The organism is Kitasatospora sp. NE20-6 (genome assembly GCF_045862635.1).
Map to the genome: position 1 here is coordinate 57,672 of NZ_BPRL01000013.1, position 55,279 is coordinate 112,950.

The following is a 55,279-nucleotide window of genomic DNA, read 5'->3' on the forward strand; positions in this document are numbered from 1 at the left end:
AGGGCCTCCTGTGGGGCGCCGTGCTCCGCTCCCCGCACGCCCACGCCCGGATCGTCTCCGTCGACACCAGCGCCGCGCTCGCCCTGCCCGGAGTCCACGCCGTCGTCACCGCGGCCGACCTCGCCTCCTGCCCGGCCCCCGGCGACCGACCGGTGCTCGCCTCCGAGGTCGTCCGCCACCACGGCGAGCCCGTCGCCGCCGTCGCCGCGGAGAACCCCGACACCGCCCGCGTCGCCGCCGCCCTCGTCGTCGTCGAGTACGAGCTCCTCGAAGCCGTCACCGACCCCGAGGCCGCCTTCAACGCCGCGCCGCTGCACCCCGACGGCAACCTCTTCCGCCACCTCCCGCTGCGCACCGGCGACCCCGACGCCACCGGCGAGATCATCGTCGAAGGCCTCTACCAGGTCGGCCGCCAGGACCCCGCCCACATCGGCGCCGAGGCCGGCCTCGCCGTGCCCCGCCCCGACGGCGGCGTCGAACTCCACCTCTCCACCACCGACCCGCACGGCGACCGCGACCGCACCGCCGCCTGCCTCGGCCTCGACCCCGACCGCGTGCGCACCGTCGTCACCGGCGTGCCCGGCGCCTCCACCGACCGCGAGGCACTCTCCTTCCAGGTCGTGCTCGCCCTGCTCGCGCTGCGCACCGGCCGCCCCGTGAAGATGACCCTCACCCGCGAGGAGTCCTTCCACACCCACACCTCCCGGCACCCCGCCCTGCTGCGCTACCGGCACCACGCCGACGCCGAGGGCAAGCTGGTCAAGGTCGAGGCGCAGATCCTCCTCGACGGCGGCGCCTACGCCGACGTGTCCTCCGAGGTGCTCGCCGCCGCCACCGCCTTCTCCGTCGGCCCCTACACCTGCCCCAACGTGTTCGTCGACGCCTGGGCCGTCCGCACCAACAACCCGCCGGCCGGCCGGATGCGCGGCGAGGGCGCCCTCCAGACCTGCTTCGCCTACGAGTCGCAGCTCGACCAGCTCGCCCTGCGCGTCGGCGTCGACCCCCTGGAGATCCGCCGCCGCAACGCCCTCGCCACCGGCGACCCGCTGCCCACCGGCCAGGCCGTCACCTGCCCCGCGCCGGTCGCCGCACTGCTCGACGCCGTCACCGAACTCCCCCTCCCCGCACTGCCGGTGGACGACCCCGAAGCCGAGTGGCTGCTCCCCGGCGGACCCGGCGGCGCGGGCGACCCCGCCGCCGTCCGCCGCGGCATCGGCTACGCGGTCGGCATGGTCCACATGCTCGGCGCCGAGGGCCAGGACGAGGTGTCCACCGCGACCGTCCGGGTCAGCGGCGACCACGCCACCGTCATCTGCTCCGCCGTCGACTCCGGGCAGGGCTTCGCCACCCTCGCCCGCCAGATCGTGCAGAGCACCCTCGGCGTCTCCGAGGTCTACATCGCCCCCGTCGACAGCGACCAGTCGCCCGCCGGACCGTCCGCCCGGGGCCGCCACACGTGGGTCTCCGGCGGCGCCGTCGAGAAGGCCGCGCTGATGGTCCGCCACCAGCTCCTGCAGCCCATCGCCGCCAACTTCGGCATGTCCGTCGAGCTGCTCTCGATCGCCGACGGCAAGATCACCTCGTACGACGGCGTGCTCGGCATGCCCGTCAGCGAGGCCCTGGAGGGCAAGGAGCTCTGGGCGACCGCCCAGTGCCGGCCGCACCCCACCGAACCCCTCGACGAGAACGGTCACGGCGACGCGTTCGTCTCCATCGCCTTCTGCGCGATGCGGGCCGTCGTCGACGTCGACATCGAACTCGGCGCCGTCCGCGTCGTCGACGTCACCGTCGCCCAGGACGTCGGCCGGGCACTCAACCCCCGCCAGATCGAGGACCGCATCGAGAGCGCCGTCGCCCACGGCGTCGGCCTCGCCCTGCTGGAGAACCTCCGCACCGAGGGCGGCCGGCTCGCCAACGCCTCCCTCAGCGGCTACCGGCTCCCCACCGCCCTCGACACCCCCGACATCCGGATCGCCGCCCTCGTCGAGGAGCGTGACGTCGTCGCCACCTTCGGCGCCAAGGCGGTCAGCGCCGTCCCCTCCGTCGTCGCACCCGCCGCGGTCGCCGCCGCCGTCCGCGCCGCCACCGGCATGCCCGTCGGCCGGCTCCCCATCCTGCCCGAGGACGCCATCGTGGCGGGCTGACGCACCGTCACATTCCTTGCTCCTCCGCCGCCCGGGGTGGCGTCCGCCCCCGTACGTCACCCGCCGCCCGCCGCCCCCCGGCGGGCGGCTGAGCCTGAGTCCGTACACGCCGCACAGGCGATACGATCGAACAGCCCTGGGCGACGCGGGGCCGTTGGGCACAACGTACGGGCAGCAGAAGACAACTGACGGGGTAGTGATGACGCTGACCAGGGCCGTCCGCGCGCTTGGCGCCACGACACTGACAGGTGCACTGCTGATCGCAGGCGCCCCGACCGCCTCCGCCGACCAGGTGCGGGACGGCCAGTGGGCCAACACCTACTTCGACCTCGACAAGGTCTGGTCCGTCAGCAAGGGCGACGGCGTCATCGTCGCCGTCATCGACAGCGGCGTCGACGCCACCCACCCCGACCTCACCGGACAGGTCCTGCCCGGATACGACGAGAGCGGCAAGAGCCTCAACACGAAGCCGACGGACTCCCATGGCACCGGCATGGCAGGGCACATCGCGGGACATGGGCACGGAAACGGCGCAGGGGTAGTCGGGCTGGCGCCCGGGGCGAAGATTCTCCCGATCTACAAGGGCGATGCCCAGGGGGCGGATGCAATTCCCCAAGGTGTCCGTTGGGCAGTCGACCACGGTGCCAAGGTCATCAACATCTCTCAGGGCTCCTCCATCGCAAACCCGGACATGCCGGATGCAATCGCCTACGCCTACCAGCACGATGTCCTCGTCGTCGCCGCCGCCGGCAACGACGGTGGGCCTGTTGACGATCCTGCGAATCAGCCCGGAGTGCTGGCCGTAGCCGCCTCCGGCAAGAACCTCGGGATCTGGTCGGACTCCAACTTCGGTCCCGAGATCCGTATCTCCGCACCGGGGGTCGACATTGTCAGCGCCGGACGGTGTGGTTCGAGTCAGTACTGCAAGGCGAGCGGCACCTCGGACGCTGCTGCTTATGTGTCCGCTGCCGCCGCCCTTGTTCGATCCAGGTACCCGCAGTTGACGGCTGGACAGGTCGCCAACCGCTTGATCAAGTCGGTGGCGGTCCCGCCGTCCGATACGGCTTCGAGCCTGCCCGATCCGCATTTCGGTTACGGCGTGATCCGCCCGTACCAGGCGCTCACCCTGGACATTCCGGCCGGGACCGAGCAGGGGCCGCTGGCCAAGCCGGAGGCGGCATCCGATTCGGGATCATCGGGATCACATTCGGCGGAGCCTGCGTCGGCGATCAAGCCCGCAAAGTCCAAGGGGCTGTACATCCTCGGTGGTGCGGCCGTTCTGGTGCTGCTGCTCGTCGTGGTGATCGCCGTGGCGGTCCGCAGCCGCCGCCGACCGGCGACCGGGCCGGTGCCCCCGCCGGGGCCCGGCCCGTACGGAGCCGCACCGTACGGGGCCTCGACCAACTGGCCCCCGGCGCAGCAGCAGCCCTACGGCAACCAGCCCCCTCCCGGGTACCCGCCGCAGCAGCCCTACCAGAACCAGAACCCGTACCAGGGTGGCGGAAGGCCGCAGTGACGATGTGTCAGTACACGGTCTAGAAGCGATAGGATCGGATGTCCTGTCAGGGGCGTGACGTGCCCCGTAGGCCCGCGATGAGCGGCGGACGGGGGAGCAGGACTCCAGGGGGAGGAGTGGGATGGCCGACGGATATCGCGTCAACACCGGTGAGCTGGAAGCTGTCGTCAAGCGCCTTCGGACGCTCCAGCAGGGGCTCGGCGAGTGCGGGAGCACGGCGAAGTACAACACCGTGCTCGTGAGCGACGACTTCGGGGCGAACTTCGACGAGGCGAAGAAGCTCTTCGGTGCGCACGCGCAGATGCAGCAGTTCCTGAGCCAGCACATCCAGGAACTGGATTCGCTGATCAACGACTTCGGCGACAAGACCCACGCGGTCACCGCCGCCTATCAGGCCCGCGAGGACGATTTCGTCGCTTCGGCGAGGACCATCGGATCCGGGGGAGCGTGAGATGACGGCTTTCGATCAGCACGACCTGATCCCGCTGAAGCGCATGGTCGAGCACTCCAGGCCCGAGCGCCTCCAGGAGGTCGGCGAGCACTGGGCGAACGTCCAGAAGGAGCTGGAGCAGGCGGTCCGTGACCTTCGGCTCGCCGTCCAGCACGCCACCGCCAACTGGGAGGGTGACGCGGCCGACGGGTTCACCAAGCGGGCCGGTGTGCTCGGGACCAGCATGAGCAACACGGCCGCCCACGCGCAGAACACCTCCTCCGCGATGAAGTTCGCCGGCGAGGCGCTCCAGCAGACCAAGGCGACCATGGCCCAGATCAAGGTGCCCAGCACCTTCGACAGCGGGCTCAAGCTGGTCGGCGACGCCTTCGACCGCTCGGACGCGCAGTTCAAGGCGGACGTGGCCGGCGGCATGGACCGGATCAGCGCGGTCAACAAGAACTACAGCGAGTTGTCCGCGACGGAGATCGCCCACCAGTACGCCATCGGGGTCATGGAGCACCTCGGGCCGCAGTACACGCAGGCGGCGGGCTATCTGAAGTCGCCGATGAAGGATGACCATCACGAGCCTGCTACCGCATACCCGCCCGAGCCCGAGAACCCTGTCCCGCCGTCCACCGTCCCGCGGCCTCCCGTGGCGCCGAAGTACCCGAACGGCGTGCCGGACGACCGGTCGTCGGGCGGGTCCGGGTCGGGGGATTCGCAGGGGTCGAAGCACAGCGACCCGTCGGGTCCGACGATGCCGACCCCGGCGCCGCAGCCCGGGTATCCGACCACGCCGAATCCTGATCTTCCGACGGGGCCCGTCCGGCCGCCGAGTACCGGCATCGACAGTCTGCCGCCGGTCGGCACCCTGCCGGCGCCCGGTGGGACCGGCGTGCTGCCGGGCCCGGGCGGCGGCATCGGTGGTGGCGCAGGTGGTGGCGGTGGCATCGGCGGCGGTGGCATCGGTGGTGGGGCGGGTCTGCCGCCCGGGGGTCTGCCGGTGGGCGGGTTTCCGCCCGGGCGTGGTGGTGCGGGGGGAGGCGCTGCGCGGCCGGGGGCCACGGGTGGCGCCGGCAGCAAGGGCGGTTCGGCCGGCCGGCCCGGCGGCGCCACTGCTGCGGGCGCGGCCGGTGGCGCAGCGGGGCAGAGCCGTGCGGGTGTTCCCGGTATGGGTGGCATGGCGGGTGCCGGTGGTTCCGGTGGCGGCAAGTCCGGTGCGGGCAAGGGCGGCGGCGGCCTGGTGCGCCGCGGTGGCGGGGCGGTCGGCGGTGCCAAGGGCGGTGCCGGGGACCGGGCGTTCACCGAGGGCGGTTCCGGTATCGGCAAGGGCCGGGCGGGGCAAAACGGCGCCGCGGGTGCGGGTGGCCCGCACGGGGGGCCGTCGGCGGCGGGCAGGAAGAAGGACAAGGAAAAGAACGGGAGCCGTCCGGACTACCTGGTGGAGGACGAGGAGACCTGGCGCGGCGGATCGGCCAACCCGCCGGTGATCGAGTAGCCGAGTCCGGATCCGGATCCGGTGCACGGTGTGGGGCGCTCCCGACGGACGGGGCGCCCCGCGGCCGTTCCCGGCCCGTGCCGTCCGGCTCCGCCCCGCGCCCGTAAAGCCTTCGAACGCTCCCGGCGATGCTTTCCGGCCTCCTTTTCTCCGGAATTTCTGGGGGAAATGGAAATGCCGAATCACCGGGCGGCGGAATTCGCCGTCCGGTGATTCGGAGGTGGAGGCCATGGCGGGAATCGAACCCACGTGCGCCGCTTTGCAGGCGGCTCCCTAAACCACTCGGGCACACGGCCGTGAGGTGACAGGGCCCGTCAGGGCCCGTCGGTCGAGCGTGGAGGAGGTGCGCGGATCAGGCGCAGCGCGTACAGCGACAGCCGGGGTGACAGGCGGCACAGGTGCGGGGCGTTGCGGCTGCCACCGTCTTCCTGCTCATGGCCGACTCCTGTCGTCGCTGTCGTGGTGGCGGGCCGTGGTTTTTCCGGCCTGCCGTGCTGTTGAATTCATCTTATGGGGTGCGGGGCGGGTGCCGTCAATATCCGAGTATGAATTCCGTGTGTCGTGGTGTGTTACGTTCGATGGGAGAGGCGGCGTTGTCCGCCCCGGACGAGGTGCGTCGTACCCGGCACGACAAGACGACGCGGTACCTGTGACGGCAGCGAGCAGAGCTGCCGTCCTCTTACTGCGGAGGTGTCGTCGTGGCCTGGCTGGTGCTGATCGTCGCGGGTGTGCTGGAGACCGTCTGGGTGGTGGCCCTGGAGGCGACCAAGGGGTTCTCGCGGCTGGTGCCGACGGTGGTGTTCGGGGTGGCGCTGGCGGCGTCGATGGCCGGTCTGGCGTACGCGCTGCGCAGCATCCCGCTCGGCACCGGGTACGCGGTGTGGGTGGGGATCGGCGCGGTGGGCACGGCGCTCTACGGGATGGCCGCGCTGGGCGATGCCGCGACGGCGGCCCGGCTGACGTGTCTGCTGCTGATCGTGTGCGGGGTGCTCGGCCTGAAGGTGCTGCACTGACCGGAGGTGTCGGCGCCCGGTCCTACGTCCTCGGACCGAGGTGATCACCGACCTTCGGTCAGGAGTGTGGCGGCTCTGAGCGCCTTACGATGTCTGCCATGACCACCACCTCACCGACGCCCGTCGACCGTGCCGCACCCCTGCCCGACACCGGTGGCGGGGTGCTGAGCGGCCCGTACCGGGCGTTGACGCTGGGCATCGTCTCGGTGGTGCTGCTGCTGGCCTTCGAGGCGACCGCGGTGAACACCGCGATGCCGGTCGCGGCCCGCAGCCTGGACGGCCTCGGGCTCTACGCCTTCGCGTTCTCCGGGTACTTCACGACGACGCTGTTCGCGCTCGTGGTGTCCGGCCAGTGGTGCGACCGGCGGGGCCCGCTGGAACCGCTGTTCACCGGGATAGCGGTGTTCGGGGCCGGGCTCGTGGTGGCGGGCACGGCTGCGGGCATGTGGCCGTTCGTGGCGGGCCGGGCGATCCAGGGCCTGGGCGGCGGACTGGTCATCGTGGCCCTCTACGTCGTCGTGGGCCGGGCCTTCCCGGAGCGGCTGCGGCCGTCGGTGTTCGCGGCGTTCTCGGCGGCGTGGGTGCTGCCGTCGATCGTCGGCCCGCTGGTGTCGGGTGCCGTGACGCAGCACCTGGGCTGGCGGTGGGTGTTCCTCGCGGTCCCGGTGCTCGTCCTGCTGCCGGTGGCGGTGATGTGGCCGGCGCTGCGCCGTTCCGAGCGGGCGCAGCCACCGCTGCACGCGGCGGCGTTCGACCGCGGCCGCACGTGGTGCGCGGCGCTGGCGGCGGCGGGTGCGGGGCTGCTGCAGTACGCGGGGCAGCGGCTGGACCTGCCGGGCCTGGTGCCGGCGGTCGTGGGTGCGGCCCTGCTGCTGCCGGCGGTGGTGCGGCTGCTGCCCGCGGGGACGCTGCGGGCGGCGCGCGGCCTGCCGACGGTGATCCTGCTGCGCGGGGTCGCCGCGGGTGCGTTCTTCGCGGCGGAGGCGTTCGTGCCGCTGATGATGGTGACGCAGCGGGACCTCTCGCCGACGCTGGCGGGTCTGACGCTGACCAGTGGAGGGCTGTCCTGGGCGTTCGGCTCGTGGCTGCAGGGCCGTCCGGGGGCGGAGCGGCACCGGGAGGCGATGATCCGGCTCGGGTTCGTGCTGACGGCGGTCGCGATCGCGGGTGCGGCGCTGGTGCTCGTCCCGTCCGTGCCGGCCTGGGTGGCGGCCGTGGCGTGGGCGGTCGGCGGTGTCGGCATGGGCCTGGCGGTGGCGAGCATCAGCGTGCTGATGATGAAGCTGTCGGCGGCGGAGGACACCGGGGCCAACTCGGCCGCGCTCCAGCTGAGCGACGCGCTGGGCAACGTGCTGCTGATCGGCCTGGCCGGGGTGCTCTTCTCCGGTCTGGGAGGCGGCTCGGCGGCCGCCGCCCAGGACGCCCCGGCCCCGGCGGGTGCGTTCGCGGTGATCTTCCTGGTGATGGCGGGGGTGGCGCTGCTCGGTGCGGTGGTGTCCGGTCGGACGGCGGCCGCCGGGGCGGACGGCTGACCGCCGCGCCCCGGCGCCGCACCGCCCGGCCCGCCCGGCCCGCCCGCCCGGCCGGTGCGGCGCCGGGTGCGGGTGCGGTCGCGGGTCAGGAGCCGGTCGCGGCCGGCCCGCCGAGGTAGGACGGCCAGCCGCCGGCGGGGGACTCGCCGGGGGCGAGGGCCTGGAGCTTGCGCAGCACCGCCGGGTCCTGCACCTCCAGCCACTCGACGAGCTGCCGGAACGACACCAGCCGGACCTCCGGCTTGCCGGCGACGGCCTTGAGGGTCTCCTCGACGGCGTTCATGTAGATGCCGCCGTTCCACTGCTCGAAGTGGTTGCCGATGATCATCGGCGCGCGGTTGGTGCTGTACGCGCGCTCGAAGCCCGCCAGGTAGGAGTCGCGGGCCTGGGTCTGCCAGGCGCCGTAGAGGGAGCTGTCGCCCTTGGTGCTGCTGCCGGACTGGTTGTACATGATGTTGTAGTCCATCGACAGCACCTGGAAGCTGTGCCCGGGGAACGGGATCGACTGCAGCGGGAGGTCCCACAGGGCGCCGCCCTGGAACTTCTGCGGCCACACCTGGAGCCCGCCGGGGCCGCTGCTGTCGTACTTCCAGCCGCGCTTGGCGGCGGTCGGGAGCAGTCCGCGCTGGCCTTCGAGGCAGGGCGTGCGGCCGCCGATCAGCTCCTTGCGGTAGTCGAACGGCAGGGCGGGCAGGTCGGTGAAGCCGGTGTTCGTCCGCCAGTTCATGACGAAGTCCATGGCCTGCTCGATCTCGCTGTCCCACTCCTCGGGCGACCAGCGGCCACCGCCGGTGGGCCCGCAGAAGTGCCCGTTGAAGTGGGTGCCGATCTCGTGGCCCTCCAGCCACGCCTCGCCGACCTGACGGATGGTCGCGTGGACGTGTTCGTCGCTGAGGTAGCCGATGTCGGAGGCGCCGACGGGGTGCTGCGGCGGCCGGTACAGGTCCTTCTTCCCCTCCGGCAGGGTGTACAGGCCGGAGAGGAAGAAGGTCATCCGGGCGTCGTGGTCCTGGGCGAGCTGCCGGAAGCGCTGGAACAGCTGGTTGTCGAGCTCGCCGGCGCCGTCCCAGGAGAAGACGACAAACTGCGGGGGCCGCTGGCCGAGCTCCAGGGGTACGGCTTCGGGCTGCTGCGGCTGGGGGCCGGTGTCGGAGGTCGAGCCGTCGCCGATCAGCGAGGCAGGCGGCTTGGGCGTGCCGTCGGCCGTCCCTCCCGAGTCCTGGACGGGTGCCGCCTCCTCGCCGTTCGGCGAGAGCGTGCCCGCGCAGCCGGCGGCGAGGGCCGCCGCCGTGGCGGCGCCACCGGCCAGCAGTGTCCTGCGGGAGAGAGCGTCCATGGTCGTCTCCGTTCGGGTCGAGTCTGTCCGCAGCGGGGCCGGACGAGCTGACAGTCCGACAGTCGGATCGAAGGTCCGGGTGGGTGCGGCCCACAGCATGGCATGCCGGCAGGCTCGTACCTGGGATCGAAGGGTGAACCGCCGGGCGCCGTGTTGACGCTCGCCCGTTCGGAGCATCGGGCAGGTCATCGGGTGGCGCGCACCGGCTGAGCCGTCGTCAGATGAAGGGATCGCACCCGCCGACCGGACGACCGGAGGTCTCGTACGCCATGTGGCAGTCGCTGCTCGACGCGTACCGGGAACGGATCGTCGACACCGGGCGCGAGCCGCTCCTGCTCCTCCTGCTCGGGCTCGTCGGGTCGTTCCTGTTCATCCGGTTCAGCGTCCGGATGATCCGCCGCGGCACCAGCTGGTGGCCGGGCAACGTCACCCCCGGCGGCCTGCACATCCATCACGTGGTGTTCGGCCAGGCGCTGCTGCTCGTCTGCGGCATCGGCGCCTTCACGGTCCGCGGCGACGGCGGGCCGCTCTGGAACGTCCTCGCCGCGGGCTTCGGCATCGGTGCGGGCCTCGTCCTCGACGAGTTCGCCCTGGTGCTGCACCTGGAGGACGTCTACTGGAGCAAGGAGGGCCGCAAGTCCGTCGACGCCGTGATCCTGACGGTGGCCGTCATCGGGCTTCTGATCGTGGGCGAACTGCCGCTCGGCGGCTTCAAGTCCCACCTGACGGCCGGACAGCTCGTCGGGGCCGCGATCCTGCTCCTGTTCGTCGCCGTCAGCCTCTTCAAGGGCAAGCTCTGGACCGGCCTGATCGGCGTGATGCTCTGGCCGCTGGCCTTCGTCGGCGCGATCCGGCTGGCCCGGCCGGACAGCCCGTGGGCCCGCTGGCGCTACGCCTCGCGACCGCGCCGGATGGCCCGGGCCGAACGCCGCGAGGCCCGCGTGCACCGGCGCATGGTCGCCACCAAGACCTCCTTCTACAACGTGCTGGCCGGCGCCCCCGACGCGGACCGGGACGTCGAGGCCCCGGCGCCCCCACCTGCGCCAGCACCCCCGCCCGCCCCTGCCCCTGCCCCGACCTCCGCCGCCGTCTCCGCCGCGCCGTCCGCACCGGTTCGCGAGCCCGCAGCAGCAGCCGCGCCGACGCCCGCGCCGACGCCCGCGCCGACGCCCGCACCGGCACCAACGTCGGCGCCGTCCCGTCCCGCCCCGCCCGTACCCGCCTGGCGCCGCCGCTGCGCGACCGGAGCCGAGTGGTACACCCGCGCGGCCGCCCTCCTCAACCTGCTGGCCGGCCTGGTCGAGCCGTTCCGCGCGCAGGTCCAGCGGGCCGACCGCGGCGACTACTTCACGCCCGTCCTGATCGCCGCCGGGTTCACCGGGGCGCTGTTCGCCGGGCTCCTCGCGGTGATGCTGCGCCGCCGCAAGCGGGCCGCCTGGGTGGTCACCACCGTCCTGGTCGCCCTCTACACCGCGGTCTTCGGGTACGCGCTGGCCTTCCCCGAGTACCGCGCACACCCGTTCAACTGGGTGTCGGCGGTGGTCACCGTCGCCGTGCTGGCCGCCCTGCTGGCCGGCCGGCCGGTGTTCACCGCCCGCGGCGGGCGCGGCAACCCGGCGCTGGCCGCCGCCGTCCTGCTGGTCGGGGGAGCGCTGCTCACCGTCGTCGGCGCCGCGGTCGTCCGCGCCACCTACGCGCAGACGCCGCCCGACTGGGGCGACGCCATGCTGTACGTGCTGCTGCGGCTGGTCACGCTCTCCGGCGTCGTCCAGGTCTCCGACGTCGACGTGCCCGGCTGGGTCGACCTGGGCATCAACCTCGTCGGCGCCGCCCTGCTGCTGGCCGCGATGCGGCTGCTCTTCCGCGCCCCCCGCGGCGAGCAGGCCCAGGGCCCCGAGGACGAGCGGCGGCTGCGCGCCCTGCTCGCCCGGCACGGCGAGCGCGACTCCCTCGGCTACTTCGCGCTCCGCCGCGACAAGGCGGTCTGCTGGTCGCCGTCCGGCAAGGCCGCGGTGCTGCACCGCGTCGTCAACGGTGTTGCGCTCGCCTCGGGCGACCCGCTCGGCGACCCGGAGGCGTGGCCGCAGGCCATCGAGGTGTGGCACCGCGAGCTCCGCGCCCGCGGCTGGATCCCCGCCGTCACCGGCGCCGGCGAGCAGGCCGCCCTCGCCTACACCCGCATCGCCGGGCTGCGGGCCATGGAGCTCGGTGACGAGGCGGTCGTGACGACGGCGGGCTTCGGCCTGGAGGGCCGACCGATGCGCCCCGTACGGCAGGCGCACGGCAGGGTCCGCAAGGCGGGCTACCGTGCGGTCGTCCGCCGGCACCACGAGATCCCGGCGGACGAGCTGGCCGGCCTCGTGCGGCTCGCCGACGCCTGGCGCCACGGCCGCACCGAACGCGGCTTCTCCATGGCGCTCGGCCGGCTCGGCGACCCCGAGGACGGCGACTGCCTGATGATCGAGTGCCGCGACGAGAACGACCGCACGTGCGCGCTGCTGAGCTTCGTCCCGTGGGGCGCCGACGGCCTCTCCCTCGACCTGATGCGGCGCGACCGGGAGTCCGACAACGGGCTCGTCGAGTTCATGGTCACCGAACTGCTGCTGCGCGCCGCGGCCGGCGAGATCCGGGTCGACCGGGTCTCGCTGAACTTCGCGATGTTCCGGGCCGTCTTCGAGGAGGGCGCCCGGCTCGGCGCCGGCCCCGTGCTGCGGCTGTGGCGCGGCACCCTGCGCTTCCTCTCCCGCTGGTGGCAGCTGGAGTCGCTCTACCGGGCCAACGCGAAGTACCGGCCCGCCTGGCAGCCGCGGTACGTGCTGTACGAGAAGCCCGTCGAGCTGTTCGCGATCGGGCTCGCCAACGCCGTCGCCGAGGGCTTCGTCACCCGGCCGCGGCTGCCCGCCGTCCGGCGGCAGCGTACGGCCGCCGACCCGACCCCGGGCGCGGCCGCAGACCGGGCCGCGCCTCCCGCGGACGGCTCGCCCGCAGCGCCCGCGGAGCAGCAGCCGTGAGCCGCCGTCCCGGCCGGGCCGGGGACGCGCGGCCGACGGACCATCACGGGCGGGCCCGGGCCCGGAGCCCCCGGACCGGCACCGGCGACGCACGGACGGGAGCACGGTGGGCAGGACACCCAAGAACCCCTGGCCCGGCACGCTGGCGGCCGGCGCCGCCCTGGTGCTCGGCGCCTGGATGCTGCACGGCGGCGGCCGCATCCTGCCCCCGCTGCCCACCGCCGAGCAGGGCTTCGACGCACTGGGCGCGCCCCTGGTCGCCGCCCCGCCGATGCCCCGCGCCGCACCCGTCCGCATCCGCATCCCGGCGCTCTCCGTCGACGCACCGGTCACCGGCCTGGCCCTGGACGCCGACGGGCGGCTCGAACCGCCGCCGCCCGGCGACGCCAACCTGGCGGGCTGGTACCGGGCCGGCACCGCGCCCGGCGAGCGCGGCACCGCCGTCCTCGCCGGCCACGTCGACAACGACCGCGGACCCGCCGTCTTCTACCGCCTCGGCGCCCTGCACCGCGGCGACCAGGTGGCGGTCGTCCGCGACGACCGGTCGACCGCCTGGTTCGCCGTCGACGCGGTGGTCGTCCATCCCAAGGACGACTTCCCCGACCGGCAGGTCTACGGCGCCGCCGGCACCGCCCAGGTCCGCCTGATCACCTGCGGCGGCGACTTCAGCCGGCGGACCGGCTACGACGCCAACGTCGTCGTCTACGCCCACCTGGTCCGCGCGGCCTGACCCGGCGACCGTACGAGAGGAGCCCGGTGCACCGGACGCCCCCGGGCGGCACCCGCCGCCGGACGTGCCCCCGCCCCGCCGCCCACCGCCGTGGCGGGCCGCCCACCCGGCCGGCCGGGCCGCGGAGAACGATCCGATGACCCGCGCCGAGCCCGTCGCCCCCGCCCCGGTCCGCCCCGGACCCGAGACCGGCAGCCCCGCCCTGCGCGTCCTCGCCCGGCTCGCCGCGCAGCTGCGCCGGGCCCCGGTCACCCTCACGCTGATCGTCGCCCTGTGGGTCGTCGGCGCCGCCACCGGCAGCCTCGGCACCGGCCCGTCCGACCGGCTGCTGCCGGACGTCGGCGTCGGCCTCCCCAGCCTGGAGGCCGGCCACTGGTGGACCCCGGTCAGCTCGCTGCTCTGGTGCTCGGGCATCGGCGCGTACGTGGTGACCACCCTGCTGCTGGCCGTGCTCGGGCCGCTCGCCGAGGTGCGGTTCGGCACCGTGCGCACCGCGGCGCTGCTGGTGGCCGGGCAGGTCGCGGGCACCCTGCTGGGCACGGCCGTCGTCCGGCTCGGCGTCGCCGCGGACATCGGCTGGATGCAGGCCATCCAGGACCAGATCGCCGTGGGCCCCACCATCGGCCTCTTCGCCGTCGCCGCCGTGCTCAGCTACCGGCTCACCGTGCTGTGGCGCCGCCGGCTGCGGCTGCTCGTCGTGCTCGTCCCGCTCGTGATGATGCTCTACGTCGGCCACCTGCAGGGCGTGCAGCGGGTCGCCGCCGTGCTCGCCGGCCTCGCGGGCGGCGCCCTGGTGCACCGCCGCGGCGGCCGGCGCCCGCACCGCGCCTCGCACACCGAGACCCGGGTGCTCGTCGCCCTCACGCTCGCCGCGGCGGCGATCGGCCCGCTCGTCGCCTCGCTGTACCAGGACGCGATCGGCCCGTTCAACACCCTCGGCGACCTGTACTTCTCGCACGTCCCCTCCGGCGGGCAGGTGGCCGCCGCCTGCCAGGAGTCCGCGCAGGCCTGCGCACGGGCCCGCTCGGCCGTCCGCTTCTTCGACTCACCCGGCCGGCTCATGGCCGCCCTGGCGCCCGTCCTGCTGCTGGTGCTCGCCGAAGGACTGCGCCGCGGCCTGCGGCTCGCCTGGTGGATCACCGTGGCGACCGAGCTCGCCTGGGTCGCCGTGCTCTGGTGGCTCCTGGCGATCCACGACGACGACCTCACGGGCGGCGGCGGCACCGGCCTGCTCGCCGAGCTGATCGGCGAGTCCCTGCTGCTGCCGGTCGCGATGCTCGTCCTCCTGGTGCTGACCCGGCGCAGCTTCGACCAGCGGCTGCCCGAGCGGGTGGAGCGCCGGCTCGCCGTCCTCGTCGGCGGCACGTTCGTGCTGTGCTGCGCCGCGTACGTCGGGATCGGGCTCCTGCTCACCCGGCAGTACCGGCCGCACGCCGGCGCCGCCGGCCTGGCCGCGGGCCTCCCGGCCGAGTTCCTGCCGCCCTCCTACGACGCACTGCTGCCGGACCGGCCGATCGCCGCGGGCGGCGGTGCGCAGGCCCTGGAGATCACCGTCGGCGTGCTGTTCTGGGCGGTGACCCTCGTCGCCCTGCTGGTGGCCTTCCGGAGGCCCGCCGTGCACACCGACGCCGAGGACACCGCCCGCGCCCGGGCGCTGCTCACCGGCACGGGCGGGTCGACGCTGTCGTTCCTGTCGACCTGGGACGGCAACCACTACTGGTTCGACGAGGAGGGCCGGGCGGCCGTGCCGTACCGCGTCGTCGCCACCGTCGCGCTCACCACCGGCGACCCCTTCGGCGAGCCCGGGGCCAGGCGGCGGGCGGTCGCCGGCTTCGCCCGGCACTGCGACACCCGCGGCTGGACCCCCTGCTTCTACAGCGTCACCGCGCAGGTGCAGGAGGAGGCCGAGGCCCTCGGCTGGCGCACCCTGCAGGTCGCCGAGGACACCGTCGTGCCCCTGCCCGACCTCGCCTTCACGGGCAAGAAGTGGCAGGACGTCCGCACCTCCCTCAACAAGGCGGGGAAGCAGGGCATCACCGCCGAGTGGTGGACCTACCGCGAGGCGCCGATCGCCGTCCGCGACCAGATCCGCTCCATCTCCGAGGAGTGGGTCTCCGACAAGGGCCTGCCCGAGATGGGCTTCACCCTCGGCGGTCTCGCCGAGCTCGACGACCCGGCGGTACGGCTGCTCGTCGCGGTCGACGCCGACCGCACCGTGCACGGCCTGACCAGCTGGATGCCGGTCTACGAGGACGGCGCCCCCGTCGGATGGACGCTCGACTTCATGCGCCGCCGGGCCGAGGGCTTCCGCGGCGTCATGGAGTTCCTCATCGCCTCGGCGGCCCTGGGCTTCAAGGAGGAGGGGGCGCGCTTCCTCAGCCTCTCCGGCGCGCCGCTGGCCCGGGCCGAGGGCGACGGGCCGGTGACCCCGCTGCAGCGGATGCTCGACTGGATGGGCGGCGTCCTGGAGCCGGTGTACGGCTTCCGTTCGCTGCTCGCCTTCAAGGCGAAGTTCCAGCCCGAGTACCGGCCGATGTACATGGTCTATCCCGACCCGGCCGCGCTGCCCGCGATCACCCGCGCCATCGGCAAGGCCTACCTGCCGCACATGACGCCGGCGCAGGGCGTGCGGCTGATGCGGAAGCTGTCGGAGTAGCCGCCGGGAGGGGGCGGGGGCCGTCAGCCGAGGAGTTCGGCGAGCGCCCGGTCGGCGTCCAGGAGGAGGAACTCCTGCTCCTCGGGCACCGCCACGAAGCTCCGCAGGAGGAAGCGCCGCAGGTCGGCGGCGTCGAACTGGACGAGCGCGACCCCCTCGGCGGCCCGCAGTTCGACCATGGTGCGCCCGCCGATCAGCGGGCGGACGTGCACGTCGCCGAGGCCGCTGGGGAGGTCGAGGCCGGCCGCCAGCAGCCGGCGGGCGAACACCCACTCGACCTCGGGCGGGGCCTCCGGCAGGGCCTCGCCGTCGAGCGAGAACTCGGCGGGGAAGAGCATGCGGACGGCGAGCGGGTCGTCCGTGCGGTAGCGCAGCGTGACGCTCAGGGCGGCCGTGCGGTGGGTGGTGACGAAGAGCCGGGCCTGGACGGCCTGCTCGACGGTGAGGGGCGCTGCGGACATGTCGGTTCCTCCCGGTGTCGTCCTGCCCCGAAGTTCGCGGACGGAACGTGTGACGTGTGTGGATTCTGTGACGGCTGGGGTGGATGTCTCGGGGGAGGGGAGCCGGGCGACACGCCGTCCTTACCCGGGCGCCGCTGTGACCTGTCTCACGGCGACCGTCGAAATCCGGTACCGCGGGGCTCCGCCCGGCCCGTACGGTCTGCGCATGACCGAGCAGGAGCAGGAGCAGGAGCAGGAGCAGGAGCCGGGGCAGGAGCAAGGGTCGGGGCCGGGGCAGGGGCTTCGGCGGGAGGGGCCGGCGGGCGGACGCCGGCCGGACGGCGCGGCGCGGGCCGGGGGTGTCGCGGAGGAGGTCCGCCGCCTCGGGGCGAAGTACGCGGACCGGCACGCCGAGCTGCTGAGGAGGCTGGGGGAGTGAGGTACCTCGACGTTCCCGAGCTGCTGGAACTCGCCGTGCTCGGCTGCCGGGGCCGCCCGGCCGAGCTGCGCGAGCCCGGACTGCTCGAATCGGCCGCCCACCGGCCGAGCGCCGGGATGTTCGGCGTGCAGGCGTACGACGGGCTCTTCCCGAAGGCCGCGGCGCTGCTCCACTCGCTCGCCGCGAACCACCCGCTGGTGGACGGCAACAAGCGGACCGCCTGGATGGGTACGGTGGTTTTTCTCGACCTCAACGGCGCCGACATGGCGGACGTCGACCAGGACGCCGCATACGCGCTGGTGGTGGCCGTGGCGGCGGGCGAACTCGCCGAGGTCGGCGTGATCGCGGAGCGCCTGCGGGCCCTGCACGACGGTCGAGTCTGACCCGGTGCCGCGACGGCGCCCGGTAGGCTGGGCTGGTTGTCCGACCGCCGCCCGACCGCGGGCTGGGGCCGAGAAAACCGCCCTGGCCTGCGACGATCCCCTCCGGAGCCCGTGAGTACCGCCGCCGCTTCCCCGATGTCGCCGCTGTTCTCCGACGCCGCGTCCGCCGCGCCCGTCCGAGCCTCCGGCACGAGCAACGCCTCACACCACCTGTCGCCGGCCTTCCCCGGCCGCGCCCCCTGGGGAACGGCCGGGAAGCTGCGCGCCTGGCAGCAGGGCGCGCTGGACGCGTACATCGAGAAGCAGCCGCGGGACTTCCTCGCGGTCGCGACGCCGGGCGCCGGCAAGACGACCTTCGCCCTCACCCTGGCGTCGTACCTCCTGCACAACCACCTGGTGCAGCAGATCACGGTCGTCGCGCCGACCGAGCACCTGAAGAAGCAGTGGGCGGAGGCGGCCGCGCGGATAGGCATCCGGCTCGACCCGGCGTACTCCTCGGGGCCGCTGTCGAAGGACTACCACGGCATCGTCGTCACGTACGCGGGCGTCGGGGTCAACCCGATGCTGCACCGCAACCGCACCGAGGCCCGCAAGACCCTCGTCATCATGGACGAGATCCACCACGCCGGTGACTCGAAGTCCTGGGGCGAGGCGTGCTTCGAGGCGTTCGAACCGGCCACCCGGCGGCTCGCCCTGACCGGAACGCCCTTCCGCTCGGACACCAACCCGATCCCGTTCGTCGGCTACGAGGCCGACACCGACGGGCTCCGCAAGTCCGTCGCGGACTACACGTACGGGTACGGCCACGCGCTCGCCGACCACGTCGTGCGCCCTGTGATCTTCCTCTCGTACAGCGGCAGCATGCGGTGGCGCACCAAGGCCGGCGACGAGCTGGAGGCCCGCCTCGGCGAGCCGATGACCAAGGACCTCATCGCGCAGGCGTGGCGCACCGCCCTCTCCCCGCAGGGCGAGTGGATCCCGAGCGTGCTGCAGGCCGCCGACCGGCGCCTCACCGAGGTCCGCAAGGCGATCCCGGACGCCGGCGGCCTGGTCATCGCCACCGACCAGAACGTCGCCCGGGCCTACGCCAAGCTGCTGCGCGAGATCACCGGCGAGAAGGTCGCCCTGGTGCTCTCCGACGAGAGCGAGGCCTCGCAGCGGATCTCCGACTTCGCGGCCGGGGAATCCCGCTGGATGGTCGCGGTGCGCATGGTGTCGGAGGGCGTCGACGTGCCCCGGCTGTGCGTCGGCGTCTACGCGACCTCGATCTCCACCCCGCTCTTCTTCGCGCAGGCCGTCGGCCGCTTCGTCCGTGCCCGCAAGCGCGGCGAGACTGCGTCCGTCTTCCTGCCGACCATCCCGATGCTGCTCGGCTTCGCCAACGAGATGGAGCTGCAGCGCGACCACGTGCTCGACCGGCCGAAGAAGGAGAGCGAGGGCCTCTTCGACGAGGAGGACCGGCTGCTCGCCGAGGCCGAGAAGGCCAACGACGGGGCGGACACCGGCACCGAGGAGTTCTCCTACGAGGCGCTGGGCAGCGACGCGGTCTTCGACCGGGTGCTGTACAACGCCATGGAGTTCGGCATGCAGGCGCACCCGGGCAGCGAGGAGGAGGAGGAGTACCTCGGCATCCCGGGCCTCCTGGAGCCCGACCAGGTGCAGATGCTGCTGCAGAAGCGCCAGCACCGGCAGATCCAGCGCTCCAAGGCCAAGCCGGCCGAGGAGGCCGACCTGATCGAACTCCCCGCCGAGCAGCGCCCGGTGGTGACCCATCAGGAGCTGCGCGAGCTGCGCAAGGAGCTGAACGCGCTGGTGGCCGCCTGGCACCACCGCACCAGCCAGCCCCACGGGACGATCCACAACGAGCTGCGCCGCCAGTGCGGCGGACCGCTCACGGCGCAGGCCACGGCGAACCAGCTGAACGCGCGGATCGCCTGCATCCGGGAGTGGGCGAAGGCCTGACGCCGTCTTCGGTCGGGTGGTGGACGAACGGTCCTTGGTCGAAGGGTCTCTGGGCGAAGTTTCACGTCTTGGCAAAGAAACTGTGGAGACATGGGGTCGGATGATCCGTTAATCTTCCGCGTGTTCGGTGGCGCTGCGCTCCGTACGGAGCTGCACATCCGTCCACCCGTCCCACATGCCGAGACTTCGCCGTCCCGTACGGCGAGTCGGCCATGCACCTCCAGAGGAGCCCCCCGTGGCGTACAACGCCGACAACACCCAGCTGTCCGACAAGTCCAAGGTCGTCGCCGGCCTCCTGCAGATCTTCCTCGGCGGCTTCGGCGTCGGCCGCTTCTACACCGGTCACGTCGGCCTCGGCATCGCCCAGCTCCTCACCTGCGGCGGCCTCGGCGTCTGGGCGCTGATCGACGGCATCATCTTCCTCGTCAGCGACACCCGCACCGACGCCCAGGGCCGGAAGCTCCGCTCCTGACCATGCGTCCGGCAGCGCGACGACACCCGCACCCCCGGCCCGGGAGCAGCACCCGGACCGGGGGTGCGGGGCGTGCCGCGGCGGCGCTCCGCCACCCCGCGGCGGGCCCGCTCGGCCTGCTCGCCGCCGGACTCGCGGGCGCCGCGTACCTCCGCACCCGCGACCCCCACCTGCCCGGGCAGTTCCTGCCGTTCTGCCCCGTGCACCGGCTCACCGGCCTGCAGTGCCCCGGCTGCGGCGGCACCCGCATGACGTACGACCTGCTGCACGGCGACCTCGCCGCGGCCTGGCACGACAACGCCGCCCTGCTCCTCGTGCTGCCGCTCGTCGCCGCCTGGTACCTCGTGGCCCTGCGGCACGGGCTGTCCGGCCGCCGCTGGAGGCCCAGGCCCAGGCCCGGCGCCGTCCCGGCGCTCCTCGTGGCGGCCGTCCTGTGGACGATCGGCCGCAACCTCTTCTGACCGGCCCGCCGCCGGACGTCCGCCGCTGGACGTCCGCCGCCTGTCGCAGCCACCGCCTGCCTGCTAGCCCGCCCCGTCGGCGATCCGGGTGGACGCAGGTGGTGTGAACGGGCGGACGTGCGCCCCCGAGAGGGTGGGTGTGCGCCCCTGCGGGCGGGCCCGCGGACCGCCCGGCCGACACGGCCGCGGCCCGGCCGGTGTCCGAACTCCGGTCAGATATCGAACATGCGAGCGGCGCGGCCTTGTGATTCGGGCGCAATGTCATGGTTTGGCCCACGAGTTTTTGCTGATGTTGACCGAATTTTGGACAACTACTTCCGCAGCCCCGGCCGCGTTCACTACCTTTCCCCCACGCTCTCTCGAACGACCACCCACAGCCGAGACGGGCACCGCGGAGTTGTGCCCTCGTCGATGACGCCGAGACCTCCTCCGGCGCGGACAACCCCACCTGCGCGTGACACCCCCGTCCCGGCCCGCCTTCCGTCGGCGCCGGCGACGCCGCGGAAAGGATTTGCGCGTCGTGACTGCCGAAACATCCCAGACCCTGGACCGTGGTGTCCGGGTCCTGAAACTCCTCGCCGACTCCGAACGTGGTCTCACCGTCACCGAGCTCGCCGCCCGGCTCGCCGTGAACCGCACCGTGGTCTACCGCCTGCTGGCGACCCTGGAGCAGCACGGCCTCGTACGCCGCGACATCGGCGGCCGTGCCCGCGTCGGCCTCGGCGTCCTGCGCCTCGCGCACCGCGTCCACCCCCTGCTGCGCGAGGCCGCCCTGCCCGCCCTCCGCAGCCTCGCCGAGGACCTCGGCGCCACCGCCCACCTCACCCTCGTCGACGGCAACGAGGCCCTGGCCGTCGCCGTCGTCGAACCCAGCTGGACGGACTTCCACGTCGCGTACCGCACGGGCCTGCGCCACCCGCTCGACGAGAGCGCGGCCGGCCGCGCCATCCTGGAGGCCCGCGGCTTCCCGAACCAGCGCCGCCCCGAGCAGGGCTTCGTGATCACCCGGGCGGAGGAGCAGTCCGGCGCCAGCGGCGCCGCGGCCGCACTGCTCGGACTCAGCGGGATCGAGGGCAGCGTCGGCGTCGTGATGCTCAACGGGCTCGTGCCCGAGCGGGTCGGACCGCGCGTCGTCGAGGCCGCCACCGAAGTGGCCGACGCGCTGCGCTGACCCGGGGCCGTCCTCCGGTAGCCGTGTCCGGCGGCCCGGACGGCCGCGGGGCCGGCCGCCGGTGTGGTTCGATGCGGGTGTGTCTGACGCAAAGCTGCCCACGGCCCTGACGGCCCCCCGGACCCGCGCCCTCGCCCTGTGCGGCGGACTGGTGCTCGCGCTCTTCGGCGTGGCCGCGTTCGCGCCGCTGCCGTTCACGCTCACCCGGCCGGGCGTCACCGCGGACACCCTCGGCACCTACAACGGCGCCCCGGTCATCACCATCACCGGCGCGCCCACCCGGACCACCAGCGGGCAGCTGCGCGCCACCACCATCTCCGCCACCAACGCCGGCGAGGAGATCAGCTTCCGGACGGCCGTGGTGGCCTGGGTCCGCGGCGACGAGGCGGTGCTGCCGAGCGACGCCGTCTACCCCCAGGACGACCCGGGCGACGCGGAGCAGGAGACCGCGCACCAGATGACCGAGTCGCAGGACAGCGCCACCGCCGCGGCCCTCTCCTACCTCCACCTCTCGCCGTCGCAGGTGACCGTGAAGATCGACCTCGGCGACATCGGCGGCCCGAGCGCCGGACAGATGCTCAGCCTCGGCATCATCGACAAGCTCAACGGCAACGGCCACGGCGGTGACCTCACCGGCGGACGCATCATCGCCGGCACCGGCACCATCGACGAGCGGGGCGTCATCGGCGCGGTCGGCGGCATCCCGCTCAAGACCCGCGCCGCGGCCCGCGACGGTGCCACCGTCTTCCTGGTGCCGAAGAGCGAGTGCTCCGACGCCAAGGTCGACACCCCGGACGGCCTCCGGCTCGTACCGGTCACCACGCTCGCGTCCGCCGTGGCCGCGCTCGACGCCCTCGACAAGGGCGGCGCCGTCCCGTCCTGCTGACGCCGTTCCGTCCTGCCGGCGCCGTGGCGCCCGGGGCGGTGCGTGCGACGTGCCGAGGGGCCCGGCCCGGTCACTCCCGGGCGGCCTGTTCCACCAGCGGAAGGATGCGGTACGACACCGGGTTCTCCAGCGCGATCGCGGTCGAGGCCCGGACGATCCCGTCGAACCCCACCACCCGGTCGATCACCCGCTGGAGGTCCGCGTTGGAACGCGCCACGATCCGCACCAGCATGTCGCCCTGCCCGGTGATGGTGTGGAGCTCCAGCACCTCCGGCACCGCGGCCAGGTGCGCCCGGACATCGGCCCCCTGGCCCTGCGAGATCTCCAGCGTCGCGAACGCCGTCACCGGGTAGCCGAGCGCCGCCGGGTCGACCTGCGGGCCGAACCCGCCGATCACCCCCCGCGCCTGCAGGCGGTCCAGCCGGGCCTGCACCGTGCCGCGGGCGACCTGCAGCCGGCGCGAGCACTCCAGCACACCGATCCGCGGCTCCTCGCTGAGCAGGCGGATGAGCTTGCCGTCGAGCGGGTCGATGGCGTCGTTGGGGGAGTGCACGGCTGCTCCGTCCGATGGGCGGGCCGGCCGGGAGCCGGCGCCGGTGGGCAATCTGTCCAGTCGGTGCCGCCATTGTCGGCCCGTCCGGCACAGCTTGCCCAGGAGGAAACGGAACACTTGCGCAGCCGTGTGAGCCGCGCCACTCTCCTGCACACCCCGCGGGTGGCCCCCGCACCGTCGCCGTACCGCCCCGGGGACGACAGGGGAGGCCCGCCATGCCCGAGCACGCCCACCGCTCCGACCACGCACACGGCTCCGAACACCTCCACCGGCCCGGGCCCGTCCGCCGCACCGGGCCCGTTCACCCTGCCGGGCACGCGTACGGCACCGGCCACGCGTACGGCCCCGAGGAGGGCGGCCGCACCGCGTACGCCCACGGGCCCACCTGCCTGACCGACGCCGTCGTGCTCGCCGTGCACGACGCCGACCGGGCGGCCCGGCACTACCGGACCGTGCTCGGCATGCGCGGCATCGCGTACGCCGGACCGGAGACCGGCAGCCCGCACCTGCGCTCGTACGTGCTGGAGTGCGGCGGCGCACGGTACGTCCTGAGCTCGGCCACCCGGCCCGACGGGCGGCTCGCCCGCCATCTCGCCGACCACGGCGAGGGTGTCGTCGAGCTCGCCCTGCGCGTGACCGACGCGTACTTCGCGTTCGACTACGCCGTCGACCGCGGCGCGGAGGCCGTCACCGAGCCGTACGAGCTGAGCGACCGTCACGGCACCGTGGTGATCGCGGTCATCGGCACGGCCGGCCCCATCCGCCACACCCTGGTCGACCGCACCCGCTACGCCGGGCCGTACCTGCCCGGCTACCTGCCCTTCCCGCCCGGGTAGCCGGGGCGGGCCCGTGCGGGTGCCGGAGGGTGCCAGGGGTGTCAGCGGACGACGGTCTGCACGTCCGGTGCGTGGCCGTTCCAGGTGACGAAGACGGAGTTGGCGCTGTCGTCCTTCGAGAAGTCGATGCGCATCCAGTGGTCGCCGTTCCAGACCTGCATCTGCCAGCCGGCGTCCGGGGTCGCGGAGACGAGCTCGGCACTGTCGGGCCGGATGTCCAGCGCGACCCTGCCGCCCGGCACCAGGTAGCTGTGCACCGTCGTCGGCGTGCTCGGCTTCTTCGTCCGCGGCGGCTGCGTGGTCGCCGTGCGGATCGGGCTGGGCAGCGTCGGGCTGCCCGACGGCGTCGGGGCCGACGGGGACGGCGGCTGCACCGCCGACGGGGAAGCGTCCCCGTAGGACGACGACGTCGCCGGCGGCAGGCTCAGCTCCGCCGCCGTCGGCAGCGGCACCGCCTGCGGCCGTTCCGACCCTGCCTCCGACAGCACGGCGTGCACGCCGCTCCAGGACAGCGCGACCGCCGCTCCGGTCGCCACCGCCCAGGCCCCGATCTGTACGATTCCGTTGCGCATTGTGCGGACATCCTGCCGTATCGGGCCCGGTCACGGACGGGCGGGCCGGTCGATCCCGCCGATGCCGGGGGCAGCCCGCACGGCGTGCCCGGAAGCACCGCGGCAAACCGTCACATTCCGCTCCCGGTACAGACCAATGGCGGCCCGATGCCGTACCGTGCAGGGCCATGGCAACAGTGCTCGTGGTCGAGGACGACCCCTTCGTACGCTCCGCGCTGATTCGACACCTGGCCGAGACCGGCCACGCGGTGCGCAGCGTCGGCACCGCGTTGGAGGCACTCCGCGAGGTCGCCCAGGTCGGCTGCGACCTGGTGATCCTCGACCTCGGCCTGCCCGACCTCGACGGCAGCGAGGCGCTGAAGATGATCCGCGGCCTCACCGACGTGCCGGTGATCATCTCCACGGCCCGCGACGACGAGGCCGAGATCGTCCGCCTGCTCAACGCCGGCGCCGACGACTACCTCGTCAAGCCGTTCTCCGGCGAACACCTGACCGCCCGCATGACCGCCGTGCTGCGCCGGCTCGGAGGCGGCAGCGCCCCCGCACCCCAGGTGCTGCGGGTCGGCGGGCTCGCGATCGACGTCCAGCGCCGTCAGGCCGCGCTCGACGGACGGTCGCTCGACCTGACCCGCCGTGAGTTCGACCTGCTCTCCTTCCTCGCCGCCCGGCCCGGGGTCGTCGTGCCGCGCAAGGAGATACTCGCCGAGGTCTGGCGCCAGACGTACGGCGGCGACCAGACCATCGACGTCCACCTCTCCTGGCTCCGCCGCAAACTCGGCGAGACCGCCTCCAGCCCGCGCTACCTGCACACCGTGCGCGGTGTCGGTGTGCGCCTGGAGGCGCCGCGGGGCGCGGCCGCCGATCCGGTGGGCCTCCCGACATGAGTCCGCGTGGTGCCGGACGGCCTGGCCGGACGACCCCCGTCGCGCCGGCCGCGCCCGGCCAGGTGACCGGTCCGGGTGCCAATCAGGTGAGCAGTGGTCAGGGGGCCGGGCAGGCGCCCGGCCGGACGCGCTTCACCCGCTCGCTGCGGTGGGCCCTGATCAAGGCCGCCGTCGCCGGGACGACGATGGTCGCGCTGGCGTTCCTCATCCCGCTCGGCCTGATGGTGCAGCAGACCGCCAGCGACCGCGCCTTCACCGCGGCGGAACGCCAGGCCGCCGCCCTCGGCCCGGCCCTCGCCATCACCACCGACCAGGACCCGATCGCGCGCGCCGTCGCCTCGACCGACGCCGGTGCGCACGACCGCGTCGCCGTCCACCTGCCCTCCGGCGCGGTGGTCGGCGAAGGCCGGGCCACCTCCTCCGACATCGCCACCGCAGGCGGCGGCGGGGGCGTCGGCACCGTCCGCTCCTTCACCGTGAAGGTCGCCGGGGGCTTCGCGCTGCTCCAGCCCGTCGCCGTCGAGAACGCCCGGGTCGCCGTCGTCGAGGTCTACGTCGCCGAAGCCGACCTCACCCACGGAGTCGGCACCGCCTGGCTGGTGCTCTCGCTCGTCGCCCTCGGCCTGGTGGCCATCGCCGTGCTCGTCGCCGACCGCACCGGCGCCCGGATCGTCGGCTCCGCCCGCCGGCTGGCCTCCGCGGCAAGGTCGCTCGGGTCCGGCAACCTGACCGTCCGCGTGCCCCTCGACGACGCCCGTGCCCAGGGCGCACCCGAGGAACTCCGGGAAGCCGGGCACGCCTTCAACACCATGGCCGACCGCGTCGTCCACCTCCTCGCCGCCGAGCGCGAACTCGCCGCCGACCTCTCCCACCGGCTCCGCACCCCGCTCACCGTGCTCCGCCTCAACGCCGCCTCGCTCGGCGACGGCGACGCGGCCGACGCCACCCGGCACGCCGTCGCCCAACTGGAGCGCGAGGTCGACCAGATCATCAGATCGGCCCGGCGCGGCCGCGAGGAGACACCCGCCGTCGTCCTCGGCTGCGACGCCGCCGAGGTCATCCGCGAACGGGTCGGGTTCTGGTCCGCCCTCGCCGAGGACGAGGGCCGCCCCTGGCAGCTCGCCGGGGCCGACGCCCCCGTCCAGGTGCCCGTGCAGCGCGGCGACCTCGCCGCCGCGATCGACGCCCTCCTCGGCAACGTCTTCCGCCACACCTCGATGGGCACCGCCTTCGCCGTGGACGTCCTGGCCACCGACACGTCCGTCATCGTGCTGGTCGGCGACGCAGGCCCCGGCTTCGACGACCCCGACGCCGCCATCGAACGCGGTGCCGGCCACGGCGGCGAGGGCTCGACCGGACTCGGCCTGGACATCGCCCGCAAGCTCTCCGAGGCCACCGGCGGCGATCTCGCCCTCGGCCGCTCGGCCGGCCTCGGCGGTGCGGAGATCCGGATGCGGCTCCACACCGGCCCGGCCGAGGAACCCGCGCGCGCCGGGCGGCGCCGGGGCGTCCGGCCCGGTCGGCGCCGCGCGGCCCGGGTGTAGGCCGGGGCCTCCCGCGGGTGCCCGGGCGGGTGGTGGTGGTGCTCGCCCGGGGCGCCACCGGGTGAGTGCGGACCGTGGTGCCACTTCGTGGGCGCGGTTCGTGGGTGCCGGCTCCCGGGCTCGTGGGTGCCGACTCCCGTGCGCGGCCCGGGGCGGTGCTCGCGGGCGATGCTCGCGGGTGCAGCCCGGACGAGTTCCTTAACGGCACCCTAAGGGAGACCTACCCCTCTCTGAGCAGGGGGTTTGCGGCCGTTACGGGCCGGTAGCGTCTGCGGCGCCCGGGCTCGTCGAGACCCGGCCCGACCCTCTCAGCGGAGGTACGCAGACCATGCCGAGCCAGCCCACCCGACGTCAGGGCCACCGCCGTCGCAGCCGTAAGGGCACGATCATCGGTGCCTCCGCGATCGCCACCGTGATCGTCACCGGCGGTGTGGTCGCGCTCGCCACGTCGGCCGGAGCCGCCTCGCTCGGCGCGGTCTACAGCCGTACGAGCGCCTGGGAGACCGGCTACACCGGTCAGTACGTGGTCACCAACCCGGCCACCGCGCCCATCGACGGCTGGACCCTGAGCTTCGACCTGCCGGCCGGCGCCAAGATCTCCTCGCTCTGGAACGCCGGTTTCACCGTCTCCGGCCAGCACGTCACCGTCAAGCCGGAGGCGTGGAACAAGAGGATCGAACCGGGCCGGACGGTCGACGTCGGCTTCGTCGTGCAGGGCTCCGGCGGCGCGCAGGCCGAGCCCGCCCACTGCCTGATCAACGACGTCTCCTGCTCCACCGGCACCGGTCCGACGCCCACCCCCACCGGCCGGCCCACCACCCCGGCGCCGAGCCCCTCGGCCACCGCCACCACGGCGAAGCCGACCGTCACCGCCACGCCCACCGCCACGGCGACGACGCCCACCCCGACGCCCACCGCCACCGCCGATCCGTCCGCCGGCGGCCGCTTCGCCCCGTACGTCGACACCTCGCTCTACCCGGCGTTCGACCTCGTCGGCACCGCCAAGGCGACCGGCGTGAAGACCTACAACCTCGCCTTCCTCGTCTCCGGCGGCGGCTGCACCCCGAAGTGGGGCGGCGTCAGCGACCTCACCACCGACGCGGTCGCCGCGCAGATCGGCGCGCTCCGGGCCGCGGGCGGCGACGTCCGGGTCTCCTTCGGCGGCGCCAACGGCAGCGAGCTCGCCACCGCCTGCTCCTCCGCGACCGACCTCGCGGCCGCCTACCAGAAGGCCGTCGACGCCTACGGCCTCACCAAGGTCGACTTCGACATCGAGGGCGGCGCGCTCGCCGACACCGCCGCCAACACCCGGCGCGCCCAGGCCGTCGCCCAGCTCCAGCGCACCGCCGCCGGCAAGGGCCGCACCCTGGACGTCTCCTTCACCCTGCCCGCCCTGCCCACCGGCCTCACCCAGGACGGCATCAACCTCGTCGCCGGGGTGAAGAGCGCCGGTGTGAAGGTCGGCGCCGTCAACATCATGGCGATGGACTTCGGCGACGGCGTCGCCCCGAACCCGCAGGGCCGCATGGGCAAGTACGCCATCGACGCCGCCACCGCCACCCAGGCCCAGGTGAAGAGCGTGCTGGCGCTGAGCGACAGCGCCGCATGGGCTGCGGTCGCCGTCACGCCCATGATCGGCGTCAACGACGTCGCCACGGAGGTCTTCACCGTGGCCGACGCCACCCAGCTCGCCGAGTTCGCGAAGACCAAGCACCTCGCCTGGCTCGCCATGTGGTCCGGCACCCGCGACAAGGCCTGCCCCGGTGGCGCGAAGGCCTACGCCGACGCCAGCTGCAGCAGCATCGACCAGCAGCCGCTCGCCTTCACCCGCGCCTTCGCCGCGTACACCGGCTGACGACCTCGCCCGGCGACGGGCATGACGACGCGGTGGCACCTTCCGGATCACGGGGCCGGAAGGTGCCACCGCGTCGTCGTGCGTCGGCGCGTGTCGTCGCGTCCGCCCGGGTCCGTCCGGGTCCGCCCGCGGCAGTCCCGGGTGCTTGGGTCCGGCGGCCGTCAGCCCCGGGCGGCGACTCGGCGACCGGGGAACCCGCGGGGGCTTCAGGTAGTGTCGCTAGCTGGTTCACCGGCGGACGGAGCGGAATGTGACAGCGGTGCGAGAGGCCGACCGGACACCCCGGCGGCAGCCCGGACACCCGCCCGAGCAGGCCCCCGCCGGGGGCGGCCCGGCCTCCACCGCGTTCGTCCGGGCCCTCCGGGAGGCGCCCCGCAGGCCGCTCGCCGCGGCCGCCGCGGTGGCCCTGGTGTCGCTCCTCGCGTACGCGACGGTCCGGCACTTCGTCGGCACCTCGATGGTCGACATGATCGTCTACCGGGCGGAGGGCGCCGCCGTCGCCCACGGAGGCGACCTGTACGCGCTGCGGGTCACCGAGTGGAACCTGCCCGCCACCTACCCGCCGTTCGCCGCGATGCTGTTCGTGCCGACGACGTGGTTCGGCATCGGATTCCTCCGGATCGCCATCACGGCCGGCAACGTCGTGCTGCTCGGCGTGCTCGCCCACCTCGCCTTCCGGCTGGCCGGCTGGCCGCGCCGCGGGGCCGGACCGGTCGGCGTCGTCCTCGTCGCCGGTCTCGGCGTCTGGCTCGAACCCGTCTTCACGACGCTCCGGTACGGGCAGATCAACCTCGCCCTCGCCTGCCTCGTGCTCTGGGACCTCACCCGGGCCGACCACCGGACCGACGGCCCCGGCCGCCGCTCCCTCCTCGGCCGCCTCCCCCGGGGCGTCGCGATCGGCATCGCCGCAGGCATCAAACTCACCCCCGGGCTGTTCGCGGTCTACCTGCTGATCACCGGACGCGTGCGAGCCGCGATCACCGCCGGGCTGACCTTCCTCGCCACCGTCGCGGTCGGCGCACTCGTCCTGCCCGACGCCACCTACGGCTTCTGGACGAAGTACCTCTACGACTCCACCCGGGTCGGCAAGACCGAGATCGTCGACAACCAGTCCGTGCGCGGCGCGGTCGCCCGGCTGCTCCACTCGGCGGACCCGGGCACCCTCGCCACCCTGGCCGGGGCCGCCGTGGCCGTCGCCGGACTCGCCGTCGCCGCCTGGGCCCACCGCAGCGCGCGGTGGCTGCCCCGCGGCGAGGCCTGGGGGATCTGCTGCGCGGCGGTCACCGCGGTGCTCATCTCGCCGATCAGCTGGACCCACCACTGGGTGTGGTGCGTCCCCGTGCTCGTCCTGCTCGCCGCCGAGGCCGCCCACGAACGCTCGCGGCCGACCGCCGTCCGACGGCTGCGGTGGCGGCCGATCTTCGGGGCGACGCTGCTGGCCTTCCTGTCGTTCGGCATGTGGGTCGTCCCGCACAAGGGCGATCTCGACCTGCACCTCTCGCCGCTGCACCAGCTGCCGGCGGCGGTGTACCCGCTGGTGGGCGTCGGCTTCCTCGCCGTCGCCGCGGTGCGGGTGGGCGCACGTCGGCGGGCCGCCGGCGAACCCATGCTCCGGCTGCCGCAGCAGCGGCTCGCCCCGGCGGCGGACGTTCCGGTGGTGGACGCTTCGGCGTAGCGCGCTTCGGCGGCGGACCGGTGAGGTGCGGCTGCCGGTGCCGGTGCCGGTACGACAGTGGCTGCGGGCGTCAGGGGTGAACGCTCACCGCCGCGTGAAGGGTGACGCCCGCGGCGACGTTCACCCGGGGGCGGGCATGCACCGTGCGCCCGGCCCGTCCTGGCCGCCCTGCCCGCGCCGCCGTCCGTACGGTCCGCCCGCCGACCGGCGCGCCCTCATGCGAGCAGCTCGGCCAGACAGTGGTCCAGGTCCAGCGCCGCCAGCTCCCGACCCGGCGGCACCAGCCGGTGCGCCCGCTCCAGCCAGCCGGCGACGGACGCCAGGGGGGCCTCCAGCAACGCGTCGCCGGCGGGCGAGCTCAGCGCCAGGCACAGCACGCTGCGCCGCCCGGCCCGGGTCGGCCAGATCCGCACGTCACCCTGCCCGCAGGGCCTGAAGGTGCCCTCCACCAGCAGCTCCCGGGAGAACACCCACGTCACCGGCGACCCCGTGTCCAGGTGGAAGGTGATGTGCACGGCGAACGGGTCGTGGCTGCCGTACGACAGCCGCGCCGGTACCGAGACGCTCCGCTCGGGGGACAGCACCAGTTCCACGCCAAGCTCCAGCTCGACCACGCTCGGGCTCTGTTCCATGACGGCATCCCTCTCCGCTCGCGTCCGGGCCGTTCCGGCCCTTCGGAAGGGGAGAGCGGTGCGGGCGGGCTCTCTTACACACCTTTCGGAACTTGTCATTTACGGACAACGCCCGAGGAGCCGACGGTCGAGGTACTACCCTTTGTGACTGCGTGGCGACTGTCCGCCTGCACATCCGAGCGCCTTCGGCGCGGCCACGAAAGAAGAACCGCATGACGGACCGGCCTCACGGCAGTGCGGACACCGCCGTCGGCCCCGTGCCGGGCTACTACCCGGACCCCTCCATCCCGGGCTTCGTCCGTTACTGGGGCGGCACCGCCTGGGTGCCGGGCACCACGCGCCCCGCGCCGGTGGAGGGCGAGGTGCTGGAACCACCCCGGATGCGGAGCCGCCAGGCCGCCGCCCCGGCCGTGCCGTCCCCGGTCGCTCCAGCTGTGGCCGTGCCGCCCGTCGCCCCGTCGCCTGCGCAGGCGAGCCCGGCAGGGGCTCCGGCGGAGGCCCAGGCGGCCGCGCATCCGGCCGTCACCGGGCCTTCGTCCGGGCCTTTGTCCGGGCCTTTGTCCGGGCCGTCGACGCCGTACGGCCTGTCCGAGCCGCAGGGGCCGGACACCCGGACCGGGCCGCTGTACTTCGACGAGACCTCGGGCGGCGCATCCTTCGTGATGGCGCCGCAGGGCGAGCTGGAAGTCCGGCCGCGCGCCGATGTCGAGCCGCTGCGCGCCGATGTCGAGGCCCTTCGTCCGGTGCCGCCTGCGGACCTGCGTCCGGCGGAGCTGCGCCCTGCGGCGGTCCCCGGAGCGAGGCCGGCACCGGGAGCGGCGTCGCCGGCCGGCCCGGCCGTAGCCGTGGCCGGCGGTGCGCGGACGGCCGCCCCCGCGCTCGGGTCGGGCTGGCAGGCTGATCCGCAGGCGCAGCGCGGCCTGCTGGAGACGGGTGCCGCGCCGCGCTGGGTGTCATGGGGCGTCCTCCCTGCGGCTGCCGAGGGTCCGGGGGTGGGGGTGGACGGCCGGCCGTCCACCGCCGACCATCCGGCCGCGCCGCCGTCCTTCCCGGCACCGGCGCCCGTGCGTGCCCTTCAGGTGGAGGTGGATCCCGGACCGGAGCCCCGGACGGTCGGCGAGCCGGAGGACGGGGCCGTCCCTGAGCCCGGGGGCGGGTTCGAGTCGACCGCCGCCAAGGCCGCCGGACCCGCCGGTGGTCCTGCCGCGGCAGGGCTTGCGCAGGGCGCCGAAGGATCCGTTGTCCCGGGCCAGGAGCGGTCGGGCTCCCGTGCTGCCGGTGCCGGTCCCGGGCCGCATCGTGCCGAGCGGGCGCCGAAGGTGGTGGAGGTGGCGGAGGCCGCGGTGGAGGCCGTGGTGGAGAACGCGCCCGAGTCCGGGGCGTCGGCTGCCGTCGTACCCCGGGCCGCTGTCCCCTCCTCCTCCTCCTCCTCCTCCTCTGCCGCCGCTGCCGCGCCTCCCGCTGGATCCCCCGTTCCCGCGCCCGCCGTCCCTGCGGCCCCTGGACGGCCTCGCCCGGCTGCCGCCCGTCAGGCCGCCGGGGCGACGGTCCCGGCACCCGGCTCGGCGCCGTCTCCGAAGGTTTCGCGGCCCGGCGCCGCCGGTGCCGAGCGGGGGAAGCCGGCCCGCAGTCGGAGAAGCGCCGAGCGGGAGCGTCCCGCGCCGCTGGTGTCGGCCGGGCTGGGGCGGCGGTGCGCGGCCCGGATCGTCGACACGCTGGTGTCGGCCGTGGTGGCCGCCGCGGCCGGGGTGCCGCTGGCTGCTTCGGCGGCCGCGCACGTACGGGAGAAGGTCGAGCAGGCCCGGGCGGCGTCCACGCTGGCCGGCCGCGAGGTCACGGTGTGGCTGGTCGACGATGTCGTGATCGGCAAGGCGGGGGTGCTGGTCGGCGTCCTCGTGCTGCTGGGCGTGCTGTACGAGGTGCTGCCGACCGCGCGCACCGGCCGGACGCTCGGCAAGCGGTTGGCGCGGATCCGGGTGGTCGACGTCCGCCGTTCGGGTGGCGGGCGCCGGCCGCCGTCGTCGGGCCGGTCGTTGTGGCGGTGGGCCGTCAGGCAGACGGCGGTGCTGCTGCTGCCGGTGGCGCTGCTGTGGGTGCTGCTGGACCGGCGTTCGCGCCGCGGCTGGCACGATCGTGCGGCGGGCACCCGTGTGGTGAAGGGCTGAGGCGCCGTCATCGCGGGTGATGGGCCGTCCGGTCGTGATGGTGCCCGCGCGGGGCACGGGCGGGGCGCGCGACGCCCGTGGCAACGTATCAAAACGGTGCAGATGTCCCGATTCCATGGCATTTGCAGTGTTCTACTCGGTGCATGAGCACCCATGACCCCTCAGCCCAGGAGCCGGAAGGGGGCGGCACGCCCTCCTTCGACAAGCAGCCCCCGCCCGAGGGCCCGCCGTCCGGTGCGCCGTCCGACCCGCACGGCACGCCTCCGCCTCCCCCTCCCGCGTCCGGCAGCCCGTACGACGCCCCCGGTGACTACGACGCCGCGTACGGGGCCCCGCCGCCGTCCGGCTTCGGTGCACCGCCGCCCGGCGGTCCGGGCGGCGCGGGGCCTGCGGGTGCACCCGGCGCGGCAGGCGCGCCGGGTGCCGGGCCCGTGCCGGGCATGCCGCCGCTCGGCAGCTGGCCGAGCCGCATCGTCGCGCAGATCGTCGACTACGTGCTGGTGCAGGCCGTCGCCGTCCTGGTGGTCCTGCCGTTCGCCAGTCTGGGCAAGCAGGACGGGTGGGTCAGTGCCACCTGGCTCGGCTACCTGTTCTACCTGGTCTACCAGGGGCTGATGATCAGCCGCGACGGGCAGACGCTCGGCAAGAAGCTGATGAAGGTCCGGGTGGCGATGCTGGTCGACGGGAGCGTCCCGACCCCCGCCGCCGCCTGGACCCGGGCCGCCACCTTCGTGGTGCCCGCGCTGATCTGCTGCGGCGCGCTGTGGTGGCCGATCGACGGCCTGTTCGGCGTCTTCGACAAGCCGTACCGCCAGTGCATCCACGACAAGGCGGCCAAGACCGTCGTCGTCTCGGCGGCCTGACGGCCGATCGCCGCCGGAAGGCCGCGGGCCGACGCCCGCCCGGTCCCGCCCGGTCCCGCGCGACGCAGCCCGGCGTCAGCGCCCGGCGTACTCGGGGCGCGGCCCCGGCACCCCGGCGGTTCCCGCGCCGGCACCGGCGCCCGCCGCTGCCGACACGCCGCGGGCGCCGGACCGCGTGGCGCGCGCCAGCTGCCGCTGGCTGGAGAGCGTCATCAGCAACGCGGTCGCGAGTGAACCGAGAGTCACCGCGAAGACCATCAGCACCACGACCTCGAACACGGACGTGGCGCCCGAGACGGCCAGCAGGGCGACGGCCGAGGCCACGACGGTGAAGGTGCCGGTGCAGAGCTGAGGGAGAGTCGGGCGCGGCATGGCATTCAGTCCTTCACACGGGGTCGGATGTCGGGTGTCCGCTCGGTGGGGATCCTGTGAGAGGTGTACCCAGCACGGAGGGCCTCTACGTCCAGCCTAATCCGGCATATGCGCCGCACGAGGGGCGCACGGGCTCACGGGCGGCCGCAGCCGGCGCCACGGGGCTGCGCCCCTCCCGTCGGAGCCGCTCGGTACGGTGGGCCTCCGAGCACGACGGATCCGACGCGACGTGATGCAGGGGGAGACGTGACCGTACCGGAGGACTGGCCCGCCGACGAGGCCGCCGCCGTGGCCGAGCAGCTCCGCCTGCGGCCACGGGTGTCCACGACCGGGCCCGCACCGACGGCGGGATCGCTGGTGGCCGGGGTGGACGTCGCGTACGACGACGAGCGGGACGTCGTCGCGGCGGCGGCGGTGCTCCTCGACTACGCCACCCTCGACGTCGTCCACGAGGCGACGGCGGTCGGCCCGGTCGCCTTCCCGTACCTGCCCGGGCTGCTGGCCTTCCGCGAACTGCCCGCCGTCCTCGCCGCCCTGGACGCCCTCCCGGTGGCGCCCGACCTGGTGGTGTGCGACGGCTACGGCATCGCCCATCCGCGCGGCCTCGGGCTCGCCAGCCACCTCGGCGTCCGAACCGGCCTGCGCACCCTCGGCGTCGCCAAGACCGCTTTCACGTTCGACCACGAGCCGCCCGCCGCGGAGCGCGGTGCGCACTCCCCGCTGCTCGACCACGACGGTGCCGAGGTGGGCCGGGCCGTCCGTACCCGCCAGGGCGTCAAACCGGTGTTCGTCTCGGTCGGCCACCGCATCGGGCTGGACGAGGCCGTGGAGACCGTCCTCGCCCTCACCCCCTCCTACCGCCTCCCCGAGACGACGCGTCGCGCCGACTCGCTCTGCCGCCGCACCCTGGCCCGGGCCGTCGCCTGACGGTCCGCCACGAAAATGCCGCGAAGCAGCGGTGCAGGTCAGCCCGGGGTCGCCGACCGGCCTGTGAGGGGCCGGTTTTGGCCCGACGTGGCATGTGTTAGACATAAGGGTTAGACCTGGGACATGACGTGAGGACGTACGGGGGAGGCACGACGGACGTGAGCACGGGGAGCGGTTCGAGCGGGGGTTCCGGCACCGGCTACCGCGTGGAAGTGGACAACCTGCGGGCCTTCGCCTCGCAGGTGCGGGGATTGCTGGGCGAGTTCGAGGCGTCGGCCGGCGGGTCGCGGGTGCACGGGCAGAGCGGTGTCGGCCGCTCCGCGTTCGGCACCTTCCCGGAAGCCGAGGCACTGCATGCCAAGTACGAACTCATGCGGGACAACCTGCGCAGGGTGCTCGACGCCCTGCAGGACGCCATCGACGAGGCGCAGCACAAGGCCGAGCTGACGGCGAGGAACTACGAGGAGCAGGAACACGAGACCTCGCATTCCCTCAAGGTCAACTCGGACGGATGGTCCGTGGGCAACACCGCGACACCTGTGACGGCCTCGTACACGGGCAGGTCGACTCCGGGGGCGGCCGGTCCGAAGGGGCCTGTCGGCCCTTCGCCGGCCGGTAGCGGGGATCCGCAGCCGTCATGGTGAGGCCGGGTCCCCCGGGGAGCGGTTCGATCGAGGCCAGTGTCGGGACGGGGAAGGAAGGCGCCCGAACATGAGTGACTACACCAATTTCAACGGCTACAGCCACGGTGCCATGCGCGGCATGGTCCAATCCATGGACTCCGGTGGCGTCATGGCCGCCAGCGATCCCTGGCGCAAGGCGTCCGACGCCCTCAAGCAGATCCGCACCGCGCTCAGCACCGCGTCGGCGGATGCCACGACCTCGTGGGACGGCGCGACGAGCGACGCCTTCCACACGAAGATGACGCGCCTGGCCGACGCCGTCAACAATGCTGCCGCGTACGCGAACGACGCTTCGGTGGCCATGCAGATGATGTCGGAGGCCATCGACACCGCCAAGCGGGACATGCCGGAGGAGCCGAGCTTCTGGGACAAGGCGGGGGACGCGATCAGCGACACCGCCAAGTCGACGGTCGGCGTCGACGACGAGGACACCCGCACGGCGGTCTCGGACGAGAAGAAGGCCCAGGCCGTCGCGGTGATGGAGACACTGGCGACCCAGTACCGCAGCGCGACGAACTTCCTGAAGCCGCCGAGGACCGACTGGGACAGTGTCGAGGACCTCCAGCCGCCGGACTCGTCCGGGGCGTCGGCCATCAGCGGGCTGCTCGTGGGCGGCGGGATGGGATTCGCCGGTGCCGGCCAGTCGGCGAGCCGGACCACGACCGCGAGCAGCAGCCGTTCCACCGTGAGCGCCGGCCCTCAGTCGCCGAAGGCGTCCAGCGCGCGGCTGACCGATGCGGGAATCAGCGGAGGTACGGCCAACCCGACCCCCAAGCCCAAGACGCCCGGGGTGGTCGGGCCGGGTACCGGCATCGACGGTGTCGGCGTCACGACTCGGCCCCCGACGTCGGGCGGTGTCATCGGCCCGGCTGGATCGGGGAGCACCGGCGGCGGCCAGCACCTCGGCGGTGGCGTCGTGGATGCCGGCCTGGCCGGTGGCGCCGGGCGCGGAGGTACGGGCGGTGCCGGAGGCGCAGGGGGTGCCGGGGGCGCCGGGCGCGGAGGTACGGGCGGCGCAGGGGGCGCCGGGCTCGGCCGCGGTAGTGCGGGTACCGGTGCGGCTGCCGGAACCCGGGGGAGCAACGCCTTCGGAGCGACGGGCATGGGGTCGGGTTCGGGCGCGGGTTCGGGCGCGGGCGGTGGCGCCAAGGGCGCGGGCGCCGGGCGGACCGGAGGCAGCATCGCCCGGCGAGGCGGCGGCGTGTTCGGCGAGGCCGCCGGTGGCGGTTCCGGGCGCGGCTCGTTCACCGAGGGCGGGTCCGGCCTCGGCCGGGGACGCGGTGGGCAGGGCGCCGGTGGTGCCGGGCAGGGCCACGGCCCGCTCGGCTCGCAGGCGGGCAAGAAGGACAAGAAGAAGGACAAGTCCCGCCCGGACTACCTGGTCGAGGACGAGGAGACATGGGCGTCCGGCGACCGGACAAACCCGAACGTGGTGGAATGAATCCGGTGCCCAGGTAGGTGCCGACCTGACTGGGCGTCTCGTGAACGTGGACGAGGCGCCCACCCGACCGATGAGGTGACGACGGCTTGGCGACCAGCCGACCGATGCGAGGCATGGCCGGGCTCGCCGTGGCGGCCCTCTTGTGGGGCGTCAGCGCGGCACCGGCCGGTGCGGACACCATTCGCGATGGCCAATGGCCACTGCTCAACTACCACGTGACCACGGACGTCTGGCCGATCAGCCAAGGCGAGGGTGTGACCGTCGCAGTCATCGACACGGGCGTGGCCGACCACCAGGACCTCGCCGGTCAGGTGCTTCCCGGTGCCGACTTCTCGGGGGACGGCGGCAACTACAAGGCCGACACGGTGGGTCACGGCACGGGCATGGCCAGTCTGATCGCCGGCCGCGGTCACGGCACGCAGGCCGGAATCTCCGGTCTGGCGCCCAAGGCCAAGATCCTCCCGATCCGCATCGGCACCTTCGACGTGGACGCGGGTACCGCGGGTACGGGCGACGTCGCGAAGTCCATCCGGTACGCCGTGGACCACGGGGCCACCGTCATCAACATGTCGATCGGCGGCAGCAACGCACTCGAACGCGAGGTGCGCGATGCGGTCACCTACGCGGTCCAGAAGGACGTCGTCCTCGTGGCCGCGTCCGGGAACGTCGGGGACCGGGGCATGCCGGTCGACTATCCGGCGGCCTTTCCCGGGGTCGTGGCGGTCACAGCGGTCGACCGGTCGGGCAACGCCTGGAGCAAGTCGAACGTCGGTCCTGAGGTCACGCTGGCAGCCCCCGGCGTCGACATCTACCGCGCAACGGCGAAGTCGTCGTCCTCCTACGGCAAGAGCAGCGGCACCTCCGACGCCACCGCCTACGTGTCCGCCATCGCGGCCCTCGTGCGCTCGAAGTACCCGAGCCTGTCGGCCGGGCAGGTCATCAACCGCATGATCAAGTCGGCCGTGGCCCCGCCCGACAAGTCGGCCGTTCCCAACGAGCGGTACGGCTACGGGATCGTCTCGGCGAAGGGCGCGCTGGCGCCCGACCCGGAGGTCGACGGGGGGCCGAAGGAGAACCCGCTGCTTTCGCGGGCGGAGTCGCGGGGCCCTGGCGCCACGGACGCGCCGTCCTCGCCGGCCGCCTCGAAGCCCGCGGGTGGCGGGGATTCCGCTGCTGCGGGTACCGGCTCCAGCAGCAGCGAGGGCGGCATCCCCGTCTTCGTCCTGGTCGTCGTGGCCGTGCTCGCCGTGGTCGTGGTCGGCGGCATCATCGTCCTGGTGAAGCGCTCGCGCGGCAACGGCGACGGCGGCGGCCCCGGCGGTGGGGGCGGTGGCTTCGTGCCGCCGACCGCGCCGCCGCCCTACGGGCCGGGGGCACAGCACTTCCCGCCGCAGGCGCAGCCGCCGTACACGGGACAGGGGCAGGGCGTGCCGCAGCCCCCGCACGTGGGCCAGGGGCAGCCGCAGGCGTACGGGGCCGGCGGGTCCTACCAGCAGCAGCCGCCGTACCAGCAGCAGTTCCCGCCGCAGCAGCCCCCTGCGGGCGGCGGTGGCGGCCAGTACCGCTGACACGCCTACGAACGGCGCAAGATCCGCCGTTCCCGACGGCCCTTCGGGTAGTGATGGCTCATCCGCCGTCACCGACCCGAAGGGCCGTCATGCTGAAGAAGTTCGTCTCCGTACTTGCCGTCGCCGCAGCCGTGACACTGTTCTCCGCCCCTGCCCCGGCCTTCGCCGACGGGCCGAAGACCCCGGAGGAGGCGGCTGTCTGCAAGAGCCTGCTGGCCTCGCTCCTCCCGGGCCTGGGCTCCACCGCGATCGAGGCGGTCTGTGCGATCCAGGAGGATGCCGCCCGCTGACCCGGGGCTTCCCCGGCGCACTACGCTCGGCCCATGGAGTGCTACACCTGTGCCCGGACGGCCGAGACAGACGGCTCGGCGCCGCGCGACCTGATCGGTTCCGACGAGTACTGGCGGGCCGCGCACGCCTTCGGTACGGCACTGCCGGGCTGGCTGGTTCTCGTCCCGCGCCGGCATGTGACGGCGATCGCCGAGCTGACGGACGACGAGGCCGCGGGCCTGGGACGCTGGCAGGTCAGGCTGTCCCGGGCGCTGGCCGAGGTGACGGGCTGCGCGAAGACGTACGTCGCGCAGTTCGCCGAGGCCGAGGGATTCGCCCACGTCCACTTCCACATCGTGCCCCGTGGGGTGGATCAGCCCGAATCACTGCGCGGGCCACGGGTGTTCGGGCTGCTCGGGGTCGACGAGGACTCGGCCGTGGCGCCGGAGGCGATGGACGGGATCGCCCTTCGCCTCCGGGCCGCGCTGGACGCCTCGTGATCCGCCTGCCTGGCAGTGCCTGACGCGCATCACCCGCACGCCGGACGGACGCGTCCCGGCGGGGGCCTGACCCCCACCGCTCACGCGAGATCCTTGGACAGCCAGACCTCGGCGTAGGGGTCGTCCCCGTACGGGGCGGTGGGACGGTAGCCGAGGCCGGTGTAGAGCGCGAGGGCCTCGTGCAGGTCCTTACGCGTGTTGAGCAGCATCCGCCGTACGCCGTGCTGCCGCGCAGCCTCCTCCGCGGCCCCGATCAGCCGCCGTCCCGCACCGCCGCGCCGGGCGGGCCGGGAGACGTAGACCCGGGTCAGTTCTCCCACGTGGGGCTCCAGCCAGCGGATTCCCGCACAGCCCACCGGGGTGCCGCCTGCCCGGGCGATCAGGAACGTGCCGCGTCCGTCGCGCAGGTCGGCGCTGTCGCCGGCCTCCTGGGCGATCTCCGCCTCCTCCGCCGGCCGGCCGTGGTACCGGCTGATCAACTCGTCCAGGTAGTCGTGCAGGAGGGACTTCGATGCGGCGTGGTCGACCGGTTCGGCCGTGACGGACCAGGTCTCGGGGGATGCGACGTTCATGACGGGCATTCTGTGCGGCGGCCGGGCCGGGTCGCCAGCCGTTATGGCGGGACGGTGGTCCCGCGGCGGTGGACGGGGCCGGGCGGGGGTTCCGGCGCCGGGGCGGGCTGCGGCCGGCCCTTCGGGCGTCGCTTGGGGTCCGTGGTTCGCCGTTCGCCAGGTGGATCACCGATCGTCAGCTGCCGGGGCGGATTCACTCGGAAGGGGTAGGAAATGCTGGACCCCCCGAGTTGTCCACAGGCAGGAGCAGGGCGCCCCGGCACGGTGCGGACCCGTGTTCCCCTGGGGCCATGACCGAACAGCCCTTCCGTACGACCGTCCATTGCGGCTGTGTGACCCTGCGGTGCCCGACCGCAGGCCGGGTGGTGCCCGCCGTGCGGCCGCTCTCACTCGGCCTGCCGACGGCCAGGCCGCCGCCCTGCCCTGCCCGTTGCCCAGCCGATCGTCCGCCCGTCCGGCCGTCCGGCCGTCCGCCCGTCCGCACCGGGCGGAGCCTGCGGGCCGTGGCCGTCAGGCCCAGACGGCGACCTGCGTGCGATGGTGGGCCGGCCGCTCGGCCTCGTCGACGACGGCGATCGCGAGGTCCGCGTGCGAGATGTGCCCGCCCCCCTCGGGCAGGACCGGGCCGCCGATCCGGTACCTGCCCGTGCGGACCCCGTCGTGGCCGAGGTCCATCGGCGGTGTGACCACCACCCAGTCCAGCCGTCGCGGGGCGCCGGACAGCACCTCCAGGGCCGCCTGGTGACCGAGCGAGAACGCGCGGTACTCGGACGGGAACTCCGGCCCGTCGTGCACGAGGACGCCTGGTGCGACCGCCAGGGTGGTGGCCACCCCGACGGTCACGAGCCGGGGCACGTCCGCGCCCTGCAACCCCGTGACGAGTGCGGAGGTGGTCGTGCGGTAGAACTCCGCGGCGGCGACATCGGCGCGGTACAGCGCGGCTACGGCAACCGCGTGCCCCGCCCCGGTCCTGGCGACGGAGTCCGGGTCACCCGCGTCGCCGGCCACCAGTTCCACCCCGGGGGCCGCCAGGTCGGCATGCCGCTCCGGCGTGCGGACGACCGCCGTGACGGCCAGTCCGCGCGACACCGCCTCGGCGACGACGGCCCGCCCCACCCGCCCGCCTGCTCCGAACACCACAACACTCACCAGGACCACCCCATCGACACATGCATGGGCCGATGCGCTCATCGGCCGCGATGCCGTGACGGTAGGACAGGAGGTGTCGGTTACTTCAACGGTACCGGCGGTACCCGCAGTACGTTCTGGGCATGACCGGAATGCGTTCCCCGTCCGCGGCCCTCCCGCCGCCCGCCTCGCCCCTCCCACCGCTCACCGCGGACTTCTTCGGCACGTGCGCGGACGGTGGCCAGCGGCTGCCCGTCCGGGGCAGCGAGAAGTGGAGCTGGAAGATCATGCGGTGCCTGGAGAGCGGGCCGCGGCGCTTCACCGAACTGAAGGTGCCGCTGGTCGGGATCACCCCCAAGGTCCTGGCGGAGTCCCTGCGCGCGATGGAACGGGACGGGGTGGTCGCACGAACCGCCTACGCGGAGCAGCCGCCCAGGGTCGAGTACGCGCTCACCCCGCTGGGCCGCTCACTGTTCGGCCCGATCGATGCCGCGTGTGCCTGGACCCGCGCGCACCTGGACGAGATCCGGGCCGCCCGCGCCTCGTACGGCGAACGGGAGGTCGCACGGGAGGCCTGACGGGAGGCCGCACGGACCGAGTGGTGGCCTGTGCCCCCGTGAGGACCCCGGCACCTGGCGGGCGTCGAGCTGCTCGGCGGCAGGCGTCGGGACGCAGGGGGTGGCAGCATCTTGGCGGAGACTGGCGTTCCGTGGCCTGGTGAGGCGCGCAGGGCGGCGGGATGCTGAGGGCATGATCATTCCTGACGCCAAGGACTGGACCTGGGTGCTCGAACGCCCCTGTAGCGACTGTGGGCTGAACGCCTCCGGAGTGGTGCGCGAGGACGTCGCCGGCATGGTCCGCGCGAACGCCGCCTCATGGGTGACGCTGCTCGCGGGCGATCCGGCCGAGCTGCGCCACCGCCCGCAGCCGGACGTGTGGTCGCCGCTGGAGTACGCGTGCCATGTGCGGGACGTCTTCCGGATCTTCGACCTGCGGCTGGCCCTGATGCTCACGCAGGACGATCCGACCTTCCCCAACTGGGACCAGGACGAGACGGCGGTCGCGGAGCGGTACGGCGAGCAGGATCCGGCGGTCGTGGGTCCGGAGCTCGCCGCCGCGGCGGAGCAGTTGGCGGCGGCGTTCGACCAAGTGTCGGGCAGCCGGTGGTCCCGTACGGGGCTGCGGAGCGACGGCGCACGGTTCACGGTGGAGACCTTCGCGCGGTACCTGATCCATGACCCCGTGCACCACCTGTACGACGTCACCGGCACTCGTCCCTGAGGTCACGCGCACGTCGGGGATCCGCCACCGTTCGCCCCCCGGCCGGGATGTTCGGGGGCCGGAGGCCTTGGGCACCCCGGACGCCCCGGATGCCCGCGCGTGCCACCCTCGTACGCCGTCGCCGAGTGTGGCGGCGCCCGGACGGGCGTCCGGGTGGCCAGGAGGCCGGGCGGCGGCATGGAGCCGCCCGGCGCCTCCGTCAGACCGCGACCGCGGCCTCCCAGCCCGGTTCGGCCGGCCATGCGGGCAACCCGTGCGGGACCGCCACGGCCGGCAGCCGGAGCGGCTCGACGCCCTTGCGGACGGTGAGGACGCAGGGGTGCTCCTGCCCGATCCTCCGGGGCTCGAAGGCAATGTGCGCGAACGGGGCGTCGTCCGTCGAGGCCGCCGCCAGCCGGTCCAACTCCTGCTCCACGAGGGCCCACTCGTCGGCCGGCACGTACTGCCGCATGATCGAGTGCCACACCACCGTGAGCGTTCCGGTCGCGACGTCCACGCCGCGCAGGAAGGCCGCGGCACCGATCGGCTCGACCGTGGTGGCCAGCTCCTCGGCGAGCTGCAGCGCGCCCGCCAGGCGGGCGGCCCGGTCGGCCTGGTCCGGCCACACGTAGGCCCGCAGGGCCAGCGCGCCGGTGGCCGATCGCGGCTCGATCGGGGTGAGATCGCAGCCTCGGCGTTCGGCGAAGACCAGCGGGGCGGGCTCTGCGGGCAGCCAGTCCGGCGGAGTGTCGCGCCAGGCCCCGGCGAGGTGGACGGGGGAGCCGGGCTGCCCGTAGGCGTAGCCGGCGGACGTGCAGTGGAAGCGGTCGGCCAGCAGGTTGAGCCCGGCGCTCGCGCCGATCTCGAACAGACGTACCGGGAGGCGGCGTTCGCCGAGCGTGCACAGCAGTCCCGTGATCAGGAGGTTCGCCCGGCCCACCTCGTTGGTCTGGGGCGGCCGGGTCAGCCAGTCGCGGACCCAGGGCAGGTTGTCGGCCACGGTCGCGCGGAGGGCCGGCCAGGGGGCGTCCGGCCGGTGCGGGTCGAAGGTGCCCCCGGCGCTGGGGTAGTGGGCCGCGAGTTCGGGGGCACGGCCCGTCAGTACGAGTGCGTGCACTCCGCCGAGGAGCCGCAGGGCGATGGCCTGCGGCCCTACGGCATCCTCGTGGCCCGCGATCGCGGCCGCGATCGGGCCGCCTTCCCTGATGTCCGCTGCTGCCCGCCGGAGGACGGCTGCGTACAGCGGGGAGCCGAGTTCGGCGCAGGCGGTGGCCTGCTGTTCGAACATGTCGGCGGCGTGCTCGATGGACATGTGGATTCTCCGTCCGGTCGACTGGAGATCATCATTCGCCGGTGGAGGCCGCCGCGTGAGCCGATCGGGCGGTGATTCGGATCACCGTCGCACCGGGTTCCGTCCGGCGGCCGGTGATCGACGGCGGCTGGTGCGCGACGGTGCCGGTGATCGACGCTGACCGGCATCGGCCTGTGCGCGGCCGGTACGCGGCCGGTGGGTCACCACTCCTGAGGCATGCCGCGGAGCGCGTGCCGGAGCTGGCCGGCCACGCTCGCGGCCTCCGCACCGACCACGTCGGCGATCTCGGGCGCGGCCAGTCCGACCACGTAGTGCAGGATCGCGAGGTCTTCGTCGGCAGGGGCGGGACGGTGCTCCACGATGGGTTCCGGCCGGGGGCGGTCGCACTCGGCCACCGTGCTCCGCAGGATCTGCCAGGCGATGGCGGCCGGGTTGGGGCTGCCGAGGACCTCCGGCCACACGTCGGCCAGTGCGTGGAACGCCTGGTCGACCACGCGACCGGCGCGGGCCGGGTCGTGGAACCAGACGCGCGCGTAGCTGAGGTAGCGGGGGCGGTGCAGTTCGCAGAAAGCGGTGAACTCGAGCGGCATGGCTGCTCTGGGCCCGTCGTCCGCAACAGGGAGGATCGATGCCGTGGCGGGGACATGACGATCAGCCACATCAGCCTCTCGATCTGGTTGCGTCGGAAGGGGCGCCCTGCGCTGCGCTCACTCTAGGCCCTCGCGCGGCTGCTTTGGGTGACAAGTCTTCTGAGATGCGCGGAACGGGCCTGATTGGTACGCAATGTGACGAACAGTCAGCCGACTTTGGAGCCGGGTGCAGATGCGAGGGTATCGCACCTGGTCACAGAGGGTAGAACGGTGGTGGCTGCAGCGGTGTTGATGTGCCACCGTGGGGCGCATGGCGGACCTGGCGCACCCATCCGAGCACCCGCACCCGCACCCCGACGATCACCCCTGCGGTGACGGGGACCACTCTCACGGCGGCGCCCACCGGCCCCGCACCCCCGGTGATCAGGCCCCCGGCCACGACCACGGCCCCGGCCACGACCACGGCCCCGGCCACGACCACGGCCCCGGCCACGCCCGCGGCCACGATCACGACCACTCCCACGACCACGGCCGCGAGCGGGGCCGTCTGCGCCGACGCCTGCTCCACGTGCTCCGTCCCCATGCGCACGACGCGGCGGACCGGCTCGACGAGGCGATGGAATCCTCCGCCGAGGGCCTCCGCACGCTCTGGGTGTCCCTGGTCGTCCTGGGGCTGACCGCTGCCGTGCAGGGCGTGGTGGTGTGGTGGTCGGGTTCGGTGGCCCTGCTCGGCGACACCGTGCACAACCTGACCGACGCGCTGACCGCGGTGCCGCTCGGCCTGGCGTTCCTGCTCGGACGCCGGGCTGCGAGCCGCAGCTACACCTACGGGTTCGGGCGGGCCGAGGACCTGGCCGGGGTGGCGGTGGTGGGCGCGGTCGCGGTGTCGGCGGTGCTGGCCGGCGTGACCGCCGTCGACCGCCTGCTCCATCCGCAGCCGGTGGGGCACCTCTGGGCGGTCGCGGGTGCCGCCCTGGTCGGTTGTGCGGGCAACGAGTGGGTGGCGCGTTTTCGTATGGCCACGGGCCGCCGGATCGGTTCGGCGGCGCTGGTGGCGGACGGCCTGCACGCCCGGTCGGACGGGCTGACCTCGCTGGCGGTGCTGCTGGGCGCGGCGGGGGCGGCCGTCGGGCTGCCGATCGTGGATCCGCTGGTGGGCCTGCTCATCACGGCGGCGATCCTGCTGGTGCTGCGCAGCTCGGTCCGTGAGATCGGACGCCGGCTGATGGACGGCGTCGACCCTGCGCTGGTGGACGCCGCCGAGCGGGGGCTGCGCGAGGTGGAGGGGGTGCGCGGGGTCGGTGCGCTGCGGATGCGCTGGATCGGCCACACGCTCCGGGCCGAGGCGGAGGTGGTCGTCGACGGGGCGCTGAGCGTCGCGGCGGGCCACCGGGTGGCGGAGGCCGCCGAGCAGGCCCTCAGACGTGCTGTTCCGAGGCTGCTGGGTGCGACGGTGCACGTCGACACCGCCGACCCCCCGGGGGCCGCCGCAGACGCCTCGACGTGACGGTTCGTCAGGGTCGCTCTCGGGGACGCACCGGGGGCGCGTGGGGGTGCGGTCAGGGCTCTCACCGATGTCGGGGGCGCCGGTGCCTCGGCAGGCTGGCCGTCATGGAAACCGACACCTCGCCCCGCCCCGGCCGCCGTCCCCGCCGTGCTTCCGGCCGCCGGGCGTTCCGCCTCCCGGTCGTCGCCCTTGCCTCGGCAGGCGTCCTGGCGAGCGTCCTGGCGGTCGCCTGTCCCGCCGAGGCACTCGCGGCACCCCACGGCCCCTCGGCGCCCGGCCCCTCGGCTCCCGCCAGCACCCTGTCGGCCGCGCCGGCCGTTCCTGCGGTGCCGTCCGGGCCCGCGGCCGGGGGTGCCCGCGCTGCCGGTGCGGCCGGTGCGGCCGTGACGCCCGAGGCCGAGCTCGCCGCCCTGGAGCCCGGCTACGCGGACTGCCCGGCGCTCCCGGCCGGCGTCGACCCGGCCCGCTGGCGGTGCGAGGTGCACCTCGCCTCGCCGCGGCTGCGGATCGGTGCGGTCGACCTGCCCGCGGTGCGGCCGATCATGATGGTGCACGCGGAGGGGCCGATGGCGGACGGAACGCCCGGCCAGGTGTGGGGGGCGTGGCGCAGCGGCGGTCCGAGTGCGGTGCCGGGCGGTCTGACCGGCACCGCGGCGGGTGGCCGCAGCCGCCTGCTCGGGCTGACGCTGGAGCCGGTGTACGGCGGCCGGGCGGATTTCTACACCGGTGTGCTGAGCCTGCGGTTCGCGCTGGCCGGCCCGGTGCTCCCGCGGGGGTGTGCGGTCGGGGCGAGTGTGCCGGTGGAGGTGCACCTGAAGCGGCCGGCTCCCTCGGTGTGGGTCTCCAGGAATCCGCCGCTGGTGCACTTCTCGGCGTACGACGACGCGTTCACCGCTCCCGCGCCGGAGGGCTGCGGCCCGCTGTCGGGGCTGCTGGCCCGTCGGCTCGGCCTTCCGGCGACGAGCGGCAACGTCATCTCGTACGAGGCGAGTTACACGTTCAGGATGTACGACCGGCTGAACTGATCCCGCGGTCGGCGGCTCTTCGGCCGTGGGTGCCGGTGACTGCGGCGGGCCTCGCCGCGGCCGGGTCGACGGTCGGGCCGACGGCCGGATCGGCAGCCGTCGACGGCGTGCCCGCGCCCGTGCCCCTGTCCGTGGAGGCGGCAGCCGCAGCCGCAGTGGCCGCAGCGACCGCGGCGGCGGCTGCGGCGGCGGCGGCCAGTGGTGCGGCGGCCTCGCGGCGTGTCTGCCCGGGGAGGGCGACGGCGCCGCTGATCGCCGTACCGGCTTCGGCGGCGGCCTCGGCCGTGGCCTCGGAATCGCCGGTGAAGGTGTCGCCGTCGCGGGTTCGGGCGAGTTCCTCCATGGCTTCCCGGGCGGCCAGGTAGGCCTGGACCGCGGCGATGCCGTAGACCGGCTGGATCAGCTGGTGCCCTTTGAAGAAGGGCCGGGCCGGAGCGAAGCCGGCGGCCACGACCAGGTCGCGGATCTCGGCTATCTCGGCTTCCGTCCGGGCCGTGAAGCGGACCTCCCAGCCTTTCTTGTAGGTGTGGCCGTCCTCGCTCTTGCGGCGCGAGAGGTCGGGACGGCGGACATAGCCGGGTAGACGGCCGAGGCGCAGTTGGGCGGCGCGCAGACCGGGGATCTCGTCACGGGGCATGAGCCGATGTTAGGCAATCGGAGGGGTTGCGGTTGCGCGGGGGTGGTGCTTCACCGTGTGCTGTCGATCACTCTGGGTCAGATCGCGCTGATCATGGAGGGTCCCGGAACCCCGTGGCGAGGATGTGCCGATTCGATGAAAAACGGATCGTCACGCCCCAAGTCCGATCTATTCCGTCATCGGAGTGAACGCCCCATAAGCCGAACGGGTGAGGGTATGGGGACTTTAGTGCAGGCCCGTCCCGGTTTGACGACGGTTGGGTAACAGGTCGTCAGGTCGTGCGTGCGGCCCGGTCGGCGTTGGGGAAGGTGTCGGCATGAGCTACCGGATTCCCTCCCAGCCGCTCTCCCTCGAAGAGCTGGCGCGGCGTCAGCAGAACGTCGTCACCGCGGGCCAGCTGCGGGCCCGCGGCGTACCGTCCCGCGTCGTCACCGAGCACTGCCGGCGCGGCGGGCCCTGGCAGCGGATGCTGCCGCGGGTCTATCTCCTGCAAGGCGGGGATCCCACGCCCGAGCAGCGCATGTGGGCGGCCCTCCTCTACGCCGCCCAGAACGGCCGCGAGGACGGCGGCCGCGAGGGCGCGGTGATCACGGGTGCCGCCGCCCTCGCCCTGTACGGCTTCGCCTCGGTGCCCCGCCTTCCCGCCGTGACCGGCGTGGACGTGCTGGTGCCGCGCCAGCGGCGGCTGAAGGACGCGGGTGCCGTGCGGATCCGCCGCACCGGACGCGAGCTGGTGGCCCGCTCGGTGCACGGCCTCGCGTGTGCGCCGGTGGCGCGCGCCGTCGCCGACGCGGTCCGCGAGTGGACGGACGCCGGCGCCTTCGAGAGCGGTGCGGTGCGGCCGGCCCTGCTGCGGGCGATGCTGCGTGAGGCGGTGTCGCGGGCCGACGACGGATGCGGCCTGCGGGAGCTCGTCGGCGAGCTCCGCGAGGCCGACCTGCTGGGCGAGCCGCGGGTGCGCGCGGCGGTGGACGAACTCCTCGCCGCCGAAAGGGAGTCGGTGTTCGCCCGGATCGGCGACCTGGTCGACGAGTGGCTGCTCCCGGTCCCGCTGGCCGGCCCGGAGCTGCGGATGCGCGGCGGCACCTACGTCGCCGTCCCGGACCTGTACTGGCCGGGTGCGGCCGTCGCCGTGGCCGTCGACTCCGACCTGCGCTGCGTGAGCGAGGGCGAGGAGTCGTGGGTGCGCGCCGAGCAGCACCGGATGGAGTTCCTGGGCGTGCGGGTGGTCCACGTCTCCGGCGCGCGGGTCGCCGCCGAGCCGGACGTGGTCGGCGGCGAGCTGCGCGAGGCGTTCCGGGCGGGCGGGGAGGACGTCGTGGAGCTCCTGGTCACGGACCGGTAGCCCGCTCGTCCCGGCCGTTCCCGTCCGCTTCCCGCCACCGCCCCGGTCGTGACGCCCGGCCGCGGAGCCCGTCCGTGACACCCGTCCGTCTGCGAAGCCCGTCCGCTTGAGGCGTCCGTCCGCGGCACCCGCCGTCCGGCCGGGGGAGCGGTGCCCCGACCGGTCAGCGGACCACCGGGGTGCCGGAGAGTTCGACCCCGGCGGCGGCGAGTTCGACCAGGGCGGCGTCGGTGGTGGCCGCGGCGACCCCGGCGGTGAGGTCGAGCAGCACCCGGGTCGAGAAGCCCTCGCGGGCGGCGTCGAGGGCGGTGGCCCGGATGCAGTGGTCGGTGGCGATGCCGACCACGTCGACCTCGGTGACGTCCCGGTCGCGGAGCCAGCCGGCGAGCGTCCCGCCGTTCTCGTCGACGCCCTCGAAGCCGCTGTACGCGGCGGAGTGGGCGCCCTTGTCGAAGACCGCCTCGACCGCGCCGGAGGTCACGGACGGGGCGAAGTTGGGGTGGAACCCGACGCCTTCCGTCCCGGCCACGCAGTGCGCCGGCCACGACGACACGTAGTCGGGTTCGGCGGCGAAGTGCGCGCCGGGGTCGATGTGGTGGTCGCGGGTGGCGACGATGTGGGTGTAGCCGGGGGAGGCGTCGGCGATCAGGTCGGTGATGGCGGCCGCCACCTCGGAACCTCCGGCGACGGCCAGGCTGCCGCCCTCGCAGAAGTCGTTCTGCACGTCGACGACGATCAGGGCCCGGTGCATGGCTCGCTTCTCTCGCTGTGGGTGATCCGTGCGCGGATCGATGGGTCCGGGGGCTGTGCGGTGCGCCGGCTCGCGCGGTGCGCCGATCGCTCCGGTGCCCCTCCGCGCCGCCGGTGGACGGCGGGTGTGCTGCGCCGCCGTGTCCTGCGGTGCCGTGCGGGTGCGGTGGGGGCTCCGGTGCGGGGCGCTGGAGCGTGGTGGCGACTGCGAGTGCTGTCGAGAAGACTGTAGGGAGTGACGCGCGGAGGCGGAAGGCCCGCCGGTCGTCACCCTGCGGTGGTCGCGCCGCTCAGCAGCTCGGTCACGATCACGGGCTCGCCCTTCGACAGCTGGGTCGCGGACAGCGGCAGCCCGGCCAGGGCGCGGAGGTGCCGGTCGCGCGCTGCTTCCAGCGGCTCGCGCCCCACCACCGTGCCGGCGCGCACCAGTGGCACGTGCAGCAGGTGCGGCTCCAGTTCGGCGGGCACCGGCCCGGTGCCGACGACCTCGGCCTCGGCGGTGCCGTCGGCGTCGGGCCTGCGGGCGGCCCACTTGCGACCGCCGGTGCTGGTCTTGCCGCCGGCGGAGCGCTTGGCCACGGGGACGAGCGGTCCGCCGGGCACGCTCTCGCGGGCGACCAGCTTGTAGACCATGGCGCAGGTCGGATGGCCGCTGCCGGTGACGAGGCTGGTGCCGACGCCGTAGCCGTCGACCGGGGCGGCGGCGAGTGCCGCGATGGCGTACTCGTCGAGGTCGGAGGTGACGATGATGCGGGTCCGGTGGGCCCCGAGGTCGTCGAGCTGCCGGCGGACGCGGTGCGCGAGCAGGGTGAGGTCGCCGGAGTCGATGCGGACGGCGCCGAGTTCGGGCCCCGCGACCTCGACGGCGGTGCGGACGGCCTCCGCCAGGTCGTAGGTGTCGACCAGCAGCGTCGTGCCGCGGCCCATCGAGTCGATCTGGGCGGTGAAGGCGTCGCGCTCGCTGTCGTGGAGCAGGGTGAACGCGTGCGCGGCGGTGCCGGTCGTCGGGATGCCGTGGGTGAAGCCGGCCTCCAGGTCGGAGGTGGCGGAGAAGCCTGCGACGTACGCGGCGCGGGCCGCCGCGACGGCGGCGCCCTCGTGCGCCCGGCGGGCGCCCATCTCGATGACGGGCCGGCTGCCGGCGGCGGCGGTCATGCGGGAGGCGGCGGCGGCGATCGCCGAGTCGTGGTTGAGGATCGAGAGGATCACCGTCTCCAGGATCACCGCCTCGGCGAAGCTGCCCTCGACCGTCAGCAGGGGCGAGCCGGGGAAGTAGACGTCGCCCTCGGCGTAGCCGTGGATGTCGCCCTGGAAGCGGTAGTCGGCCAGGAAGCGCAGGGTGTCCTCGTCGACGACCCGCTGGTCGGCGAGCCAGTCCAGCTGGGGACCGGTGAAGCGGAAGTTCTCCACCGCGTCGAGCACGCGGCCGGTGCCGGCGACGACGCCGTAGCGGCGGCCGTTCGGCAGGCGGCGGGTGAAGACCTCGAAGACCGAGCGGCGGGTTGCGGCGCCGCTGCGCAGGGCGGCCTGGAGCATGGTGAGCTCGTAGCGGTCGGTGAGCAGCGCCGTGGAACGGTGCGCGGTGATGGCGTCCATGGTGATGATGCTACTACCACTTAGCGTCAAAGTGACGATTTCTCGTGCGACACGTCGACCCGGATTCGCCCGGACGTCCCCCGGATGGAAGCATGAGGAGGGGGCGGACGCGCCCTCACCCCGGTGAGCCGCAGAGGAGAGAGCCAGTCGTGAGTGTCGCGCCGGTCGAGATCGAGCGCCCGGAAGTCGAGGGCCTGCCGTCGGTGCAGCCGGACACACCGTGGGTCACCATCGTCCACAACGACCCGGTGAACCTGATGAGCTACGTCCAGTACGTGTTCCAGGCCTACTTCGGCTACCCGAAGGACAAGGCCCGCGAACTCATGATGGAAGTGCACACCAAGGGCCGTGCGGTGGTCTCCAGCGGCACGCGCGAGGAGATGGAGCGCGACGTCCAGGCGATGCACGGCTACGGCCTCTGGGCCACCCTGCAGCACGACTGACGCGAGGGCGGCGGACACCGCGGGGCGACCCGCCGTCACGCCCGCCCCGGCCGGAGCCGCCCCCGGGCGCCACCGCCCACCCGGACCGCACCCGGGATCCACGGACAGACAGACAGACGACAACGACGCAGACGGGCTGAATCCGAACTCATGGCTGGCTTCTTCGAGAGCGCCGGTGAGGGCGCCGCAGCGATCGCCCTCGACGAGGTGGAGGCGTCCATCCTCCGATCGCTGGAGGTGCAGATGCTGGAACTCATCGGCCCCGGCCCGGCGGACCTCGCCGACGACCCGCTCGCCGCGCTCTTCGCCGAAGGGCCCACCGAGGCGCCCGCCGACCCGGCGCTGGCGCGGCTCTTCCCCGACGCGTACGGGGAGCCGGGCGAACCCGACGACCCGCAGACCCGCGCCATGGCGGGGGAGTTCCGGCGGTACACCGAGCTCGACCTGCGGGCCCGCAAGCGGGAGGACGCGCTGGGCGTGGTCAAGGCGCTCGACGGCCTGGGCGGCAGGGGCGGCGTCGTCACGGTGCCCGTCGGCGACTGCCCGCGCTGGCTCGGCGCGCTCAACGACCTGCGCCTCACGCTCGGCTCCCGGCTGGAGGTCTCCGAGGAGGACGAGCAGCAGCTCCACGGCCTGCCCGACTCCGACCCGCGCAAGCCGCTGGTGATGGCCTACCTCTGGCTCGGCGGCATGCAGGAGTCGCTGCTGGAGGCGATGACCGGCTGACCGCCGGGAGGAGCCGCCGCCGTCCCGCCGCGTCCCGTCCCGCCGCGTCCCGTCCCGCCGCGTCCCGCCGCGTCCCGCCGCGTCCCGTCCCGCCGCGTCCCGCCCGGCCGCACCTTGCCCCGCTGGCCTGCATCCCGACCGCGCCTGCCCTCGTCCGGATGACGGCCGGGGGAGTGCGGCATTTCGGTCGTACCGTCCCAAGGCGGGCGTGCCATGCTCGGCCTGACGGCCGGATCGGCACCGGTGTCCGGACGGGCCCGGCGTGCCCGCCGCCCTCCCGCGACCCAAGGACGGTCCGCCCCATGGCCGGTCAGCGCTACGACGAGGTGATCGACGCCGTCCCGGACGAGGCGGGCTACGTCCGAGGCCTCGGCAGCCGCCAGATCCAGATGATCGCCATCGGCGGGGCGATCGGCACCGGGCTCTTCCTCGGTGCCGGCACCGCCATCTCCAAGGCGGGCCCCAGCCTGATCCTCAGCTACGCCGTGGCCGGCGTGGTGATCTTCGTCATCATGCGGGCGCTCGGCGAGCTCCTCACCTACCGGGCGGCGTCCGGCAGCTTCGCCGAGTACGCCAGGGAGTTCCTCGGCCCGTTCGCGGGCTTTGTCACCGGCTGGACGTACTGGCTGTTCTGGGTGGTCACCGGCATGGCCGAGACCACGGCGGCGGCCGTGTACGTCAGGTTCTGGGAGCCGGGCATCCCGCAGTGGGCGAGCGCCCTGGCCTTCCTCGTGCTCCTCTACGCGGCCAACCTGATCTCGGTGAGGCTGTTCGGCGAGATCGAGTTCTGGTTCTCCATGGTCAAGGTCACCGCCATCGTCGGCATGATCCTGCTCGGCATCGGCGTGCTCCTCTTCGGCTTCACCGACGCCGGCGACACCGCCTCGGTCGGCCACCTGTGGAACGGCGGCGGCTTCTTCCCCGAGGGCGTCGGCGCGACGGTGATGACCCTTCAGATCGTCATGTTCGCCTACCTCGGCGTGGAACTCGTCGGCGTCACGGCCGGCGAGAGCCGCGACCCCGCCCGCACCCTGCCGCGGGCCGTCAACACGCTGCCCTGGCGGATCGCGCTCTTCTACGTCGGGGCGCTGGTGATCATCCTCTCCCTGGTGCCGTGGCAGGAGTTCGCGCCCGGCGTCAGCCCGTTCGTCGCGGCCTTCGAGAAGATGGGCATCCCCGCCGGCGCGTCGATCATCAACGGGGTGGTGCTCACCGCCGCCCTGTCCTCCTGCAACTCCGGCATGTACTCCACCGGCCGGATGCTCCGCAACCTCGCGCTGTGCGGTCAGGCCCCCGGCCGGATGGCCGCGCTGAACGGCCGCCGCACCCCCGCCGTCGCCATCACCGCGTCCTGCCTGCTCATGGGCGTCGGCGTGCTGCTCAACTACCTCGCCCCGGCCAAGGCGTTCGAGTACATCACCTCCGTGGCCACCGTCTGCGGCCTGTGGACGTGGGCGGTGATCCTCGTCTGCCAGATCCGCTACCGCCGGGCCTGGCGCGGCACCCGTCTGCCGGCCCCGGCCTTCAAGGCGCCCGGCGGGCTCTGGCCGAGCGGTGCCGCCCTGGCCTTCCTGTTCCTCGTCGTCGTGCTGATCGGCATCGACGACGACGCCCGCATCTCGCTGTACGTGCTGCCCGTCTGGGCCGCCCTGCTCGTCCTCGGCTACGCGCTGCTCGCCCGCCGCAGCCCCGGGGCCCTGCGCGACCCCGCCCGCGACCCCCTGCACGCGGAGAACGGCCACCTCTGACGTGCCGCCCCGCGTGAGGTGCAAGTCCCGCGGCCGGGCGCCCCGCCGCTCGCCCCGCTCCCCGCCTCGCACCTCGCACCTCGCCCAGCCCCCCGTCCCGCCCGTCCGGCAGGCGGGACGGCGGCCCGTCCGGGTGCCGGTACGGGCACCGGAGCGCCCGTCGGCGCTGGCTATCCTGGCCGGATGCTGACCATCACCCGTGAACTGCGCGACCGCATCGTGGCCCACGCCCGTGCCGACCACCCGGACGAGGCCTGCGGTGTGGTCGCCGGGCCCGAGGGCAGCGGACGCCCGGAACGGTTCGTCCCGATGCTCAACGCGGCCCGCTCGCCCACCTTCTACGAGTTCGACTCCGGCGACCTGCTGAAGCTCTACCGCGAGATGGACGACCGCGACGAGGTGCCGGTCGTCGTCTACCACTCGCACACCGCGACCGAGGCGTACCCGTCCCGCACCGACGTCAGCTACGCCTCCGAGCCCGAGGCGCACTACGTCCTGGTGTCCACCGCGGAGGGCGCCGGTGCGGACGATCCCTACGAATTCCGTTCGTTCCGCATCGTGGACGGCGTGATCACTGAGGAAGACGTCGAGGTCGTCGAGGTGTACCCCGCCTGACCCGGAGTCCGGTGCAGGGCCCGGCGGACGGCCCGAAACGGCCGCCCCGGGCCCTTGTCTCGCCAGGAGAAACGGAATGTCCCGCATCGCGAGACGTGGATGCCGTTGCGGGGTCGGGAATCTATACGATGAGTGCATGCGTTCCGTCGATGTGAGCAACCAGGCCCCAGGCATCCGCCTCGTGGCGCGCCTGCACGTCGACCTGTGCCGGCTCGCCAGCGCGATCTGTCCCGGCACTGCCGACGCCCACTGACTTCGGCACCGCCCGCCCCGGCACCCCGGGGCCCTCCACCCCTGCCGCGCCGCGTGCGGCGGCCCACCCGACCCACCTCCACAGGAGCGCAGCCATGGCCATCGAGGTCCGCATCCCGACCATCCTCCGCACGTACACCGACGGCGCCAAGGCCGTCGAGGGCGCCGGCGCCAACGTCGGCGAGCTCTTCCACGACCTGGACAGCCGCCACCCCGGCATCGCCGACCGCCTGCTCCAGAACGGCGAGCTGCGCCGCTTCGTCAACGTGTACCTGAACGACGAGGACGTGCGCTTCCTGGAGGGCATCGGCACCACCGTCGCCGACGGCGACAGCGTCACCATCCTCCCG

General features: G+C 74.0%; 54 protein-coding genes, 1 tRNA gene, 1 pseudogene and 1 riboswitch (2 of these 57 only partly in view). Of the genes and pseudogenes, 41 read left to right on the forward strand and 15 right to left on the reverse strand.

Annotated features, from left to right (window positions below; genetic code table 11):
* From SNE206_RS14045 to SNE206_RS14060, 4 genes are all read left to right on the forward strand, one after another.
* Window positions 1-2,144, forward strand: the 3' portion of a protein-coding gene (locus SNE206_RS14045) for a xanthine dehydrogenase family protein molybdopterin-binding subunit (RefSeq protein ID WP_407913656.1). It extends 127 nt beyond the left edge of the window; 2,144 of the gene's 2,271 nt are visible here — the last part of the coding sequence; the start codon falls outside the window, past its left edge; the stop codon is at window positions 2,142-2,144.
* 199 nt (window positions 2,145-2,343) lie between these two features.
* Complete coding sequence (locus tag SNE206_RS14050) at window positions 2,344-3,660, forward strand: S8 family serine peptidase (protein ID WP_407913657.1); 1,317 nt, start codon at window positions 2,344-2,346, stop codon at window positions 3,658-3,660.
* A gap of 121 nt (window positions 3,661-3,781) precedes the next feature.
* Window positions 3,782-4,111 (forward strand): hypothetical protein, encoded by a 330-nt coding sequence (locus SNE206_RS14055; RefSeq protein ID WP_407913658.1) that lies wholly within the window; start codon window positions 3,782-3,784, stop codon window positions 4,109-4,111.
* A gap of 1 nt (window position 4,112) precedes the next feature.
* The gene (locus SNE206_RS14060) at window positions 4,113-5,591 is read left to right on the forward strand and encodes a WXG100 family type VII secretion target (RefSeq protein ID WP_407913659.1); all 1,479 of its coding nucleotides are present in this window, start codon (window positions 4,113-4,115) and stop codon (window positions 5,589-5,591) included.
* 221 nt (window positions 5,592-5,812) lie between these two features.
* Here the strand turns inward: SNE206_RS14060 and SNE206_RS14065 are convergent.
* A tRNA-Cys gene (locus SNE206_RS14065) sits at window positions 5,813-5,887 on the reverse strand.
* Between the two features lie 285 nt (window positions 5,888-6,172).
* A riboswitch (guanidine-III (ykkC-III) riboswitch) is annotated at window positions 6,173-6,236 on the forward strand.
* A gap of 53 nt (window positions 6,237-6,289) precedes the next feature.
* Between SNE206_RS14065 and SNE206_RS14070 the strand changes: the two genes are divergently transcribed.
* Window positions 6,290-6,604, forward strand: coding sequence for a DMT family transporter (locus tag SNE206_RS14070; RefSeq protein WP_407913660.1), 315 nt, complete (start codon window positions 6,290-6,292; stop codon window positions 6,602-6,604).
* A 98-nt stretch (window positions 6,605-6,702) separates the two neighbouring features.
* Window positions 6,703-8,136 carry an MFS transporter gene (locus SNE206_RS14075; protein WP_407913661.1) on the forward strand — a complete coding sequence of 478 codons (1,434 nt, stop codon included), beginning with the start codon at window positions 6,703-6,705 and terminating at the stop codon, window positions 8,134-8,136.
* 85 nt (window positions 8,137-8,221) lie between these two features.
* On the opposite strand, the gene SNE206_RS14080 is transcribed toward SNE206_RS14075, so the two are convergent.
* Complete coding sequence (locus SNE206_RS14080) at window positions 8,222-9,472, reverse strand: hypothetical protein (RefSeq protein WP_407913662.1); 1,251 nt, start codon at window positions 9,470-9,472, stop codon at window positions 8,222-8,224.
* A gap of 221 nt (window positions 9,473-9,693) precedes the next feature.
* Between SNE206_RS14080 and SNE206_RS14085 the strand changes: the two genes are divergently transcribed.
* The 3 genes from SNE206_RS14085 (at window position 9,694) to SNE206_RS14095 (ending at window position 15,869) form a co-directional block, all read left to right on the forward strand.
* Window positions 9,694-12,483 carry a phosphatidylglycerol lysyltransferase domain-containing protein gene (locus tag SNE206_RS14085; RefSeq protein ID WP_407913663.1) on the forward strand — a complete coding sequence of 930 codons (2,790 nt, stop codon included), beginning with the start codon at window positions 9,694-9,696 and terminating at the stop codon, window positions 12,481-12,483.
* Between the two features lie 178 nt (window positions 12,484-12,661).
* Entirely contained in the window at window positions 12,662-13,213 is a 552-nt protein-coding gene (locus tag SNE206_RS14090) for a class F sortase (RefSeq protein WP_407913764.1), read from the forward strand.
* Window positions 13,214-13,349: 136 nt separating this feature from the next.
* A complete protein-coding gene (locus SNE206_RS14095; RefSeq protein WP_407913664.1) occupies window positions 13,350-15,869 on the forward strand; it encodes a rhomboid family intramembrane serine protease in 2,520 nt (839 codons plus the stop codon).
* 23 nt (window positions 15,870-15,892) lie between these two features.
* Here SNE206_RS14095 and SNE206_RS14100 read toward each other — a convergent pair whose 3' ends face one another.
* Window positions 15,893-16,330, reverse strand: a complete 438-nt coding sequence (locus tag SNE206_RS14100; RefSeq protein WP_407913665.1) for an SsgA family sporulation/cell division regulator — start codon at window positions 16,328-16,330, stop codon at window positions 15,893-15,895.
* 205 nt (window positions 16,331-16,535) lie between these two features.
* Between SNE206_RS14100 and SNE206_RS14105 the strand changes: the two genes are divergently transcribed.
* The 7 genes from SNE206_RS14105 (at window position 16,536) to SNE206_RS14135 (ending at window position 22,083) form a co-directional block, all read left to right on the forward strand.
* Window positions 16,536-16,748, forward strand: coding sequence for a hypothetical protein (locus SNE206_RS14105; RefSeq protein WP_407913666.1), 213 nt, complete (start codon window positions 16,536-16,538; stop codon window positions 16,746-16,748).
* Window positions 16,745-17,131: a type II toxin-antitoxin system death-on-curing family toxin gene (locus SNE206_RS14110; protein WP_407913667.1), complete on the forward strand. Its 387-nt coding sequence runs from the start codon at window positions 16,745-16,747 to the stop codon at window positions 17,129-17,131. Before SNE206_RS14105 ends, SNE206_RS14110 begins: the two co-directional genes overlap by 4 nt.
* A 135-nt stretch (window positions 17,132-17,266) precedes the next feature.
* Window positions 17,267-19,093, forward strand: coding sequence for a DEAD/DEAH box helicase (locus SNE206_RS14115; RefSeq protein WP_407913765.1), 1,827 nt, complete (start codon window positions 17,267-17,269; stop codon window positions 19,091-19,093).
* 235 nt (window positions 19,094-19,328) lie between these two features.
* Window positions 19,329-19,565 carry a TM2 domain-containing protein gene (locus tag SNE206_RS14120; RefSeq protein WP_407913668.1) on the forward strand — a complete coding sequence of 79 codons (237 nt, stop codon included), beginning with the start codon at window positions 19,329-19,331 and terminating at the stop codon, window positions 19,563-19,565.
* Between the two features lie 2 nt (window positions 19,566-19,567).
* The gene (locus SNE206_RS14125) at window positions 19,568-20,026 is read left to right on the forward strand and encodes a DUF2752 domain-containing protein (RefSeq protein WP_407913669.1); all 459 of its coding nucleotides are present in this window, start codon (window positions 19,568-19,570) and stop codon (window positions 20,024-20,026) included.
* Between the two features lie 520 nt (window positions 20,027-20,546).
* A complete protein-coding gene (locus SNE206_RS14130) occupies window positions 20,547-21,197 on the forward strand; it encodes a helix-turn-helix domain-containing protein (RefSeq protein WP_100889990.1) in 651 nt (216 codons plus the stop codon).
* Window positions 21,198-21,291: 94 nt separating this feature from the next.
* Window positions 21,292-22,083 (forward strand): hypothetical protein, encoded by a 792-nt coding sequence (locus tag SNE206_RS14135; RefSeq protein WP_407913766.1) that lies wholly within the window; start codon window positions 21,292-21,294, stop codon window positions 22,081-22,083.
* A gap of 70 nt (window positions 22,084-22,153) precedes the next feature.
* On the opposite strand, the gene SNE206_RS14140 is transcribed toward SNE206_RS14135, so the two are convergent.
* On the reverse strand, window positions 22,154-22,636 hold the full coding sequence (locus SNE206_RS14140; protein ID WP_405013130.1) for an Lrp/AsnC family transcriptional regulator: 483 nt from the start codon (window positions 22,634-22,636) through the stop codon (window positions 22,154-22,156).
* Window positions 22,637-22,851: 215 nt separating this feature from the next.
* On the opposite strand from SNE206_RS14140, the gene SNE206_RS14145 reads away from it, so the two are divergent.
* Window positions 22,852-23,472, forward strand: a complete 621-nt coding sequence (locus tag SNE206_RS14145) for a VOC family protein (protein ID WP_407913670.1) — start codon at window positions 22,852-22,854, stop codon at window positions 23,470-23,472.
* A gap of 41 nt (window positions 23,473-23,513) precedes the next feature.
* Here SNE206_RS14145 and SNE206_RS14150 read toward each other — a convergent pair whose 3' ends face one another.
* Window positions 23,514-24,044 carry a hypothetical protein gene (locus tag SNE206_RS14150; protein WP_407913671.1) on the reverse strand — a complete coding sequence of 177 codons (531 nt, stop codon included), beginning with the start codon at window positions 24,042-24,044 and terminating at the stop codon, window positions 23,514-23,516.
* Window positions 24,045-24,211: 167 nt separating this feature from the next.
* Here SNE206_RS14150 and SNE206_RS14155 point away from each other — a divergent pair, with 167 nt between their 5' ends.
* The 4 genes from SNE206_RS14155 (at window position 24,212) to SNE206_RS14170 (ending at window position 30,002) form a co-directional block, all read left to right on the forward strand.
* Window positions 24,212-24,928: a response regulator transcription factor gene (locus SNE206_RS14155; RefSeq protein ID WP_407913672.1), complete on the forward strand. Its 717-nt coding sequence runs from the start codon at window positions 24,212-24,214 to the stop codon at window positions 24,926-24,928.
* A 143-nt stretch (window positions 24,929-25,071) separates the two neighbouring features.
* Complete coding sequence (locus SNE206_RS14160) at window positions 25,072-26,472, forward strand: histidine kinase dimerization/phospho-acceptor domain-containing protein (protein WP_407913767.1); 1,401 nt, start codon at window positions 25,072-25,074, stop codon at window positions 26,470-26,472.
* A 328-nt stretch (window positions 26,473-26,800) separates the two neighbouring features.
* Window positions 26,801-28,327 carry a cellulose binding domain-containing protein gene (locus SNE206_RS14165; protein ID WP_407913673.1) on the forward strand — a complete coding sequence of 509 codons (1,527 nt, stop codon included), beginning with the start codon at window positions 26,801-26,803 and terminating at the stop codon, window positions 28,325-28,327.
* A gap of 250 nt (window positions 28,328-28,577) precedes the next feature.
* A complete protein-coding gene (locus tag SNE206_RS14170) occupies window positions 28,578-30,002 on the forward strand; it encodes a glycosyltransferase 87 family protein (protein ID WP_407913674.1) in 1,425 nt (474 codons plus the stop codon).
* Between the two features lie 215 nt (window positions 30,003-30,217).
* Here the strand turns inward: SNE206_RS14170 and SNE206_RS14175 are convergent, their stop codons facing one another.
* Window positions 30,218-30,634 (reverse strand): SsgA family sporulation/cell division regulator, encoded by a 417-nt coding sequence (locus SNE206_RS14175; protein WP_407913675.1) that lies wholly within the window; start codon window positions 30,632-30,634, stop codon window positions 30,218-30,220.
* 212 nt (window positions 30,635-30,846) lie between these two features.
* On the opposite strand from SNE206_RS14175, the pseudogene SNE206_RS14180 reads away from it, so the two are divergent.
* The 3 genes and pseudogenes from SNE206_RS14180 to SNE206_RS14190 form a co-directional block, all read left to right on the forward strand.
* Window positions 30,847-30,972, forward strand: a pseudogene (locus tag SNE206_RS14180) (DUF2510 domain-containing protein); the annotation flags it as partial.
* 1,329 nt (window positions 30,973-32,301) lie between these two features.
* On the forward strand, window positions 32,302-32,799 hold the full coding sequence (locus tag SNE206_RS14185; RefSeq protein ID WP_407913768.1) for an RDD family protein: 498 nt from the start codon (window positions 32,302-32,304) through the stop codon (window positions 32,797-32,799).
* A gap of 143 nt (window positions 32,800-32,942) precedes the next feature.
* Window positions 32,943-33,662 (forward strand): RDD family protein, encoded by a 720-nt coding sequence (locus SNE206_RS14190; RefSeq protein ID WP_407913676.1) that lies wholly within the window; start codon window positions 32,943-32,945, stop codon window positions 33,660-33,662.
* Window positions 33,663-33,737: 75 nt separating this feature from the next.
* Here SNE206_RS14190 and SNE206_RS14195 read toward each other — a convergent pair whose 3' ends face one another.
* On the reverse strand, window positions 33,738-34,034 hold the full coding sequence (locus tag SNE206_RS14195) for a hypothetical protein (RefSeq protein ID WP_407913677.1): 297 nt from the start codon (window positions 34,032-34,034) through the stop codon (window positions 33,738-33,740).
* A gap of 246 nt (window positions 34,035-34,280) precedes the next feature.
* On the opposite strand from SNE206_RS14195, the gene SNE206_RS14200 reads away from it, so the two are divergent.
* The 6 genes from SNE206_RS14200 (at window position 34,281) to SNE206_RS14225 (ending at window position 39,423) form a co-directional block, all read left to right on the forward strand.
* Complete coding sequence (locus SNE206_RS14200; RefSeq protein WP_407913678.1) at window positions 34,281-34,961, forward strand: endonuclease V; 681 nt, start codon at window positions 34,281-34,283, stop codon at window positions 34,959-34,961.
* Between the two features lie 158 nt (window positions 34,962-35,119).
* The gene (locus tag SNE206_RS14205; RefSeq protein WP_407913679.1) at window positions 35,120-35,605 is read left to right on the forward strand and encodes a hypothetical protein; all 486 of its coding nucleotides are present in this window, start codon (window positions 35,120-35,122) and stop codon (window positions 35,603-35,605) included.
* Window positions 35,606-35,672: 67 nt separating this feature from the next.
* Entirely contained in the window at window positions 35,673-37,085 is a 1,413-nt protein-coding gene (locus SNE206_RS14210) for a hypothetical protein (RefSeq protein WP_407913680.1), read from the forward strand.
* 113 nt (window positions 37,086-37,198) lie between these two features.
* Window positions 37,199-38,653, forward strand: coding sequence for a type VII secretion-associated serine protease mycosin (gene mycP, locus SNE206_RS14215; protein WP_407913769.1), 1,455 nt, complete (start codon window positions 37,199-37,201; stop codon window positions 38,651-38,653).
* An 89-nt stretch (window positions 38,654-38,742) separates the two neighbouring features.
* A complete protein-coding gene (locus SNE206_RS14220) occupies window positions 38,743-38,943 on the forward strand; it encodes a hypothetical protein (protein WP_407913681.1) in 201 nt (66 codons plus the stop codon).
* Between the two features lie 33 nt (window positions 38,944-38,976).
* Complete coding sequence (locus SNE206_RS14225) at window positions 38,977-39,423, forward strand: HIT family protein (protein WP_407913682.1); 447 nt, start codon at window positions 38,977-38,979, stop codon at window positions 39,421-39,423.
* 80 nt (window positions 39,424-39,503) lie between these two features.
* On the opposite strand, the gene SNE206_RS14230 is transcribed toward SNE206_RS14225, so the two are convergent.
* Complete coding sequence (locus tag SNE206_RS14230) at window positions 39,504-39,995, reverse strand: GNAT family N-acetyltransferase (protein WP_407913683.1); 492 nt, start codon at window positions 39,993-39,995, stop codon at window positions 39,504-39,506.
* A 510-nt stretch (window positions 39,996-40,505) separates the two neighbouring features.
* Entirely contained in the window at window positions 40,506-41,144 is a 639-nt protein-coding gene (locus SNE206_RS14235; protein ID WP_407913684.1) for an NAD(P)-dependent oxidoreductase, read from the reverse strand.
* 122 nt (window positions 41,145-41,266) lie between these two features.
* Here SNE206_RS14235 and SNE206_RS14240 point away from each other — a divergent pair, with 122 nt between their 5' ends.
* Window positions 41,267-41,701 carry a winged helix-turn-helix transcriptional regulator gene (locus SNE206_RS14240; protein WP_407913685.1) on the forward strand — a complete coding sequence of 145 codons (435 nt, stop codon included), beginning with the start codon at window positions 41,267-41,269 and terminating at the stop codon, window positions 41,699-41,701.
* A 172-nt stretch (window positions 41,702-41,873) separates the two neighbouring features.
* Entirely contained in the window at window positions 41,874-42,404 is a 531-nt protein-coding gene (locus SNE206_RS14245) for a DinB family protein (RefSeq protein WP_407913686.1), read from the forward strand.
* A 199-nt stretch (window positions 42,405-42,603) separates the two neighbouring features.
* Here SNE206_RS14245 and SNE206_RS14250 read toward each other — a convergent pair whose 3' ends face one another.
* From SNE206_RS14250 to SNE206_RS14260, 3 genes are all read right to left on the reverse strand, one after another.
* Window positions 42,604-43,695 (reverse strand): DUF2332 domain-containing protein, encoded by a 1,092-nt coding sequence (locus tag SNE206_RS14250; RefSeq protein ID WP_407913687.1) that lies wholly within the window; start codon window positions 43,693-43,695, stop codon window positions 42,604-42,606.
* Between the two features lie 200 nt (window positions 43,696-43,895).
* Window positions 43,896-44,285: a hypothetical protein gene (locus SNE206_RS14255; protein WP_407913688.1), complete on the reverse strand. Its 390-nt coding sequence runs from the start codon at window positions 44,283-44,285 to the stop codon at window positions 43,896-43,898.
* A 253-nt stretch (window positions 44,286-44,538) separates the two neighbouring features.
* Window positions 44,539-44,868 (reverse strand): hypothetical protein, encoded by a 330-nt coding sequence (locus tag SNE206_RS14260; RefSeq protein ID WP_407913689.1) that lies wholly within the window; start codon window positions 44,866-44,868, stop codon window positions 44,539-44,541.
* Here SNE206_RS14260 and SNE206_RS14265 point away from each other — a divergent pair.
* On the forward strand, window positions 44,854-45,792 hold the full coding sequence (locus tag SNE206_RS14265; RefSeq protein ID WP_407913690.1) for a cation diffusion facilitator family transporter: 939 nt from the start codon (window positions 44,854-44,856) through the stop codon (window positions 45,790-45,792). The two genes, SNE206_RS14260 and SNE206_RS14265, sit on opposite strands and share 15 nt — an antisense overlap.
* 104 nt (window positions 45,793-45,896) lie before the next feature.
* Entirely contained in the window at window positions 45,897-46,817 is a 921-nt protein-coding gene (locus SNE206_RS14270) for a hypothetical protein (protein ID WP_407913691.1), read from the forward strand.
* Here the strand turns inward: SNE206_RS14270 and SNE206_RS14275 are convergent.
* Entirely contained in the window at window positions 46,792-47,454 is a 663-nt protein-coding gene (locus SNE206_RS14275; protein ID WP_407913692.1) for a hypothetical protein, read from the reverse strand. The genes SNE206_RS14270 and SNE206_RS14275 overlap by 26 nt on opposite strands.
* Window positions 47,455-47,770: 316 nt before the next feature.
* On the opposite strand from SNE206_RS14275, the gene SNE206_RS14280 reads away from it, so the two are divergent.
* The gene (locus tag SNE206_RS14280) at window positions 47,771-48,799 is read left to right on the forward strand and encodes a hypothetical protein (RefSeq protein WP_407913693.1); all 1,029 of its coding nucleotides are present in this window, start codon (window positions 47,771-47,773) and stop codon (window positions 48,797-48,799) included.
* Between the two features lie 163 nt (window positions 48,800-48,962).
* Here SNE206_RS14280 and SNE206_RS14285 read toward each other — a convergent pair whose 3' ends face one another.
* Window positions 48,963-49,550 (reverse strand): isochorismatase family protein, encoded by a 588-nt coding sequence (locus SNE206_RS14285; protein ID WP_407913694.1) that lies wholly within the window; start codon window positions 49,548-49,550, stop codon window positions 48,963-48,965.
* 266 nt (window positions 49,551-49,816) lie between these two features.
* Window positions 49,817-51,145: a nicotinate phosphoribosyltransferase gene (locus tag SNE206_RS14290; RefSeq protein ID WP_407913695.1), complete on the reverse strand. Its 1,329-nt coding sequence runs from the start codon at window positions 51,143-51,145 to the stop codon at window positions 49,817-49,819.
* Between the two features lie 149 nt (window positions 51,146-51,294).
* On the opposite strand from SNE206_RS14290, the gene clpS reads away from it, so the two are divergent.
* From clpS to SNE206_RS14320, 6 genes are all read left to right on the forward strand, one after another.
* A complete protein-coding gene (gene clpS, locus SNE206_RS14295) occupies window positions 51,295-51,588 on the forward strand; it encodes an ATP-dependent Clp protease adapter ClpS (RefSeq protein ID WP_407913696.1) in 294 nt (97 codons plus the stop codon).
* A gap of 150 nt (window positions 51,589-51,738) precedes the next feature.
* Entirely contained in the window at window positions 51,739-52,314 is a 576-nt protein-coding gene (locus tag SNE206_RS14300) for a DUF2017 domain-containing protein (protein ID WP_407913697.1), read from the forward strand.
* A 302-nt stretch (window positions 52,315-52,616) separates the two neighbouring features.
* Window positions 52,617-54,062, forward strand: coding sequence for an amino acid permease (locus SNE206_RS14305; RefSeq protein ID WP_407913698.1), 1,446 nt, complete (start codon window positions 52,617-52,619; stop codon window positions 54,060-54,062).
* Between the two features lie 183 nt (window positions 54,063-54,245).
* Entirely contained in the window at window positions 54,246-54,677 is a 432-nt protein-coding gene (locus tag SNE206_RS14310; RefSeq protein WP_407913699.1) for a Mov34/MPN/PAD-1 family protein, read from the forward strand.
* A 136-nt stretch (window positions 54,678-54,813) separates the two neighbouring features.
* Entirely contained in the window at window positions 54,814-54,930 is a 117-nt protein-coding gene (locus SNE206_RS14315; protein WP_317634052.1) for a putative leader peptide, read from the forward strand.
* Window positions 54,931-55,024: 94 nt separating this feature from the next.
* Window positions 55,025-55,279 carry the 5' portion of a MoaD/ThiS family protein gene (locus SNE206_RS14320; protein WP_407913700.1) on the forward strand. It continues 24 nt past the right edge of the window, so the window shows 255 of its 279 coding nt (coding positions 1-255); it begins with the start codon at window positions 55,025-55,027; the stop codon falls past the right edge of the window.

What these genes read in the sequence shown, in the direction of transcription:
- SNE206_RS14300 (WP_407913697.1), top strand. Translation starts at nt 51,739, where the DNA reads ATGGCTGGCTTCTTCGAGAGCGCCGGTGAGGGCGCCGCAGCGATCGCC.
- SNE206_RS14100 (WP_407913665.1), bottom strand. Translation starts at nt 16,330, where the DNA reads ATGTCCGCAGCGCCCCTCACCGTCGAGCAGGCCGTCCAGGCCCGGCTC.
- SNE206_RS14290 (WP_407913695.1), bottom strand. Translation starts at nt 51,145, where the DNA reads ATGGACGCCATCACCGCGCACCGTTCCACGGCGCTGCTCACCGACCGC.
- SNE206_RS14225 (WP_407913682.1), top strand. Translation starts at nt 38,977, where the DNA reads ATGGAGTGCTACACCTGTGCCCGGACGGCCGAGACAGACGGCTCGGCG.
- SNE206_RS14055 (WP_407913658.1), top strand. Translation starts at nt 3,782, where the DNA reads ATGGCCGACGGATATCGCGTCAACACCGGTGAGCTGGAAGCTGTCGTC.
- mycP (WP_407913769.1), top strand. Translation starts at nt 37,199, where the DNA reads ATGGCCGGGCTCGCCGTGGCGGCCCTCTTGTGGGGCGTCAGCGCGGCA.
- SNE206_RS14060 (WP_407913659.1), top strand. Translation starts at nt 4,113, where the DNA reads ATGACGGCTTTCGATCAGCACGACCTGATCCCGCTGAAGCGCATGGTC.
- SNE206_RS14145 (WP_407913670.1), top strand. Translation starts at nt 22,852, where the DNA reads ATGCCCGAGCACGCCCACCGCTCCGACCACGCACACGGCTCCGAACAC.
- SNE206_RS14245 (WP_407913686.1), top strand. Translation starts at nt 41,874, where the DNA reads ATGATCATTCCTGACGCCAAGGACTGGACCTGGGTGCTCGAACGCCCC.
- SNE206_RS14285 (WP_407913694.1), bottom strand. Translation starts at nt 49,550, where the DNA reads ATGCACCGGGCCCTGATCGTCGTCGACGTGCAGAACGACTTCTGCGAG.
- SNE206_RS14220 (WP_407913681.1), top strand. Translation starts at nt 38,743, where the DNA reads ATGCTGAAGAAGTTCGTCTCCGTACTTGCCGTCGCCGCAGCCGTGACA.
- SNE206_RS14260 (WP_407913689.1), bottom strand. Translation starts at nt 44,868, where the DNA reads ATGGGGACGGAGCACGTGGAGCAGGCGTCGGCGCAGACGGCCCCGCTC.
- SNE206_RS14085 (WP_407913663.1), top strand. Translation starts at nt 9,694, where the DNA reads ATGAAGGGATCGCACCCGCCGACCGGACGACCGGAGGTCTCGTACGCC.
- SNE206_RS14275 (WP_407913692.1), bottom strand. Translation starts at nt 47,454, where the DNA reads ATGCCCCGTGACGAGATCCCCGGTCTGCGCGCCGCCCAACTGCGCCTC.
- SNE206_RS14090 (WP_407913764.1), top strand. Translation starts at nt 12,662, where the DNA reads ATGCTGCACGGCGGCGGCCGCATCCTGCCCCCGCTGCCCACCGCCGAG.
- SNE206_RS14150 (WP_407913671.1), bottom strand. Translation starts at nt 24,044, where the DNA reads ATGCGCAACGGAATCGTACAGATCGGGGCCTGGGCGGTGGCGACCGGA.
- SNE206_RS14210 (WP_407913680.1), top strand. Translation starts at nt 35,673, where the DNA reads ATGAGTGACTACACCAATTTCAACGGCTACAGCCACGGTGCCATGCGC.
- SNE206_RS14240 (WP_407913685.1), top strand. Translation starts at nt 41,267, where the DNA reads ATGACCGGAATGCGTTCCCCGTCCGCGGCCCTCCCGCCGCCCGCCTCG.
- SNE206_RS14270 (WP_407913691.1), top strand. Translation starts at nt 45,897, where the DNA reads ATGGAAACCGACACCTCGCCCCGCCCCGGCCGCCGTCCCCGCCGTGCT.
- SNE206_RS14165 (WP_407913673.1), top strand. Translation starts at nt 26,801, where the DNA reads ATGCCGAGCCAGCCCACCCGACGTCAGGGCCACCGCCGTCGCAGCCGT.
- SNE206_RS14310 (WP_407913699.1), top strand. Translation starts at nt 54,246, where the DNA reads ATGCTGACCATCACCCGTGAACTGCGCGACCGCATCGTGGCCCACGCC.
- SNE206_RS14115 (WP_407913765.1), top strand. Translation starts at nt 17,267, where the DNA reads ATGTCGCCGCTGTTCTCCGACGCCGCGTCCGCCGCGCCCGTCCGAGCC.
- SNE206_RS14125 (WP_407913669.1), top strand. Translation starts at nt 19,568, where the DNA reads ATGCGTCCGGCAGCGCGACGACACCCGCACCCCCGGCCCGGGAGCAGC.
- SNE206_RS14315 (WP_317634052.1), top strand. Translation starts at nt 54,814, where the DNA reads ATGCGTTCCGTCGATGTGAGCAACCAGGCCCCAGGCATCCGCCTCGTG.
- SNE206_RS14105 (WP_407913666.1), top strand. Translation starts at nt 16,536, where the DNA reads ATGACCGAGCAGGAGCAGGAGCAGGAGCAGGAGCAGGAGCCGGGGCAG.
- SNE206_RS14190 (WP_407913676.1), top strand. Translation starts at nt 32,943, where the DNA reads ATGAGCACCCATGACCCCTCAGCCCAGGAGCCGGAAGGGGGCGGCACG.
- SNE206_RS14050 (WP_407913657.1), top strand. Translation starts at nt 2,344, where the DNA reads ATGACGCTGACCAGGGCCGTCCGCGCGCTTGGCGCCACGACACTGACA.
- SNE206_RS14250 (WP_407913687.1), bottom strand. Translation starts at nt 43,695, where the DNA reads ATGTCCATCGAGCACGCCGCCGACATGTTCGAACAGCAGGCCACCGCC.
- SNE206_RS14195 (WP_407913677.1), bottom strand. Translation starts at nt 34,034, where the DNA reads ATGCCGCGCCCGACTCTCCCTCAGCTCTGCACCGGCACCTTCACCGTC.
- SNE206_RS14095 (WP_407913664.1), top strand. Translation starts at nt 13,350, where the DNA reads ATGACCCGCGCCGAGCCCGTCGCCCCCGCCCCGGTCCGCCCCGGACCC.
- SNE206_RS14305 (WP_407913698.1), top strand. Translation starts at nt 52,617, where the DNA reads ATGGCCGGTCAGCGCTACGACGAGGTGATCGACGCCGTCCCGGACGAG.
- SNE206_RS14280 (WP_407913693.1), top strand. Translation starts at nt 47,771, where the DNA reads ATGAGCTACCGGATTCCCTCCCAGCCGCTCTCCCTCGAAGAGCTGGCG.
- SNE206_RS14075 (WP_407913661.1), top strand. Translation starts at nt 6,703, where the DNA reads ATGACCACCACCTCACCGACGCCCGTCGACCGTGCCGCACCCCTGCCC.
- SNE206_RS14155 (WP_407913672.1), top strand. Translation starts at nt 24,212, where the DNA reads ATGGCAACAGTGCTCGTGGTCGAGGACGACCCCTTCGTACGCTCCGCG.
- SNE206_RS14255 (WP_407913688.1), bottom strand. Translation starts at nt 44,285, where the DNA reads ATGCCGCTCGAGTTCACCGCTTTCTGCGAACTGCACCGCCCCCGCTAC.
- SNE206_RS14230 (WP_407913683.1), bottom strand. Translation starts at nt 39,995, where the DNA reads ATGAACGTCGCATCCCCCGAGACCTGGTCCGTCACGGCCGAACCGGTC.
- SNE206_RS14175 (WP_407913675.1), bottom strand. Translation starts at nt 30,634, where the DNA reads ATGGAACAGAGCCCGAGCGTGGTCGAGCTGGAGCTTGGCGTGGAACTG.
- SNE206_RS14080 (WP_407913662.1), bottom strand. Translation starts at nt 9,472, where the DNA reads ATGGACGCTCTCTCCCGCAGGACACTGCTGGCCGGTGGCGCCGCCACG.